This is a genomic window from Sphingopyxis witflariensis (assembly GCF_002205635.1).
Lineage (GTDB): Bacteria > Pseudomonadota > Alphaproteobacteria > Sphingomonadales > Sphingomonadaceae > Sphingopyxis > Sphingopyxis witflariensis.
This window is the reverse complement of record NZ_NISJ01000004.1, coordinates 168,973-224,569: the sequence shown is the minus strand read 5'-3', so window position 1 is coordinate 224,569 and position 55,597 is coordinate 168,973. Positions and strand designations below refer to the sequence as shown.

General features: G+C 64.6%; 55 protein-coding genes (2 of these 55 running past the window's edge). 34 read left to right on the top strand and 21 right to left on the bottom strand.

Annotated features, from left to right (window positions below; genetic code table 11):
* Positions 1-660 carry the 5' portion of a UTP--glucose-1-phosphate uridylyltransferase GalU gene (galU, locus tag CDQ91_RS09800; RefSeq protein ID WP_088472526.1) on the bottom strand. 204 nt of this gene lie to the left of the window's left edge, so the window shows 660 of its 864 coding nt (coding positions 1-660); it begins with the start codon at positions 658-660; its stop codon lies off the left edge, out of view.
* Between the two features lie 232 nt (positions 661-892).
* Between galU and CDQ91_RS09795 the strand changes: the two genes are divergently transcribed.
* Positions 893-1,564, top strand: a complete 672-nt coding sequence (locus CDQ91_RS09795; RefSeq protein WP_144036737.1) for a DUF2059 domain-containing protein — start codon at positions 893-895, stop codon at positions 1,562-1,564.
* Between the two features lie 16 nt (positions 1,565-1,580).
* Here the strand turns inward: CDQ91_RS09795 and yfiB are convergent, their stop codons facing one another.
* From yfiB to CDQ91_RS09770, 5 genes are all read right to left on the bottom strand, one after another.
* Positions 1,581-2,093, bottom strand: coding sequence for an outer membrane lipoprotein YfiB (yfiB, locus tag CDQ91_RS09790; RefSeq protein WP_088472524.1), 513 nt, complete (start codon positions 2,091-2,093; stop codon positions 1,581-1,583).
* 26 nt (positions 2,094-2,119) lie between these two features.
* Positions 2,120-3,358, bottom strand: coding sequence for a diguanylate cyclase DgcN/YfiN (gene dgcN / locus CDQ91_RS09785; protein WP_237245915.1), 1,239 nt, complete (start codon positions 3,356-3,358; stop codon positions 2,120-2,122).
* The gene (gene yfiR, locus CDQ91_RS09780) at positions 3,355-3,831 is read right to left on the bottom strand and encodes a regulatory sequestration protein YfiR (RefSeq protein ID WP_237245914.1); all 477 of its coding nucleotides are present in this window, start codon (positions 3,829-3,831) and stop codon (positions 3,355-3,357) included. The genes dgcN and yfiR overlap by 4 nt, the downstream gene beginning before the upstream one ends.
* Before the next feature lie 187 nt (positions 3,832-4,018).
* On the bottom strand, positions 4,019-4,555 hold the full coding sequence (gene msrA / locus CDQ91_RS09775) for a peptide-methionine (S)-S-oxide reductase MsrA (RefSeq protein ID WP_088472522.1): 537 nt from the start codon (positions 4,553-4,555) through the stop codon (positions 4,019-4,021).
* A gap of 58 nt (positions 4,556-4,613) precedes the next feature.
* Positions 4,614-5,606: a M48 family metallopeptidase gene (locus tag CDQ91_RS09770; RefSeq protein ID WP_088472521.1), complete on the bottom strand. Its 993-nt coding sequence runs from the start codon at positions 5,604-5,606 to the stop codon at positions 4,614-4,616.
* 103 nt (positions 5,607-5,709) lie between these two features.
* Here CDQ91_RS09770 and CDQ91_RS09765 point away from each other — a divergent pair, with 103 nt between their 5' ends.
* The 4 genes from CDQ91_RS09765 (at position 5,710) to rpsI (ending at position 8,694) form a co-directional block, all read left to right on the top strand.
* Entirely contained in the window at positions 5,710-6,753 is a 1,044-nt protein-coding gene (locus CDQ91_RS09765; RefSeq protein ID WP_088472520.1) for a COX15/CtaA family protein, read from the top strand.
* A 125-nt stretch (positions 6,754-6,878) separates the two neighbouring features.
* Positions 6,879-7,541, top strand: a complete 663-nt coding sequence (locus CDQ91_RS09760; RefSeq protein WP_088472519.1) for a hypothetical protein — start codon at positions 6,879-6,881, stop codon at positions 7,539-7,541.
* A gap of 176 nt (positions 7,542-7,717) precedes the next feature.
* Positions 7,718-8,197, top strand: a complete 480-nt coding sequence (rplM, locus tag CDQ91_RS09755) for a 50S ribosomal protein L13 (protein WP_088472673.1) — start codon at positions 7,718-7,720, stop codon at positions 8,195-8,197.
* Positions 8,197-8,694, top strand: coding sequence for a 30S ribosomal protein S9 (gene rpsI, locus CDQ91_RS09750; protein ID WP_088472518.1), 498 nt, complete (start codon positions 8,197-8,199; stop codon positions 8,692-8,694). Before rplM ends, rpsI begins: the two co-directional genes overlap by 1 nt.
* Before the next feature lie 423 nt (positions 8,695-9,117).
* Here the strand turns inward: rpsI and CDQ91_RS09740 are convergent, their stop codons facing one another.
* From CDQ91_RS09740 to CDQ91_RS09725, 4 genes are read right to left on the bottom strand one after another with little or no spacing between them, the layout of a single operon-like run.
* Complete coding sequence (locus CDQ91_RS09740; protein WP_088472516.1) at positions 9,118-10,161, bottom strand: phosphotransferase; 1,044 nt, start codon at positions 10,159-10,161, stop codon at positions 9,118-9,120.
* Complete coding sequence (locus CDQ91_RS09735) at positions 10,158-11,249, bottom strand: Rv3169 family protein (protein WP_088472515.1); 1,092 nt, start codon at positions 11,247-11,249, stop codon at positions 10,158-10,160. The genes CDQ91_RS09740 and CDQ91_RS09735 overlap by 4 nt, the downstream gene beginning before the upstream one ends.
* Before the next feature lie 49 nt (positions 11,250-11,298).
* Positions 11,299-12,147 (bottom strand): metallophosphoesterase family protein, encoded by an 849-nt coding sequence (locus tag CDQ91_RS09730; RefSeq protein WP_088472514.1) that lies wholly within the window; start codon positions 12,145-12,147, stop codon positions 11,299-11,301.
* Positions 12,144-12,974, bottom strand: coding sequence for a diacylglycerol/lipid kinase family protein (locus CDQ91_RS09725; protein WP_088472513.1), 831 nt, complete (start codon positions 12,972-12,974; stop codon positions 12,144-12,146). The genes CDQ91_RS09730 and CDQ91_RS09725 overlap by 4 nt, the downstream gene beginning before the upstream one ends.
* A gap of 412 nt (positions 12,975-13,386) precedes the next feature.
* On the opposite strand from CDQ91_RS09725, the gene CDQ91_RS09720 reads away from it, so the two are divergent.
* Both CDQ91_RS09720 and CDQ91_RS09715 read left to right on the top strand, forming a co-directional pair.
* Entirely contained in the window at positions 13,387-14,316 is a 930-nt protein-coding gene (locus CDQ91_RS09720; protein WP_088472512.1) for an alpha/beta hydrolase, read from the top strand.
* Positions 14,313-15,092 carry a nucleotidyltransferase family protein gene (locus CDQ91_RS09715; protein ID WP_088472511.1) on the top strand — a complete coding sequence of 260 codons (780 nt, stop codon included), beginning with the start codon at positions 14,313-14,315 and terminating at the stop codon, positions 15,090-15,092. Before CDQ91_RS09720 ends, CDQ91_RS09715 begins: the two co-directional genes overlap by 4 nt.
* Here the strand turns inward: CDQ91_RS09715 and CDQ91_RS09710 are convergent.
* A complete protein-coding gene (locus tag CDQ91_RS09710) occupies positions 15,085-16,617 on the bottom strand; it encodes a lipopolysaccharide biosynthesis protein (RefSeq protein WP_088472510.1) in 1,533 nt (510 codons plus the stop codon). The two genes, CDQ91_RS09715 and CDQ91_RS09710, sit on opposite strands and share 8 nt — an antisense overlap.
* A gap of 128 nt (positions 16,618-16,745) precedes the next feature.
* On the opposite strand from CDQ91_RS09710, the gene CDQ91_RS09705 reads away from it, so the two are divergent.
* The 3 genes from CDQ91_RS09705 to zapE are packed head-to-tail and all read left to right on the top strand — an operon-like array spanning position 16,746 to position 19,149.
* Positions 16,746-17,528, top strand: a complete 783-nt coding sequence (locus tag CDQ91_RS09705; protein ID WP_088472509.1) for a succinate dehydrogenase iron-sulfur subunit — start codon at positions 16,746-16,748, stop codon at positions 17,526-17,528.
* Positions 17,525-18,022 (top strand): PaaI family thioesterase, encoded by a 498-nt coding sequence (locus CDQ91_RS09700; protein ID WP_164499245.1) that lies wholly within the window; start codon positions 17,525-17,527, stop codon positions 18,020-18,022. The genes CDQ91_RS09705 and CDQ91_RS09700 overlap by 4 nt, the downstream gene beginning before the upstream one ends.
* Positions 18,022-19,149: a cell division protein ZapE gene (gene zapE / locus CDQ91_RS09695; RefSeq protein ID WP_419722556.1), complete on the top strand. Its 1,128-nt coding sequence runs from the start codon at positions 18,022-18,024 to the stop codon at positions 19,147-19,149. Before CDQ91_RS09700 ends, zapE begins: the two co-directional genes overlap by 1 nt.
* Here the strand turns inward: zapE and CDQ91_RS09690 are convergent.
* Positions 19,146-20,189 (bottom strand): polysaccharide deacetylase family protein, encoded by a 1,044-nt coding sequence (locus CDQ91_RS09690; RefSeq protein ID WP_088472508.1) that lies wholly within the window; start codon positions 20,187-20,189, stop codon positions 19,146-19,148. The two genes, zapE and CDQ91_RS09690, sit on opposite strands and share 4 nt — an antisense overlap.
* Before the next feature lie 300 nt (positions 20,190-20,489).
* On the opposite strand from CDQ91_RS09690, the gene mdh reads away from it, so the two are divergent.
* The 8 genes from mdh (at position 20,490) to CDQ91_RS09650 (ending at position 31,088) form a co-directional block, all read left to right on the top strand.
* Positions 20,490-21,452, top strand: coding sequence for a malate dehydrogenase (mdh, locus tag CDQ91_RS09685; protein ID WP_088472507.1), 963 nt, complete (start codon positions 20,490-20,492; stop codon positions 21,450-21,452).
* 104 nt (positions 21,453-21,556) lie between these two features.
* Positions 21,557-22,447 (top strand): succinate--CoA ligase subunit alpha, encoded by an 891-nt coding sequence (sucD, locus tag CDQ91_RS09680; RefSeq protein WP_088472506.1) that lies wholly within the window; start codon positions 21,557-21,559, stop codon positions 22,445-22,447.
* A gap of 94 nt (positions 22,448-22,541) precedes the next feature.
* Positions 22,542-25,361, top strand: a complete 2,820-nt coding sequence (locus tag CDQ91_RS09675) for a 2-oxoglutarate dehydrogenase E1 component (RefSeq protein ID WP_088472670.1) — start codon at positions 22,542-22,544, stop codon at positions 25,359-25,361.
* 101 nt (positions 25,362-25,462) lie between these two features.
* Positions 25,463-26,677: a 2-oxoglutarate dehydrogenase complex dihydrolipoyllysine-residue succinyltransferase gene (odhB, locus tag CDQ91_RS09670; RefSeq protein WP_088472505.1), complete on the top strand. Its 1,215-nt coding sequence runs from the start codon at positions 25,463-25,465 to the stop codon at positions 26,675-26,677.
* A gap of 40 nt (positions 26,678-26,717) precedes the next feature.
* A complete protein-coding gene (gene lpdA, locus CDQ91_RS09665) occupies positions 26,718-28,115 on the top strand; it encodes a dihydrolipoyl dehydrogenase (RefSeq protein ID WP_088472504.1) in 1,398 nt (465 codons plus the stop codon).
* A gap of 22 nt (positions 28,116-28,137) precedes the next feature.
* Entirely contained in the window at positions 28,138-29,478 is a 1,341-nt protein-coding gene (locus CDQ91_RS09660) for an amidohydrolase (RefSeq protein ID WP_088472503.1), read from the top strand.
* A 9-nt stretch (positions 29,479-29,487) separates the two neighbouring features.
* The gene (locus CDQ91_RS09655; protein WP_088472502.1) at positions 29,488-30,117 is read left to right on the top strand and encodes a trimeric intracellular cation channel family protein; all 630 of its coding nucleotides are present in this window, start codon (positions 29,488-29,490) and stop codon (positions 30,115-30,117) included.
* Positions 30,118-30,185: 68 nt separating this feature from the next.
* The gene (locus tag CDQ91_RS09650) at positions 30,186-31,088 is read left to right on the top strand and encodes an alpha/beta fold hydrolase (RefSeq protein ID WP_088472501.1); all 903 of its coding nucleotides are present in this window, start codon (positions 30,186-30,188) and stop codon (positions 31,086-31,088) included.
* A gap of 105 nt (positions 31,089-31,193) precedes the next feature.
* On the opposite strand, the gene sppA is transcribed toward CDQ91_RS09650, so the two are convergent.
* From sppA to proB, 3 genes are all read right to left on the bottom strand, one after another.
* Positions 31,194-33,176 carry a signal peptide peptidase SppA gene (gene sppA / locus CDQ91_RS09645; protein WP_088472500.1) on the bottom strand — a complete coding sequence of 661 codons (1,983 nt, stop codon included), beginning with the start codon at positions 33,174-33,176 and terminating at the stop codon, positions 31,194-31,196.
* Between the two features lie 78 nt (positions 33,177-33,254).
* Complete coding sequence (locus CDQ91_RS09640) at positions 33,255-34,151, bottom strand: NAD-dependent epimerase/dehydratase family protein (RefSeq protein WP_088472499.1); 897 nt, start codon at positions 34,149-34,151, stop codon at positions 33,255-33,257.
* Positions 34,152-34,168: 17 nt separating this feature from the next.
* The gene (gene proB / locus CDQ91_RS09635; protein ID WP_088472669.1) at positions 34,169-35,275 is read right to left on the bottom strand and encodes a glutamate 5-kinase; all 1,107 of its coding nucleotides are present in this window, start codon (positions 35,273-35,275) and stop codon (positions 34,169-34,171) included.
* Between the two features lie 147 nt (positions 35,276-35,422).
* Between proB and CDQ91_RS09630 the strand changes: the two genes are divergently transcribed.
* On the top strand, positions 35,423-36,487 hold the full coding sequence (locus CDQ91_RS09630) for a class I SAM-dependent methyltransferase (protein WP_237245913.1): 1,065 nt from the start codon (positions 35,423-35,425) through the stop codon (positions 36,485-36,487).
* Positions 36,488-36,494: 7 nt separating this feature from the next.
* Here the strand turns inward: CDQ91_RS09630 and obgE are convergent, their stop codons facing one another.
* Complete coding sequence (gene obgE / locus CDQ91_RS09625) at positions 36,495-37,544, bottom strand: GTPase ObgE (protein WP_088472497.1); 1,050 nt, start codon at positions 37,542-37,544, stop codon at positions 36,495-36,497.
* A 174-nt stretch (positions 37,545-37,718) separates the two neighbouring features.
* The gene (locus tag CDQ91_RS09620) at positions 37,719-38,327 is read right to left on the bottom strand and encodes a TetR/AcrR family transcriptional regulator (protein ID WP_088472668.1); all 609 of its coding nucleotides are present in this window, start codon (positions 38,325-38,327) and stop codon (positions 37,719-37,721) included.
* A 73-nt stretch (positions 38,328-38,400) separates the two neighbouring features.
* Here CDQ91_RS09620 and CDQ91_RS09615 point away from each other — a divergent pair, with 73 nt between their 5' ends.
* Both CDQ91_RS09615 and CDQ91_RS09610 read left to right on the top strand, forming a co-directional pair.
* A complete protein-coding gene (locus CDQ91_RS09615; RefSeq protein ID WP_088472496.1) occupies positions 38,401-39,297 on the top strand; it encodes a metal-dependent hydrolase in 897 nt (298 codons plus the stop codon).
* Between the two features lie 90 nt (positions 39,298-39,387).
* Positions 39,388-39,954, top strand: a complete 567-nt coding sequence (locus tag CDQ91_RS09610) for a GNAT family N-acetyltransferase (protein WP_237245912.1) — start codon at positions 39,388-39,390, stop codon at positions 39,952-39,954.
* A 178-nt stretch (positions 39,955-40,132) separates the two neighbouring features.
* Here CDQ91_RS09610 and CDQ91_RS09605 read toward each other — a convergent pair whose 3' ends face one another.
* Together CDQ91_RS09605 and CDQ91_RS09600 are read right to left on the bottom strand one after the other, a co-directional pair.
* Complete coding sequence (locus tag CDQ91_RS09605) at positions 40,133-40,579, bottom strand: NfeD family protein (RefSeq protein ID WP_088472495.1); 447 nt, start codon at positions 40,577-40,579, stop codon at positions 40,133-40,135.
* 1 nt (position 40,580) lies between these two features.
* The gene (locus tag CDQ91_RS09600; RefSeq protein WP_088472494.1) at positions 40,581-41,492 is read right to left on the bottom strand and encodes an SPFH domain-containing protein; all 912 of its coding nucleotides are present in this window, start codon (positions 41,490-41,492) and stop codon (positions 40,581-40,583) included.
* Positions 41,493-41,575: 83 nt separating this feature from the next.
* On the opposite strand from CDQ91_RS09600, the gene CDQ91_RS09595 reads away from it, so the two are divergent.
* Together CDQ91_RS09595 and CDQ91_RS09590 are read left to right on the top strand one after the other, a co-directional pair.
* Positions 41,576-42,379 (top strand): HpcH/HpaI aldolase/citrate lyase family protein, encoded by an 804-nt coding sequence (locus CDQ91_RS09595; protein WP_088472493.1) that lies wholly within the window; start codon positions 41,576-41,578, stop codon positions 42,377-42,379.
* A 62-nt stretch (positions 42,380-42,441) separates the two neighbouring features.
* On the top strand, positions 42,442-43,974 hold the full coding sequence (locus CDQ91_RS09590) for a M28 family peptidase (RefSeq protein ID WP_237245911.1): 1,533 nt from the start codon (positions 42,442-42,444) through the stop codon (positions 43,972-43,974).
* Positions 43,975-44,068: 94 nt separating this feature from the next.
* On the opposite strand, the gene CDQ91_RS09585 is transcribed toward CDQ91_RS09590, so the two are convergent.
* On the bottom strand, positions 44,069-45,442 hold the full coding sequence (locus tag CDQ91_RS09585) for a class II 3-deoxy-7-phosphoheptulonate synthase (RefSeq protein ID WP_088472665.1): 1,374 nt from the start codon (positions 45,440-45,442) through the stop codon (positions 44,069-44,071).
* A gap of 274 nt (positions 45,443-45,716) precedes the next feature.
* Between CDQ91_RS09585 and CDQ91_RS09580 the strand changes: the two genes are divergently transcribed.
* The 10 genes from CDQ91_RS09580 (at position 45,717) to CDQ91_RS09535 (ending at position 54,081) form a co-directional block, all read left to right on the top strand.
* Complete coding sequence (locus tag CDQ91_RS09580) at positions 45,717-46,394, top strand: Crp/Fnr family transcriptional regulator (RefSeq protein ID WP_088472492.1); 678 nt, start codon at positions 45,717-45,719, stop codon at positions 46,392-46,394.
* A gap of 4 nt (positions 46,395-46,398) precedes the next feature.
* Positions 46,399-46,749, top strand: coding sequence for an ArsC family reductase (locus CDQ91_RS09575; protein WP_088472491.1), 351 nt, complete (start codon positions 46,399-46,401; stop codon positions 46,747-46,749).
* On the top strand, positions 46,746-47,825 hold the full coding sequence (locus CDQ91_RS09570) for a glycerophosphodiester phosphodiesterase (RefSeq protein ID WP_088472490.1): 1,080 nt from the start codon (positions 46,746-46,748) through the stop codon (positions 47,823-47,825). The genes CDQ91_RS09575 and CDQ91_RS09570 overlap by 4 nt, the downstream gene beginning before the upstream one ends.
* The gene (locus CDQ91_RS09565) at positions 47,822-48,751 is read left to right on the top strand and encodes an aldo/keto reductase (RefSeq protein WP_088472489.1); all 930 of its coding nucleotides are present in this window, start codon (positions 47,822-47,824) and stop codon (positions 48,749-48,751) included. The genes CDQ91_RS09570 and CDQ91_RS09565 overlap by 4 nt, the downstream gene beginning before the upstream one ends.
* A 75-nt stretch (positions 48,752-48,826) precedes the next feature.
* Positions 48,827-49,690, top strand: coding sequence for a 3-methyl-2-oxobutanoate hydroxymethyltransferase (panB, locus tag CDQ91_RS09560; protein ID WP_088472488.1), 864 nt, complete (start codon positions 48,827-48,829; stop codon positions 49,688-49,690).
* Positions 49,691-49,802: 112 nt separating this feature from the next.
* The gene (locus CDQ91_RS09555) at positions 49,803-50,576 is read left to right on the top strand and encodes a tetratricopeptide repeat protein (RefSeq protein WP_088472487.1); all 774 of its coding nucleotides are present in this window, start codon (positions 49,803-49,805) and stop codon (positions 50,574-50,576) included.
* A 1-nt stretch (position 50,577) separates the two neighbouring features.
* Entirely contained in the window at positions 50,578-51,912 is a 1,335-nt protein-coding gene (locus tag CDQ91_RS09550) for an outer membrane protein assembly factor BamB family protein (RefSeq protein ID WP_088472486.1), read from the top strand.
* 45 nt (positions 51,913-51,957) lie between these two features.
* Positions 51,958-53,331, top strand: a complete 1,374-nt coding sequence (der, locus tag CDQ91_RS09545; RefSeq protein WP_088472485.1) for a ribosome biogenesis GTPase Der — start codon at positions 51,958-51,960, stop codon at positions 53,329-53,331.
* The gene (locus CDQ91_RS09540; RefSeq protein WP_088472484.1) at positions 53,328-53,561 is read left to right on the top strand and encodes a sulfurtransferase TusA family protein; all 234 of its coding nucleotides are present in this window, start codon (positions 53,328-53,330) and stop codon (positions 53,559-53,561) included. Before der ends, CDQ91_RS09540 begins: the two co-directional genes overlap by 4 nt.
* 115 nt (positions 53,562-53,676) lie before the next feature.
* On the top strand, positions 53,677-54,081 hold the full coding sequence (locus CDQ91_RS09535) for an Hpt domain-containing protein (protein ID WP_174688494.1): 405 nt from the start codon (positions 53,677-53,679) through the stop codon (positions 54,079-54,081).
* Here CDQ91_RS09535 and CDQ91_RS09530 read toward each other — a convergent pair.
* Complete coding sequence (locus CDQ91_RS09530) at positions 54,078-55,328, bottom strand: DUF418 domain-containing protein (protein WP_088472483.1); 1,251 nt, start codon at positions 55,326-55,328, stop codon at positions 54,078-54,080. The genes CDQ91_RS09535 and CDQ91_RS09530 overlap by 4 nt on opposite strands.
* Before the next feature lie 129 nt (positions 55,329-55,457).
* On the opposite strand from CDQ91_RS09530, the gene CDQ91_RS09525 reads away from it, so the two are divergent.
* Positions 55,458-55,597, top strand: partial view of a Coq4 family protein gene (locus CDQ91_RS09525; RefSeq protein ID WP_088472482.1) — the beginning only. It continues 640 nt past the right edge of the window; the window shows 140 of its 780 coding nt (coding positions 1-140); the start codon lies at positions 55,458-55,460; the stop codon falls past the right edge of the window.

Here is a 55,597-nt window from a genome sequence, read left to right as displayed (position 1 = left end):
TTCCTGTTTTTCGAGGACACGCATTACCTCGGGCTGGAGGATATAGCGGCCCGAAATGATCAGGTTTGACGGGGCGTCGGCGACGGCGGGCTTTTCGACGAGGCCTGTAACCTCGGTCAGCACGCCATCGGTTTTGCCCGGCGCAATCACGCCATAGCTTGAGACCTGCGCGTGCGGGACTTCCAGCACTGAGATGAGGTTGCCGCCGACCCGATGATAGGCGTCGACCATCTGCTTCATGCAGCCGGGTGAGCCGTGCATGAATTCGTCGGGCAGGAAGATGGCGAAGGGTTCGTCGCCAACGATATCGCGCGCGCACCAGATCGCGTGGCCTAGCCCCATCGGTTCCTGCTGGCGAACATAGGCGCAATTGCCGGGACCAAGGCGCGTCGCTTCGAGAACCGAAATATCCCGGCCGCGTTCCGACATCGTCTTTTCAAGCTCGAACGCGATGTCGAAATGATCCTCGATCGCCCCCTTGCCGCGTCCGGTAACGAAGATCATCTGCTCGATCCCGGCCTCGCGCGCTTCGTCGACCGCATATTGGATCAGCGGCCGATCGACGATCGGCAGCATCTCCTTGGGGATCGCCTTGGTCGCCGGGAGAAAGCGGGTGCCAAGGCCGGCGACGGGAAAGACGGCTTTGCGGATCGGTTTCATGGGAACGGGCCTTAGCGGCGTTTCGGGGACAAGGAAAGAATTCGGAAAAGGTCGTTGCGTCGCACCGCCTTATGGGCAAGTCAGAGCGCGGGGGCCTCGTCGGCGATAGGCGGGACGTTTTTTGGGGGATGGGATGCGCGCGTTGGTTTCGGCCGGATTGTCGGTCATTTTGATGGCATTGCCGATGTCGACGCCCGCGCAGGCGAAGGCGCAGACGGCGACCGAATCCCATATGCCCGCGGCGCGCGAACTGGCTGAACTCGTCAATACGGCGACCACGCTGGAAATGCAGGTCAACAAGATGCTGGCGGGCATGGCGGGGCATGCCTTTACCGCCGACCCTTCCATGGCGGCGCTCGGCGAGGAATATCCCGGGGTCGACAAGGTTTTCGTCGAAACGCTGCGGCCGCTCATCATGGATGAGCTGACGCGCATCATGCCCGAATATATCGAGACGACAGCCGCGTTTTTTGCGCGGCACTATACGCCATCGGAAGTCGGTGAGCTTCTAAGCTTCTGGCGCTCGCCGACCGGCCGGGCCCTGCTGCAATCGGTTTCCGGGAATCTCGATTATGCGTCCATTTCGAAGGAGGCTGTCGATCAGCTGCAGGAGTCGGACACCGTCGACGTCAGCGGCGAGGCGATGGCCAAGGATCGAAGGCGGGCGGCGGTTGCCGGGCTTCGTGAACTGACGCCGGAGCAACGAAAGGCCGTCATGCGTTTTGGGATGACGCCGATCGGACGCAAGATGGCGCGGCTGGCCCCGGAAAAGAACGAACTCGAACGGCAGTGGGCGAACCGCGAGCCATCAGCCGAACTGATGGCTCGCATCGAGGAGGATGTTTCCCAAGCCGTTATCGCCTTCATCGAGGCGGAAGATCGCAAGCGCGCCGCCGCGCAATAGGTTCGGCGTCCTCTGGCTATTGCGGCGCGACGATCACGACGACACGGCGATTGTCCTGCCGACCTTCGGGCGTGTCGTTGCTCGACAGCGGCAGCGTCTCGCCGCGTCCTACAATCTGATCGGGGGTGAAGCGCATGCCGCCGGCCGTCATCGGCGCCGCCACCGCCTGCGCGCGGGCTTGTGACAGCGCGAGATTATAGGCGGCCGCTCCCGTCGAATCACTATGTCCCTCGACGCGCGCGGTGACGATGTCGACCGACAGAAGATTCCGCGCGAGCGCCATGATGCGCCCGTCCTGGCCCGGCTGCAGCGCGCTTTCGTTGGACGGAAAGAGCAGGCGTTCGTTCAGCGTCAGCTGCCAGCTGTCGTCAGCTTCATTGGCGGTTTCGAGAAATCCTTCGGCCTTCAACACCACGATCTGCGCTGCGGTGAAGCCACGCGGCGCCGGTGCGCTCTGGCATGCGGCGAGCAATGCGGCGAACGCTGCGACGAACAGGACACGGAACGGGGGGGGGAGGGCATAGGTCATAGGGTTACTCCGCTGGGGGTGGCAGATCAGGAACGGTTGGCCAATTTGTTGGCGTACATGGCGGCGTCGGCGGCGGTCAGCAGTGCGGTCGCGTCGGCGCCATCGTCGGGATAAACGGCGACGCCGACGCTGATCGATACCGAATAGCTGTCGCCTCCGGGCAGGGCGATCGGCAGCGCGACGCCGGTGCGAACCCGGTTCGCAAGGCTGTCGGTGCCGGCGTCTTCGCCCAATGGATCGATGATGACGACAAATTCGTCACCGCCGATGCGCGCCGCGAAATCGCCCTTGCGCAACGTCTCCTTGATGCGCTCCGACAGGGCGACCAGCACCGAATCGCCCGCAGCGTGACCGAAATTGTCGTTCGCCGCCTTGAAATTGTCGGCATCGATGAAAAGCAAGGCGAAGCGTTCGTTCCGGCTTTGCGCCGACTGGATGCGCAGCGCCAATTGTTCGTCAAAGGCGGCGCGGTTCGGCATCGCGGTCAGCGTGTCGTGCGACGCGCGGTGGGCGAGAATCGCATTCTCGCTTTCCATCGTGCCCTGCCAACCCTGCAACTCGTCAAGAAGCGCATTGATATCGCCGCCCAGCCGGTCGAGCTCGGCGATGCCCAAGGGGGTCACGCGCTTGTCGAAGCGGCGGTGCAGGCGCACGTCATGCGCCACGGTTGCAATTTCGTTGAGTGGCTTGACCAGTTCATATTCGAACCGTCGTGCCAGAAAAATAGTGCCGAGCGCCGTGATCAGCAGGCAGACGAGCCCGGCCAGCAACCCGATCCGGACATAATCGGTCAGCGTCGATGAATCGCCCCACACTTCGATCGTGCCGATGACCGAGCCATTGCGCCGGACGGGAACCGACGCGGGTTTGGGAAAGAAGATACCCGTCAGCAGCGGTATGGGATCCTTGGTGGGCGACGCCCATTCGGTCAGTGGCTTGCCCCGGTCGTCGAGCACGCGCAGCCGCGCGATGCCCGGAATACGGGTCAGCGGCGCGATCCCCTCGCGTGCTGCATGGGGGTCATTGAACACCAGCGCCGGTTCGGCGCCATAGGCACCAAGCTGCGCCGCCAGTTCCAGATTGCGGTCGGCCGAGCCGAGCAAGGCGGTGACCCCGGCGAGCAGGATAGTGAGCCCTGACAGGGCGACTGCGAACAGGGTGATGCCGAAATGGAAACGCGACAGCAGCTTTTGCAGCGTCGTGCGTGCGCCCATTCTTTCGGGCATTCTTTCGGGCGCCGGGGGTTCGACGGGACGTTCGGTCATTCGCCGCCGCCGATCTTCAGCACGCGCGGGTCGATGCGCAGCGGCCCGCGCCCGATCGAGTCGAGGTTGACCGAGAAGCTGAGGCTGGTGCGCCTGCCGTCGAGGCAGAACATCGCGCCATGGGTGCAGGCTGCGTCGTCGTCGGTGACGGTCAGCACCGGGCGGCTGCGGACCCAGCCGATCAGGCGCTGGCGGTCGGCGATGGGCATTCGGCCCAGAAAGATGATGTCGCAGCCACCATCATCGGTGACGCCCAACGCGGTCATGCGGTGCACCGTTACAATGGGTCCGGCAGGGGCAATGCGATTGGTCATCTGCGGCGTGCCGACGACGCACATCGTCCGCGCCGTGTTCTTCCGTTCGCCGGGCCAGCGGGCATAGCTGATGATACCGCCGAGCATGCGATTGAACGCGCGAGCGCGGCCGTCGGCGCTGTCTTCGACGGTCGCCTGGCTGGCTGCCTGGACCGACATCTGTGGCGCCGTGAACAACGCGCCGATCAGAAATAGTGATGCCAGCACTTTTCGCGGTCCCCAACTGCGCCCTGAACTCACCCTGCCCCGGCGCGCGGGGGTCCGCTAGCCAAAACTAGCCGGAAGTCAACGAAAAGCGACGTCATGCGGCCATAGTGCAACAGGTTTTGCGGTCGTGCCCCGGTCTTTAGTCCTTGCGCAGCCGATCACCGAACCCCTTGCGCAGCTTGGCGATCTTGGGCGGGATCACGGCCATGCAATAGGGGTTGCGCTGGCCTTCGCCGTCCCAATAGGCCTGATGATAATCCTCGGCCGGATACCAGTCGGACAGGGCCTCGACCGTCGTGACGATCGGCGCCGGCCAGTCGGGCTGCGCGCGCGCTATGCCGCCGCGTACCGCGGTTTCCTGCGCGGCATCGAGCGGAAAGATCGCGCTGCGATATTGGGTGCCGATGTCATTGCCCTGGCGGTTGAGCTGGGTCGGGTCATGCGTCGCGAAATGGACGTCGAGCAGATCGTCATAGCTGATTTCGGCGGGATCATAGGTGATGCGGATTGCCTCGGCATGGCCCGTATTGCCGCTGCAAACCTCTTTGTAGGTGGGGTTCGGCACTGCGCCGCCGATATAGCCGCTTTCGACCGCTTCGACGCCGTTCAGCGACTGGAACACGGCTTCGGTGCACCAGAAGCAGCCTCCGGCAAAAATGGCGGTCTCTCGGGTCATGGCGGCGGTCCTTGATCGGGAAGGGGAGGGATGATGTCCAAATAGGATGAGCGCGCGGCTATTCCAAGGGCGGCGGCGCGTTGATCAGGGGCGGCGCGAGTGGCGCGCCCGCTGCCTCGGCGCTGCGGATCGCAGCGATTTCGGCTTCGACCGATTCGACGCGGGCCTGCCAGCGTGGGTGGGTTCCGGCCTGAAACAGCACCGGCCCGCCCTGCTTGCCATAAGCGCGCCAGAAACGTGGCGCCGCGCCCATGTCATAGCCCGCGCCGTGCATCAACCACACCGACAGCCGGTCAGCCTCGACCTCGGTCTGGCGAAAGAGCCTTGCGCTGCGCCCGAATTGCTTGCCGAGTCCGCGATCAACCCCCGCTGCATCGAGCCGCGCGCGGTGGCGCAGGATATTATGGGCAAGCTCGTGCGCGACCGCGGCGGCGAGTTCATTGTCGTCGGCTGCGAAGCTCGCGAGCCCGGCGTTGATCAGCACCAGCCGTCCATCGGCAACCCCCGCCACCTGCTTGCGGTCCTCGACGCGAAAGTCGCTGGCGCATCCCGCGATGGGGGTGACGCTGACGGTCCGGTCATTGCTTGTCGCAATGTCGATCGCTGCATCGGGAGGCAGGGTGCCGAGCCGGGTTTCCAGCGCAGTGATGCGTGCGAACGGGTCGCCATCGGGCTGTGCCGACAGGGGAATGCCATTGATTGCAAGGATCGCGGCACCGACCGTCAATCCTGCGGCGGCCGCGGGTGATCCCGGTGCGATCGCCGCGATGAAGGGCGCATCGGCATCGCTGGCCTGATAGGTGGCGCGGGCGCCGGCGCGGTCGGGCGCGCCGTAGAGGCGCAGGTCGCCCCACAGCCAGCCGAGCTGCGGCTGAACCGACGGGCACCAGGCGGCATTGGCGGTCGTGAGGCGAAATCCGATCGCCGCGACGCGTGCCTCGAGCGCCGCGAGCGTCGCGTAAGGCGCAGGCTCGGTCGGCGTGGCGGCGAGCGCGGGCGTCGCGGTCAGGATCGACAGGGCGGCAAACAGGGATCGGACGGAACGCGACATGGGCGCGGCTTATCAAGTGCGGGCTGTCGCGGCCATGAATATTCCCAAAAGGCCCGGCTTTCGGCCTCTTGCCTATCGCCGGGCAAGGGGCGATAGGGCGGCGATGACGAAATTCTCGACAAATGCCCGTCCTTCGAACCCACGCCCCGCTGCTCTGGCGCGCTGGCTGTGGGCGGTCGCCCTGCTGGTGATATGGGTGATCGCCGTCGGCGGGATCACCCGCCTGACCGAATCGGGGCTGTCGATCACCGAATGGCGTCCGGTTTCGGGGGTCTTGCCGCCGCTCAATGAAGCCGACTGGGTCGCCGAATTCGAAAAATATAAGCAGATCCCGGAATATAGGGAGATCAACCTCGGCATGTCGCTCGCCGGGTTCAAGGCGATCTTCTTCTGGGAATGGCTGCACCGGATTTTGGGGCGGCTCGTCGGTATGGCTTTGGTCGTTCCGCTCGTCTGGTACGCTTGGCGCCGGGCGATCCCGGCGGGCTATGGCCCACGCTTGCTGGCGCTTGCGGCGCTGGTCGGGATGCAGGGCGCGATCGGATGGTGGATGGTCGCATCGGGGCTCGAATATCGTACCGACGTCAGCCATTTTCGCCTCGCCGCGCATTTGCTGACCGCGCTGTTCCTGCTTGCCGGGCTGGTGTGGACGGCGCGTGATTTGCGGGTGCTGGCGCAGGATAGCCGTGCGCAGCCGGCCCGGCTGACGGGCTTTGGTATCGGTGTGATCGCGGTACTGTTCGTTCAACTGCTGCTCGGCGCCTGGGTTGCCGGGCTCAATGCGGGCTATGTCGCGAGCACATGGCCGTCGATGAACGACCATTTCGTCCCCGAAGGCATCGACTGGTCGGGCGGCGTGTGGATGGCATTGACCAATGATCCCTTTCTGATTCACTTCCTGCATCGCTGGTGGTCGTGGGTTGCCGCGCTCCTGTTGCTGCTGTTGGCGCGAGCATTGTCGCGGCGCGGCGCCTCGACGGAGGCGCGGTTGCTGATCCTCGTCGTTGCTGTCCAGATGGCGCTGGGCATTTTGACCGTCGTGACCGGTGTTTCGATGTGGATCGCGGTGTCGCATCAGGTGGTCGGTGGGTTGCTGGTCGCCATTACGGCGGCGGCGCTCCACCGGCTGGGGCGACGCCCTGCATGATCATGGCCGGGGCCTTGGGCGGTGCGTTGCTGCTGCTTGCGGCACCGGCGTCCGGGTCTTTGCCACCAGAGCCGCCACCGAGCGCCGCCACGCAAATTGATTTCGCACCACCCGTCGGCCGGGAAATGACCTATCATGTCACGACGCGCCGTCTCGGCCGCGACGGCGCGCTGATCAGTTTCTCGCTCGTCTATGCGCTGCAATGGCAGCGCGCCGGGCGCGGTTATCAACTGGCAGCGACCTTGCAGCGGATCGAGTCCGACGCGCCGCCGGAGGTCCTTCGCTTGCTGAGTTCCGCGCTTCAGCCGCTGGTCGGCGAAACCCTGACCTATCTCGTCGCGCCCGACGGCCGTCATGTCGACATGATCGATTCGGACGGTCTGTGGGAACGGGTCGCCGAGCGTACGCAGGCGCTTGCGGCCGGGGCGGACCAGCCGGAGGCGCGAAAGCTTGGGGCCATGTTGGCGGCGCTTCCCGCCGAGGAACGCCGGCGACAGGCAAGCGCCGAGATTCGTGCGCTCGTCGCCCTGGCCAACCCCGATATTCCGGTTGCGGGCGGGGTAAGGCAGGATGGTGCCGTGCGGACGATCGTCACGGCGGAGCGGGAAATTCTCCCGATTGGTGAGGGCGCCCGGCCGTTGGAGGTCGACAATCGCTGGACTATCGATACCACGACCGGACTGGTGCTGAGCGAACAGCGGCAGAGCTGGATCGTCGAGCCCGGGAGCAAGTCGCGGACGCTGGTCGAGGAGCGGATGCGGGTGCTCCATCCTGGTACGAACGAATGATGGTATCATAATACCCGTCAGCAAAGCCGCGCTATGCTTGACTTTCCACTCATCTGGCTCCATTGGCCCGCTCCGAAGCGCCGCTGTGTCCTTGCTGGACGGGCGGCGCGGTTTGTTTCGGGCTGCCGGCATCGTGCCGATTGCCCCAGTCCATATCTGTCAAGGAGCGTGCCATGATGAAGGCGCTGACCAAGACGACCGTATCGGCCAATGCCGCAACGGTCGAAAAGAAATGGGTGCTGATTGACGCCGAGGGTCTCGTTGTGGGCCGCGTTGCATCGATCATCGCCAGCATCCTGCGCGGCAAGCATAAGCCGAGCTTTACCCCGCACGTCGATTGCGGTGACAATGTCATCGTCATCAACGCCGAAAAGGTGGCGTTCACGGGCAAGAAGCTTCAGGACAAGCGTTACTATAAGCACACCGGCTATGCCGGCGGCATCAAGGAAACCAGCCCGGCCAAGATCCTGGAAGGTCGTTTCCCGGAGCGCGTGCTTGAAAAGGCCATCGAACGCATGATTCCGCGTGGCCCGCTCGGTCGCCAGCAGATGCGCAACCTGCGCGTTTTCGCCGGCGCTGCACATCCGCACGAAGGGCAGAGCCCCGAAGTGATCGACGTCGCGTCGATGAACCGCAAGAATAAGGTGGGTGCATAATGGCTGACGAACAGACCATGACCGATCTCAAGGATCTCGCCGGCGCCGTCGAAGGCACCGTCGCTCCCCAGATCTCGACCGCACCGCTGCGCGAGAAGATCGTCGACAAGCAGGGTCGCTCCTATGCGACCGGCCGTCGTAAGGACGCCGTTGCCCGCGTGTGGGTCAAGCCCGGCACGGGCAAGATCACCATCAACGGCCGCGACCAGGAAGTCTATTTCGCACGTCCGACGCTGCGTCTCGTCATCAACCAGCCCTTCGGTCTGACCGATCGCGTTGGTGCCTATGACGTGATCGCAACCGTCAAGGGCGGCGGCCTGTCGGGCCAGGCGGGTGCCGTTCTTCACGGTATCGCGCAGGCACTGACCCGTTACGAACCCACGTTGCGCGGCGTCGTCAAGACCGCCGGCTTCCTGACCCGCGATAGCCGCGCCGTCGAGCGTAAGAAATACGGCAAGGCGAAAGCCCGTCGTAGCTTCCAGTTCTCGAAGCGCTAAACAGCTTTTCCATCGACGGATGGAGAAGGGGAAGGGCGGTCCGGCAACGGGCCGCCCTTTTTCTATGGGCGAGAGTGGAGGCCGCGAGTTTCCGTTTTGGGGTGCAAAGTCGCCACAGCTTCTTAACCCTCGTCACCCCGGACTTGATCCGGGGTCCAGAAGGCGAGGGCGGCCATGGATCCCGGATCAAGTCCGGGATGACGAAGGGGGAATGTCTGAATTGGGGTGGTTAGCTGACATGAAGATCCTCCCTGTCGCGCAGCGATGGGGAGGGGGACCGCCGCCGCAGGCGGTGGTGGAGGGGCCGCGACGGTGCGCCATGGCCCCTCCGTCAGCCCTTCGGGCTGCCACCTCCCCATGCCTGCGGCACAGGGAGGATCGAAAGGCCGGCAATCGGTCGTTCGCTGCCATTCCCATATGCAACTAGAGCAAGTCCAGACTCCCCAACGCCAGCGCTTGCCGCGCCGGGCGTTCGGCCATCACCGCGAACATTTCGTCGCCGCGCGCGGTGCGTTCGACATTCATCGACGCGAACACCGCCATGAAATAGCCGGTCAGCGCGCCGACGCGATAATCGTCCCACAGCGCGTCGGTGTCGGTCGCGATCCCCGCCGTCCGTAGCCTTGCGATCCACTGGTCGAAGGCGGGGCGGTCGGCGGCGGCGCGCTCGGCGGGGTCGGCGATGCTGGTGCCGACCAGATAGGCGAGGTCGGCGGCACCGCTGCCGCGCCCCAGCGTCTGCCAGTCGACGAGCCAGATTTGGTCGCCCTTGGGCGCGAACAGGATATTGTCGATGCGCAAGTCGCCATGGACGATCGTCCGCGCGGCGGGCTCGCGGCCCATGAAGGCGTCGAGCCGCTCGACCAGCCCCGCGCCGACATTGAGCAGTTCGGGAGCCAAGCGGTCGGCATAGCGTTCGCGAAAGCCCAGATAGAGTTGCGGGAAGAGCGCGCGGACCAGCGCGCTATTGTCGCGCGACAGCCAGGGCAATTCGGCAAGCCGCGGGTCGTCCCACAACAGTGCATGCAGCCGCGCCGCGGCGTCGATGCACGGGCGCAATCCCGCAAGGCCCAGCCCGGCGAGTTGATCGCCCGCCCGGGCAGGCGCGAGGTCGGACAGGATCAGGATGAAATCGACGTCATCCGCCGCGATATCGGCGAAATGGCAATGCGGACCGGGGACGCCGCTGTCGGCCGCCAGTTCGCGATACCAGCTCACCTCCTTGACATAAGTGCCGGTGAGCTTGGCGATGTTGCGGCTTGCCTCGTCGTGGCTCGGGCATTTGGCGATGACGCTGGCGGGTGCGTCGACTCCGCCTGCCCAGTCGAGCGTCAGACGAAAGCTGTCACACATCTGCCCCGTGCCGACCTTGGCGACGGTGAAGCCGCGCAGCGCGTCTGCTTGCTGTCCCAGCGCCTCCGCGAGCCACGCCGGGGTCATCGCGTCGGGCGAGATCGGAAAGCTCATGCCGCGGGGTCCATCAGGCCCGTGAGCCCGCTCGGCAGATGCGGCCCGACGAACAATTGTTCGAGCATGCCGACGCCGCGATGCACCGTCGCGCCATCGGTGAGTTCAGCGGTGGTGAAGGACTGGATATGCATGGCAAGCGGATTGCCCCAGCCGCGTTCGGCCTCGGTCAGGCTGTCGTGCGCGACCGCGACCTCCGCCCCATGGTCGCGTCCGTGCGACCATGTCGGATGGGTATAGCCAAGCCCGCTCATCGCAAACACCGGGCCAGATGGCGCGAGTGCCAGCGACCGGCCCGCGCCCATGTCGGTACGCATTTTCGCGATCCGCCGTGTCCCCGCCTGCCAGTCGATTGCGAAGCGCGCGGCGTCGAAATGCTGTTCGGCGCCGTGATCGGTGATGATCACCGCGCGGCGATTCCATGGCGCGCCGACGCCATCGTCATTGCTGTGGAAGAAGAGCGAGCGATCGCCGAAATTGCAGGGGGTCCACAGCCAGAAGAACTGGTTGAAATTGCCCTCGGGTGGCGGCTGCGGCTCGCTGGCGCCGACGGGGCGCACGCCCCAACTGCGGTCGCGGGTTCCGGCCCAGTCGCTGCCGACATCGACGCGTTGGCCGTTCACCGACAGCCAGCCCGACCAGCGGCCGTTCTGCGTCATCCGCGTATAGTCCATGAACAGGCGCGTGCCGGTGCGGCGGATGAAGCGCGGCTCCTCGATCGGGAAATGGCGGCCGGTGAAGGTCAGCTCGCCCGCGAGCAATCCGTCGTTCGCGGCGATGCGCAGCGTCACCACCTCTAGCGGAATATCGATCGCGAACGATATCGGCCCGACGCTGAGGTCGAGCCGCTCGCCGCCCGAGCGGCGGCTGGCGCGGAGGTTATATTGCACCCCGTCGAGGACGACGCAGAAGCTGGCATCGACGATCCCGAGTTGCGGGTAAAAGCCCATCGCCGCGGCGAAAAACACCGAGCCGTCGGGAGCATAGCCGTTGAAGAAATAGCGGTCATAGAAATTGCGGTCGGTGCCCGCGAAGGCAATCGGCTCGCTCGTCTGGTGCAGTGGAAAATCGTCGCCCTTGGTCAGCATCGTCTCTCATCCCGTTTTTCTTTGCAACCTAAGGCGATGAGGCCTGCTGTCAATGCACCGGCGGATCGACCGGCGGCACGGCGTCGATCGGCGCGACGGGCTCGCCCGGCTGGCGCGGGGGCAGTGCGTCGGGCGGGATATCGCCGATCTGCATATCTGGGGTCGGCACCGCCTCGACATTGCGGACCCTGACGGTCAGCGCGCCATCGGCGAATCGCAGTTCGTTGAAGCCCGGCGGGGTCGACCGGATGCGCTGCGACAGCGTACCGGCGCCGATCATGCGAATGGGCCCGGCATCGGTATCCGCGACAAGATCGAAGGCGTCATGGACATGGCCGGTGAGCACCGCTGCGACCCCGCGCGCCGCGAGTTCGCGGAGCGCGCGCGACCCGCCGCGGGTCAGTGCGCGGCCACGCGTTCCGGCTTCGACCAGCGGATGATGCGCGGTGACGAGCGCTTTGGTGCCGGGCGGCAGCGCGTCGATTGCGGTGAGGGTCTTCGCCAGCGCTTTCGGCGTCACCCAGCCCTTCGACCAATCGAACCGCCACTGCGCGCGCGCGGTCGTTTTCAGCGGGACGATGGCAAGGCCGGGCAGGTCGATCTCGCGCTCGATCAGCGCCTTGATCCCGCGGATACGCCGATAGGGATAGAGGAAGCGCGCGACGGGGTTGAAATAGGGCAGGTCATGATTGCCGACCTCGACCGTGACCGGCACGTCCAGCGCGCCGATCCAGTCGCACGCGGCGGCGAATTCGCGCGACCGCGCGCGCATCGTCAGGTCGCCGGTGATCAACACCGCATCGGGTGGCTCGCGGCGCACGATATCGGCGAACCAGGCGAGGGCGGCACGGTCCTCAAGCCCGAAATGCAGGTCGCTGATATGGTAGAGCCGCGTCATGCCGTGGAGACGAAGTCCACCGCGCTGGTCCCGATGGCAAAGCGCGCGGGCGATGGCATTTCGCCCAGCTCGCCGTCATGTTCGAGGCTGATCGCCGCATCGCTTTCGAGGATGATCGTCTCGCCGGTGGCGATCGCTTCACTCGGCCCGTCACGAAAATCACCGCCGAGCCAGGCGAGGCCGTGGCGCAGCACATCGCCCGTGCCTTCGGTCAATATCCCGTCGGCGCGCAGGCCTTCGGGGGTCGGGGTCAGGATGACCGCGGGATAAGCCTGTGTCTGACCCGCGACCCGGACGCCCGGAGCATTGAGCATCGTGTCGAGCGCCTCGGGAGCGGCGCGGCTCGCTTCGATCAGACCGTCCTGCCGCATCGTCTCGCGCACCTCGGCCCAGCGCGTTGCGGGGCCGGCGATGATGGTAATGAAGGCGTCGCCGGCATCGCTGCGAATGATCGGGATCGGGCGGCGGCGTCCTTTGCCCGCCAAGGCGTCGGCCAGAATGTCTGGTGCTGGCCGGTCGCCGTGGAGCGCCTTCGACAGCAGGTTGAGCGTTCCGCCGGGGAGAGGCAGGATTGCGCCGTCCCATCCCTCGGCGCGCGTCGCGGCGGCGTTGATCGTCCCGTCGCCGGTCCACACGAGCAGCAGGTCGATGTCCTGCACGCGCAGCGCGGCGGCGTCGGGAATGTCGCCGTCGGGCAATGCAAAGGTCGCGATGAGCGGGGTGCCGTGGGCGGCGCAGGTTTCGGCGATATGGTCGAGGATGGTTTCGTCATGGCTGCCGCTCTGGCTGTTGCAGACGAGGGCGGGGCGGCTGAATTTGGCTGTCATGCGCTTTCCTACGCATGAGCGTGGAAAAGGTGACGGGCAGGGATTGCGACAACGATCCTCCCTGTGCCGTAGGCATGGGGAGGTGGCAGCCCGCAGAGCTGGCGGAGGGGCAATAAGGGCCGCGCTGCGCCGCCGCCCCTCCACCACCGCTTCGCGGCGGCCCCCCTCCCCATCGCTTCGCGACAGGCAGGATATGGTGGTGACTTCACAATCCAATACGCCCCTCTTCTGTCGTCATCCCGGACTTGATCCGGGATCCAGAAGGCGAGGGCTGCTATGGACCCCGGATCAGGTCCGGGGTGACGAAAAATGGAGACAGGGCCTTCTCCCTCTCCCTCCCCGCTTGTTCACCGCCGCGTCGCCCTGTAGGACGCGCGCTTCACGGCGGGGCCGCAATCCATAGGGGCGACGGTTGATCAAATTCATCATCGTGGTGGCGCTGCTCATCCTGCTGTTCGGCGGCGGGGCGAAGCTGGTCGTCGCGAGCGGCGCGAAGTCGCTCAACATGGCCGACCGGCTGCTCGGGCAGGGCGATGGTGCGCGACTGCTGCTGGGCGGCCAGCTTTACGGACGCGGGCCGCGCCAACTGCTCGACATCTGGGTTCCCGAAGGCGTGCAAGACGGCGACCGTTTGCCGGTTGTCGTTTTCTTCTATGGTGGCGGCTGGGATAGCGGCGATCGCGAAAGCTATGGTTTTGTCGGTCGCGCGCTGGCGAGCCAGGGCTTTGTCGTTGTCATCCCCGACTATCGGCTGGTGCCCAAGGCGCATTGGCCCGATTTCCTGCAGGATAGCGCGACGGCGGTCGCTTGGGTGCACGAATATATCGGCACCTTGGGCGGGGATCCGGACCGGATCGCGCTGATGGGCCATTCGGCGGGGGCCTATAATGCGGCGATGCTGGCACTCGACCCGCAATGGTTGCGCGGCGCGGGCAGCGACCCGGCGGTGATCCGCGGCGTTGCGGGCATGGCTGGTCCCTATGATTTTCTGCCGCTCGAAAAGGGCGGCCGCGCCGAGAAGGCGATGGGCAAGGTGCGCCCCATCGAAAAGACCCAGCCGATCGCCTTCGCGCGCGGCGATGCGCCGCCGATGTGGCTCGCGCACGGCGACGAGGATGATGTGGTGCGGCCGCGCAACAGCCAGAATCTCGCCGCCGCGATCGAAAAGGCGGGCGGGTCGGCGATGCTGCGCATCTATCCCGGCATGGGGCATACCGGTATTGTGATGGCGCTGGCGCAGCCGTTTCGCGGCAAGGGGCCGGTGCTCGACGAGGCGAGCGATTTCCTGCGCGGCGTAACCGGGCGGCGTATCGCGCCTGCGAGTGAGATCACCGCGAAATGAGCGCTCCCATCCCCGCCCTTGTGCTGGCCGGCAGCCGCCCCGGCCCCGATCCGCTGCTCGACGGTAGCGGCGTTTCGACCAAGGCGCTGCTCCCCATCGCGGGCGACGCGATGCTCGTTCATGTCGTGGGCGCGCTCGCTGCCTCGCCGCTGGTCGGGACGATCACCATCCTCGCGCAGAATAGCGCCCGGTTGGCCGCCGAACCCGCGCTCGCGAATCTTCCCGGCGACATCATATTTCAGGATTCGGGGCAGGGGATCAGTAGTTCGCTCGCCGCTGCGCTGCCGCCGGGCGACGACCCGGTGCTGGTGACGACCGCCGATCATGTGCTGCTGACGCCCTCGATGATCGCCGAATTTCTGACCGGCGCCGCGGACAGCGACGTCGCGGTCGCGATGGTCGAGCGCGAGGTCCTGCTCGCGCGCTATCCGCAGTCGCAGCGGACATGGCTGAAATTTCGTGGCGGCTGGTGGTCGGGGGCGAATATGTTCCGCCTCAATGGGCGCCGGGCGCTGCCGCTGCTCGATTTCTGGGGGCGGATCGAACGCGACCGCAAAAAGGGGCTGAAGATCATAGCGGCTTTCGGCCCGTGGCTGCTGCTCGGCGCGTTGTTGCGTCTCTTCACCATCCAGCAGGGCATTGCGCGGGCCGGGCTGCGTTTCGGACTGAAGGCGAAGGTCGTGCCGATGTCCGAAGGCGAGGCGTGCATCGATGCCGACAAGCCCGTCGATATCATCTTGATCGAGCAGATTTTCGCGGCGCGTCGCGCTAGCTAAGCCGCAGCGTCCGCCCGGTCTTGCCGAGCGAGGCGCGGTCGGCGAGCGGCAGCGCAAAGCGCATCGATGCCCATATCCCGGCTGCGGCGATCAACGCGATCAGCGGCAATGCGATCGCATCGGGCAGGCGCCCGGCGAGCAGTGCCGCAATCCCTGCGATCAAGGTGATCCCGATCCCGCGCAGCGCGACGCGCGGGAACTGGTGGTCGAACGGATGGAGCTTCTCGTTGATCGCAAGCTGCAGCATCGGGATGCCCGCCATCACGACGAGTCCGATCGACATGGCGAGCGTGACCCCGGTCAGCGCGCCCATATGGTCGACGATCAGCCAGCCGGTGGCGATCGCGGCGATCACCCCGACGATGCTCGCGGTCAACTGGTCGCGGAAGGCGGCGACGACCTGCAGCACCGGCAGCGAGATGCCGAACACCGCCTCGACCGCGCGGGCGAAGAGCAGGATGACGAGCGCGGCCTGCGCGACATGCGCCTGATGCCCGAACAGGCTGAGCAGCGACGAACTGCCCGCCGCAAGCACGGCGGCGAGCGGCAGGGCGATCGCGAGGATCAGCCGCGTCGCATAGGCGTAAATATCGGCGACCTGCGCGCGGTCGGACCGCTCGGCGCTGGCGGCGAGCGGCGCCATCACATAGACGAAAGCGATGCGAACGAGCTGGACGACGCTCGACAGTTTGCGCGCGATCGTGAACAGGCCCGCCGCCGCCGCGCCCGCCGCGCCGGGGAGCAGCAGGTTGAGGATCAGCGCGGGGGCATCGCCGAACAGGCGTCCGATGATGTTCGACGGCAGCATCGACAGCCCGGCCCAGAAGGTGCTGCGCGCGGTCACGGTCATCCAGGGTCCGCGCCACAGGTCGGCAAAGCTGTAATAGCGCGCAAGCAGGCGGAGGCTGAGGATTGCGGTGACGCCCAGTGAGCAGATATGCGCGATGAACAGGCCCTTGAGCCCCCAGCCGCCGGCGAAGAACAGTCCCGCAAAGACCAGGCGCAAAATCTGTTCCCAGACGATACGCAGGCGAATTTCGGCGCCGAACACCATCCGCGCGCGCATCGCCGAGGTCGCGATTTCGACAAAGGCCCAGAGCGGAAGCGCCCAGACGAACAGCCGGATCGCGGGCGCGACTAGGGGCACATCCTTGTCCGCGACGTTGAACAGCGGCGCGAGGTCGGCGGCGAAGAAAGCGATCAAGGCCGCGACGATGATGCACGGGCCGACTCCAAAGATCATCGCGGTGCGCAGCGCCGCCGCCGCTTCGGCATCGCTCGCCGATTGCGGCACGGTGCGCTGCATCGCGCTGGTCATTCCGGTGTCGAAGATATTTTCGAGCAGGTTGATCGTCGACCAGAGCACCGCATAAAGGCCGTAGCCCGCGAGTCCGAACATCAACACATAAAGCGGCTGCGCGACAATCTCGACCACCGCGCCCAGTCGGGCGAGCACGGTGGTGCCCAGCCCGCGTGCGACGCTGCGGCTCGTTACGGCGGGTTGGGCGGCGGCGTCTTCGCTCATTCTCTGCGCACCTAGCGGCTTGCCTGCGGCCCCGCCAGCGGCTTTCGCGCTTTTGCGTCCTTCACCCCCTTGTCGTTGCGGTTAATCGGGTCTAGTCCGACCCGCAATTGCATCAGGGAGCCCTTCATATGGCCGAATTTCGCCTGCCCAAGAACAGCCGTCCGCAAAAGAGCGGCAACGTCCACAAGGCCGAGGGCGCGGCTGCGGTCAAGAAATTCAAAGTCTATCGCTACGATCCCGACAGCGGCCAGAACCCCCGCTTCGACACGTTCGAGATCGACACCGAAAAATGCGGCCCGATGGTGCTCGACGCGCTGATCAAGATGAAGAGCGAGCAGGATAGCTCGCTGACCTTCCGCCGTTCGTGCCGTGAGGGCATTTGCGGCAGCTGTTCGATGAACATGAACGGCAAGAACGGCCTCGCCTGCACCACCGCGATCGAGGATCTGAAGGGCGACATCACGATCACCCCGCTGCCCGCGATGGACGTGATCAAGGATCTGGTCCCCGATTTCACCCATTTCTATGCGCAGTACAGCTCGATCGAGCCCTGGCTGAAGACCAAGACGACGACGCCGAGCGGCAAGGAGCGGCTGCAGTCGCCCGCCGAACGCGAAAAGCTCGACGGGCTGTACGAGTGCATCCTGTGCGCCTGCTGCTCGACCAGCTGCCCCAGTTACTGGTGGAATAGCGACAAGTTCCTCGGCCCCGCGATCCTGCTTCAGGCCTATCGCTGGCTCGCCGACAGCCGCGACGAAATGACCGGGGAGCGGCTCGACGAGCTGGAAGATCCCTTCCGCCTTTATCGCTGCCACACGATCATGAACTGCGCGAATGCGTGCCCCAAGGGCCTCAATCCCGCGCGGGCGATTGCCGAAGTCAAGAAACTGGTGGCCGAGCGGCAGGTGTGAACGACGGGATCGAGGAACCGAAGCGCCGCGACCATTTCAGCGCCGAGGCGCTTGAGGATGGCTGGCTCAGCTGGAACCTCAGGGATCCGAGCCGCTTCAACAGCTTCATCGAACCGCTGTCGGTGCGCGCCGAGCCGCCGACGTCCGACGGTCGGCCTTGCGCGCGGGTGCGGATGCTTCCGACGCGCAAACACAGCAATTTGGGCGACAATGTCCATGGTGCGGTGACGCTTGCGCTCGTCGACATTGCGTTGTTCGCGGCGTCGCATCAGTTCGGCTCGCTCAACGCTGGCCATTCGGTGACGCTCGATCTCTCGACGCAATTTGTCGGCGCTGGCCGACTCGACGAGCCGCTCGACGCGGTGGTCGAGCTGGTCCGCGAAACCGGGCGGCTGATTTTCCTGCGCGGTCTTGTCGTCCAGGGCGAAGGCGACGAGCATATCGTCCTCAGCTTCGCCGGCACGATTCGCAAGGCGAGCAAGGACCGCGGCTGATGTCGGTGCTTTCGGCTTATGATGCACTGGTTGCGGGCGGCGAGTTGCGCCCCGACCCTGAGCAGCGCGCCGCCGCCGAGCGACTGAACCGCCTGCAAACGGAGCTGGAAGCGGCGCCGCCGCGTGGTAGTTTGTTGTGGCGGATTACCGGCCGCAAACCCGAAGCACCGCGCGGCGTTTACCTGTGGGGCGCAGTCGGGCGCGGCAAGTCGATGCTGATGGACCTGTTTTACGACGCACTGCACATTCAGCGCAAACGGCGCGTCCATTTCCATGCCTTCATGCTCGAAGTTCATGCGCGGATGCGCGAGGTGCGCAAGAGCGAGAGCGGCGATCCGATCCCGCTGGTTGCCGACGCGCTCGTCGCCGATGTCCGCTGCCTCGCCTTTGACGAGATGGTGGTGAACAACAGCGCCGACGCGATGATTCTCTCGCGCCTGTTCACCGCACTGATCGAGCGCGGGGTGACGGTGATTGCGACCTCGAACCGGCCGCCCGGGGATCTCTATAAGGACGGGCTCAACCGCGAACATTTCCTACCCTTCATCGCGCTCGTTGAACAAAAGCTCGACGTGATGGGGCTCAATGGTCCGACCGATTATCGCCGCGACCGACTCGGCGACGGCGCGCGCTGGTTCGTGCCCGCCGACGATGCCGCGAGTGCGGCGCTGTCGGCCGCCTTCTTTCGCCTGACTGACTATCCACCCGAAGATCGCGCGCATGTCCCTTCGCTGGACCTTGACGTCGGCGGCGGGCGTATGTTGCATGTTCCCAAGGCGCTGAAGGGCGTCGCGGTGTTTTCATTCAAGCGGCTGTGTGCCGAGGCGCGCGGCGCGTCCGATTATCTGGCGATCGCGCGCCAATTCCACGCCGTCATCATCGTCGGCATCCCGAAAATGGGCCCCGACAATCGCAATGAGGCAGCGCGTTTCGTCACGCTGATCGACGCGCTGTACGAATATCGGGTCAAGCTGCTCGCGAGCGCGGCGGCGATGCCCGATGCGCTTTACGTGGCGGGCGACGGTGCCTTTGAGTTCGAACGAACGGCGAGCCGGCTTTCCGAAATGCAGTCCGACGATTATCTGGCGCTGGGCCACGGCCCGGCTGACGGGATGCCTGCGACCTAGGCGATTGCCAGCAGGACGCCGCTGGCAATCTTGCCCCATCGCGATGAATGGACCGTCACGGCGATGAGGTTGCGGACGTAACGCACCTCATGCGCCAGATGGCCCACCCCCTGTTCGATTGTCCGCCGCACCGTGCGGAGCGGCCGCGGCGCCGCAACCGCGATTCGGATCGGGTGCGCGGGCGGCGCGGGCAGGGTGGCAAAGCCGCCACTATCGATACGCGCGTCGTCAGCGACGGTGCGGCACAGTGCCTCCATCCGCGCGATGGCGAGGTGGTTCGGCACTTCGCGGTCACGGCTGAGCAGCTCGAAGCTATGGCTGAAGGCCGAAAACTGGATTGCGCCGCTCGCTGCACTATGGTCGAGCGCGTCGCGCATCTCTTCCTCCGACATCGCGCAAAGCTGTGCCGGGCGGAAGCGGTCGGCGCGGTCCATCACGCCCCCGACCGGCACTTCGCACACGCCCAGATGGTGGCGCATGCCGACATCGCCGGGGTCGAGCGAGATAGTGCAGCCGTGGCTGCGATAGGCGCCGTTGAAGCTGCTGTCGAAGCGAAAGCCGAGCGCAGCGAGCGCGCGCAGCGTGTCGTCGTTGGCGCCGAAATTGCCCGCGCGAAATGCTGTCGGCGCTGGCGCTCCGGCGCCGACCAGAATGTCGCGGGCGAGCGCGATCAGTTTCTTCTGTTTGGGCAGCGGAAAGTCGCCGATATTGCGCCCTGTCAGGCGGCCGGCCGGATTGAAGCGTGCGAAGGCGAGCCATTCGGTGTGGATATGCAGCTGCACTTCGTGTCCGCGCGCGACGATCGGCTGAACGATCATGTCGACGACAGCAGGCCCATAAACCAGCGCAGGCATCGGATCGACAAAGAACACGCCGGTCAGGTCGAAGCGTTCGAGCATGTCCATCTGGAAGTGGATGCCATAGTCGCCGTCACGGCAGCGGCCAAGGATCGAGCTTTCGAAATTGGCGCGTGCGTCGGCACCTCGTTGGTAGAGGCCTGCCGACAATTCGGTGTCAAAGCTGATGATTGCGCGCGTCATCCGCGCCAGCCTAGTCGGAATTGAGATAAGGACGGGTTAACCCCTGCGCGCGCCGATTGTCGCTCCTCGCTCTTGCCGAAGATGATATTAACGCCCATCTTCCGGTTTCTCTGCCGCGCCTTATAGTTATTGCGAACTATTAGCAAAAAAAGGGGGTTTTTCGACCTTTTCGCTGTTGTTTCCTTAAGGGAATCGGCGTAGGGGCGACCCCATCAGTGGGATCGACAAGGGGTTTAAGCCCGTGCCCCCGTCGATCTGTGAAACATTGCCGGGCTTGCCAGGAAGGGAGTGCCGCGCGCTATGGGACGCAAGAAAATCGCTTTGATCGGAGCCGGGAACATCGGCGGGACGCTGGCGCTCCTTGCCGCGCAGAAGGAACTCGGCGACGTCGTTCTGTTCGACGTGGTCGAAGGCGTGCCGCAGGGCAAGGCGCTCGATCTGTCGCAGGTTGCTCCGGTCCAGGGTTTTGACGCCAAGATCACCGGCACGAACGATTATGCCGACATCGCCGGCGCCGACGTCATCATCGTCACCGCCGGTGTCGCCCGCAAGCCGGGCATGAGCCGCGACGATCTGCTCGGCATCAACCTGAAGGTCATGAAGGCCGTCGGCGAAGGCATCAAGGCCAACGCTCCCGACGCATTCGTCATCTGCATCACCAACCCGCTCGACGCGATGGTCTGGGCACTGCGCGAATTCTCAGGGCTCCCGCACAATAAGGTTGTCGGCATGGCCGGCGTCCTCGATTCGGCGCGCTTCAGCCACTTCATCGCCGACGAGTTCGACGTGTCGGTCAAGGATGTGAACACCTTCGTCCTCGGCGGCCATGGCGACACGATGGTGCCCGTGACGCGTTACTCGACGGTCAACGGCATCCCCGTTCCCGATCTTGTCAAAATGGGCCTCTCGAGCCAGGAAAAGATCGACGCGATCGTCAAGCGCACCCGCGGCGGCGGCGGCGAAATCGTCGCGCTGCTCGGTACCGGTTCGGCTTTCTATGCCCCCGCAGCTTCGGGCATTGCGATGGCCGAAGCCTATCTCGGCGACCAGAAGCGCATCCTGCCCTGCGCCGCCTATGTTGACGGCCAGTACGGCCTCGACGGCCTCTATGTCGGCGTGCCCGTCCTGATCGGCGCCGGCGGCGTCGAGAAGATCGTCGAGATCGCACTGGACGACGAAGACAAGGCCGGCCTGCAAGTCTCGGTCGACGCGGTCAAGGAACTGCTCGACGCGTGCAAGGCGCTGGACCCCAGCCTCGCTTAATGACACCGACCCGTCCGGCGCCATGCCGGACGGGTTGCAATCCCATATTAGCGTGTCAGGTTCGAGCCAAAGAGCATCCTGACCCTCCCCTAGGAGATTTGAATATGTCCATCCTGATCGACAAGAATACCAAGGTCATCACCCAGGGGATGACGGGTGCAACTGGCACCTTCCACACCGAGCAGGCGTTGGCCTATGGCACCAAGATGGTCGGCGGCGTGACCCCGGGCAAGGGCGGCACGACGCATATCGGCCTGCCGAACTTCAACACGGTCGAGGAAGCCAAGGCCGTGACCGGCGCGACCGCGAGCTGCATCTATGTTCCGCCGCCGTTCGCCGCCGATTCGATCCTCGAGGCGATCGACGCCGAGATGGAACTGATCGTCTGCATCACCGAAGGCATTCCGGTGCTCGACATGGTCAAGGTGAAGCGCGCGCTTTCGGGTTCGAAGTCGCGCCTCATTGGCCCAAATTGCCCCGGCGTTCTGACCCCGGAAGAGTGCAAGATCGGCATCATGCCCGGCAGCATCTTCAAAAAGGGCAGCGTCGGCGTTGTCTCGCGCTCGGGCACGCTCACCTATGAAGCGGTGTTCCAGACCTCGAATGTCGGCCTGGGTCAGACGACCGCGGTCGGCATCGGCGGTGATCCGGTCAACGGCACCAACTTCATCGACATGCTCGAACTCTTCCTCGCCGATGACGCGACCAAGTCGATCATCATGATCGGCGAAATCGGCGGCGACGCCGAAGAGCAGGCGGCACAGTTCCTGATCGACGAAGCCAAGCGCGGCCGCAAAAAGCCGATGGTCGGCTTCATCGCCGGCCTGACCGCTCCTCCGGGACGCCGCATGGGCCACGCCGGCGCGATCGTGTCGGGCGGCAAGGGCGACGCCGGAAGCAAGATTGCGGCGATGGAAGCCGCGGGCATCACCGTGTCGGCGAGCCCGTCTGAACTCGGCACCACGCTTGCCGAAGTGTTGAAGGAACGCGTCTGAGGGACTGCCCGCCGGCAACGCATTTTGCCGGCGGGCGTTCCTTCCCCAATCATCCTCCCCGGAAGCCATTTCTCTTGAGAGAATGGAAGAGATTATGAACCTCGAACGACAGAGCTTTGACATCGACGAACCGCAGGCCGGACCCAGCTGGGCGCCGAAAAACTGGCCGCAGATCGACAGCGACGACCTGACCGCAGCGCTCGACCCGCAGCAGATGCAGGTTGCGGTGAAGGCCGCCGCTGCAAAGGCTGGTGCGCCGCTGTCGAATGCCGAAGTCGAACGCGCCGCCGATGATTCGATCCGCGCGATGATGCTGATCCGTACCTATCGCGTGCGCGGGCATCTTGCCGCCAATCTCGATCCGCTCGGCCTCAGTACGCGCGAGCTGCCTGCCGACCTGACGCCTGAATTCCACGGCTTTGTCGGCGCGGATCAGGACCGTCCGGTGTTCATCGGGGGCACACTGGGGCTGGAAAAGGCGACTATTCGCGAAATCGTCGCGATCCTGCGCGCCAATTATTGCGGCAATGTCGGCCTCGAATATATGCACATCGCCGATATCGAAGAGCGTCAGTTCCTGCAGGAACGGATGGAAGGCGCCGACAAGATCATCGAATTTTCGGTCGAGGGCAAACGCGCCATCCTGAGCAAGGTGATCCAGGCCGAGGAGTGGGAAAAATTCCTCGCGCGCAAATATGTCGGTACCAAGCGTTTCGGCCTCGACGGCGGCGAAAGCATGATCCCCGCGATGGAAGCCATCATCAAATATGGCGCCCAATACGGCGTGCGCGAGATCGTCTATGGCATGGCGCATCGCGGACGGCTCAATATGCTCGCGAACGTCATGGCGAAGCCGTATCAGGTGATCTTCCACGAATTTGCCGGCGGATCGGCGAACCCCGATGACATCGGCGGATCGGGTGACGTCAAATATCACCTCGGCACCTCGACCGACCGCGAATTCGGCGGTGCGTCGGTGCATATGTCGCTCGTCCCCAATCCGTCGCACCTTGAAGCAGCCGACCCGGTCGTGCTCGGCAAGGTGCGCGCGCAGCAGGTGGTGCGCGACGATCTGGCCAAGCATGAGCAGGTGCTGCCCGTGCTGATCCACGGCGACGCGGCGTTCGCGGGGCAGGGGATCGTCTGGGAATGTCTCGGCTTCTCGGGCATCCGCGGTTACAACACCGGCGGCTGCCTCCACTTCATCGTCAACAACCAGATCGGTTTCACGACCAGCCCGCAATATGCGCGCTCGTCGCCCTATCCGTCGGACGTCGCAAAGGGCGTGATGGCGCCGATCCTCCACGTCAACGGCGACGATCCCGAAGCGGTGACCTTCGCTTGCAAGCTCGCGATCGATTTCCGTCAGCAGTTCAAGCGCGACGTCGTCATCGACATGTGGTGCTATCGCCGCTTCGGCCACAATGAAGGCGACGAGCCTTCGTTCACCCAGCCTTTGATGTACGGCATCATCCGCCAGCATCCGCCGGTGTCGCAGCTGTGCGCGGCCAAGCTTGAGGGCGAAGGCGTGATCGACGCGAGCTGGGCCGATGCCCGCCGTGCCGAATTCGTCGCCCAGCTCGAAGGCGATTTCGAGGCCGCGAAAAGCTATAAGCCGAACAAGGCCGACTGGTTCGCCGGGCGCTGGTCGGGGCTCCACGCTCCTGCCGACCCCGAAAATGCGCGCCGCAATATCTCGACGGGCGTTTCGGACAAATTGTTCGATTCGATCGGTCGCACGATGACGACGATCCCGGGCGATCTGGAGGTGCACAAGACGCTGCGCCGCGTGATCGATGCGCGCGGCGCGATGTTTGCGAACAAAAGCGACGGCGAAGTCTTCGACTGGGCGACCGCCGAAAGCCTCGCCTTCGGCACCTTGCTCAGCGAAGGCTATCAGGTCCGCCTGTCGGGCCAGGATTCAGGGCGCGGCACCTTCAGCCAGCGTCATGCCGTCTGGGTCGACCAGAAGGATGAGCGCAAATATGTGCCGCTGACCACCGTGCCGCACGGCCGGTTCGAAGTGCTCGACAGCCCGCTGTCCGAATATGGCGTGCTCGGTTTCGAATATGGCTATGCCATGGCCGATCCGAAGAGCCTCGTGCTCTGGGAAGCGCAATTCGGCGATTTCGCCAATGGCGCGCAGATCATGATCGACCAGTTCATCGCGTCGGGCGAAGCCAAGTGGCTGCGCGCCAATGGCCTCGTGATGCTGTTGCCGCACGGTTATGAAGGTCAGGGCCCCGAGCATAGCTCGGCACGCCTCGAACGCTTCCTGCAACTGTGCGCGGGCGACAATATCCAGGTGTGCAATATTTCGACCCCCTCGAACTATTTCCACGTCCTGCGCCGCCAGATGCTGCGCTCGTTCCGCAAGCCGCTGATCATCATGACGCCCAAGTCGCTGCTCCGCCACAAACTGGCGGTGTCGCAGCGCTCGGACTTCATCGGCGATGCGCATTTCCGCCGCATCATGTCCGATCGCACGCCGCCGGCCGACGCCGATATCAAGCGCGTCGTCCTCTGTTCGGGCAAGGTCGGTTATGACCTGATGGAAGCGCGCGACGCGGCCGAACTGACCGACACGACGGTGATCCGCATCGAACAGCTTTATCCCTTCCCGGGGGAACCGCTCGCCGTGCGTCTCAAACGCATGCCGAAGCTGGAAGACGTGGTGTGGGCGCAGGAAGAACCGCGCAACAATGGTAGCTGGTTCTTCGTCAACGAGCTGATCGAGGACGCGCTGACCGAAGCGGGCAAGAAGGGCATGCGGCCGCGTTATGCGGGCCGTGCCGCCGCGGCATCGCCCGCGACGGGCCTGATGAGCCGGCACCAGACCGAACAGTCGGCGCTGGTCGCCGACGCGCTTGGTCTGAACGTCCGCGCCGAAATCCGCCGGGCCAAGAGCAAGTAGGTTTATTTACACCGATGGCCCTCCGCGCAGGCGGGGGTCCATTACCCAGAGTCAGATGATGGACCCCCGCCTTCGCGGGGGAACAACGAAGAGAAGAAACGATGAGCACCGAAGTCAAAGTCCCTACGCTGGGCGAAAGCGTGACCGAAGCGACGATCGGCGAATGGCTGAAGCAGCCGGGCGATGCGGTTGCCGTCGATGAACCGATTGCAAGCCTCGAGACCGACAAGGTCGCGGTTGAAGTTCCTTCACCTGTTGCGGGTGTGATGGGCCAGCAGGTCGCGGCTGTCGGCGACACGGTCAATGTCGGTGCGGTGATCGCGGTGATCGAGGCTGGGGCCGGCAAGGCTGCCGCGCCCGCCGCGAAGGCCGAAGCCGCTGCGCCTGCTCCTGCGGCCACGGCCGAAGAACATGGCGACGGCGTCACGACGCTGTCGCCTGCGGTGCGCCGCCTGGTACTCGAGCACGGTGTGGACCCGACCAAGATCAAGGGCAGCGGCAAGGACGGCCGACTGACCAAGGAAGATGTGCTCGCCGCTGCGAGCGCTGCGCCCGACGCGGTTGCACCCGCTCCGGCTCCCGCCGCCGCTGCTCCGGTTGCGGCCGGTACGCCGGGCCGCCGCGAAGAGCGCGTCAAGATGACGCGCATGCGTCAGACGATCGCCAAGCGGTTGAAGTCGGCGCAGGATACTGCGGCGATGCTCACGACCTTCAATGACGTCGACATGTCGGCGGTGATGGCGACGCGCGAAAAATATCGCGACAGCTTTGAAAAGAAGCATGGCGTGCGTCTCGGCTTCATGAGCTTCTTCACCAAGGCGGTTGCGCTTGCGGCGCATGATATTCCGGCGGTCAATGCGCGCATCGATGGCGACGAGATCGTCTATCATGACTATCTGGACGTGTCGGTCGCGGTCAGCGCGCCGAACGGCCTGGTCGTTCCGATCGTCCGCAACGCCGATGCCATGAGCTTTGCCGAAATCGAAAAGGCCATCGCCGACCTGGGCAAGCGCGCCAAGGAAGGCACGCTGACGATGGACGACATGACCGGCGGCACCTTCACCATTTCGAACGGTGGTGTCTTCGGCGGCCTGATGTCGACTCCGATCATCAACCCGCCGCAGTCGGCGGTGCTCGGCCTCCATCGCATCGAGGATCGTCCCGTCGTCCGCAATGGCGAGATCGTCGCGCGCCCGATGATGTACATCGCGCTCAGCTATGACCATCGCCTGATCGACGGCCGCGAGGCGGTGACCTTCCTCAAGACGATCAAGGAAGCGATCGAGGATCCGACGCGCCTCCTCATCGACCTCTAAGAATTTCTCCCCAGTCCCCCGTGGGGTAAAGGAACGAAAAATGGCTGATTACGACTACGACGTTCTTGTCATCGGTGCCGGCCCCGGCGGTTATGTCGCTGCGATCCGCGCAGCGCAGCTGGGCCTCAAGACCGCCTGCGCCGAAGGGCGCGAGACGCTGGGCGGCACCTGCCTCAACGTCGGCTGTATCCCGTCGAAGGCGATGCTCCACGCGTCAGAATATTATGAAGCGGCAGCCGGCGGCGCGATGGCGGCGATGGGCATCAAGGTGAAGCCCGAGCTTGACCTGCCCACCATGCAGGGCCAGCGCAAGGATGCGGTCAAGGGCCTGACCGGCGGGATCGAATTTCTGTTCAAGAAGAACAAGATCGACTGGCTGAAGGGCTATGCGCAGTTCACCTCCGCCGACACGGTCGAGGTTGCTGGCAAGGCCGTGCGTGCGAAGAATATCATCATCGCAACCGGCTCGTCGGTGACCCCGCTTCCCGGCGTCGAGGTCGACAATGACAAGCAGATCATCGTCGATTCGACCGGCGCGCTCGAACTGGCCAAGGTTCCCGAGCATATGGTCGTCATCGGCGGCGGCGTGATTGGCCTCGAACTCGGCAGCGTGTGGCGCCGTCTGGGCGCCAAGGTCACCTGCGTCGAATTCCTCGACCAGATCCTGCCCGGCATGGACGGCGACGTTCGCAAGGAAGCGAACAAGATCTTCAAGAAGCAGGGCGTCGAATTCAAGCTGAAGACCAAGGTCACCAAGGCCGAGGTCAAGGGCAAGAAAGCCGTTCTCACGCTGGAACCCGCAGCCGGCGGTGACGCCGAAACGCTCGAGGCCGATGTCGTGCTGGTGTCGATCGGGCGTCGTCCCAACACCGACGGCCTCGCGCTCGACAAGGCGGGTCTCACGGTCAACGCGCGCGGCCAGATCGAAACCGATCATGATTTCCGCACCACGGTTCCCGGCATCTGGGCGATCGGCGACGTCGTTCCCGGTCCGATGCTCGCGCACAAGGCCGAAGATGAAGGCATCGCCTGCGCCGAGAATATCGCGGGCCAGACCGGTATCGTGAATCACGACGTCATCCCGTCGGTCGTCTACACGATGCCCGAAATCGCCGGTGTTGGCCTGACCGAAGAGCAGGCGAAAGAACGCGGCGAGGTCAAGGTCGGAAAATTCCCGATGATGGCGAACAGCCGCGCCAAGACCAATCACGAGCCCGACGGTTTCGTGAAGGTCATCGCCGATGCCAAGACCGACCGCGTGCTCGGCGTCTGGGTCATCGCCAGCGTTGCGGGCACGATGATCGCGCAGGCCGCACAGGCGATGGAATTTGGCGCGACGTCGGAAGACATCGCCTACACTTGCCACGCGCATCCGACGCACAGCGAAGCGATCAAGGAAGCGGCGATGGCGGTCACGGGCAAGCCGATCCACATCTGACGGGTTTACGGGGGAAAAGAATATGGCGACGAAGCACTGGCTCTTGGCGGCGGCTTCGTTCGCCACCCTTTTCTCGGGCGGGGCGGCGCAGGCCGCCCCCGACCTGTCGGCCGCGAGCGCACGGCTGACCGCGCTGCTCGACAAAAATTATCCGGCGCTTGAGGCGCTTTACAAGGACCTGCACCTGCATCCCGAACTCGGGATGCAGGAGGTTCGCACCGCGGGCATATTGGCGCAGCATCTGCGCAAGGCGGGCTTTGCCGTGACCGAAAAGGTCGGCGGGACCGGTGTCGTCGGCGTGCTGAAAAATGGCGAGGGGCCGACGATCCTCGTGCGTGCCGACATGGACGCGCTGCCGATGGAGGAAAAGACGGGGCTTCCCTGGGCCAGCAAGGCGCGTGCGACCTATGAGGGCAAGGATGTGCCCGCGATGCACGCCTGCGGCCACGACACCCATGTCGCCTATCTGGTCGGCGTCGCGCAGGCGCTGTCGGCGATGCGCGACAGCTGGTCGGGGACGATCGTGCTGATCGGTCAGCCCGCCGAAGAGACGTTGCAGGGCGCGCGCGCGATGTTGGCCGATGGCTTGCTGACGCGCTTTCCGCGCCCCGATTTCGGTTTTGCCGCGCATGTGTCCAACCTGCCGTCAGGCCAGGTGGCGATCAAGGCGGGGCCGTCGTCGGCGGCATCGGACAGCTATTCGATTATCTTCCACGGCCGCGGCGGTCATGGCTCGATGCCCTCGGCGACGATCGATCCGATCCCGATTGCGGCGCGTTTCGTGACGGATGTTCAGACGGTGATCAGCCGCGAAAAGGAAGCCGGTACCTTTGGCGTGCTGACGATCGGTGCGATCCATGCCGGCAGCGCGCCGAACATCATCCCCGACAGCGCCGAGGTGAAGGTCAATCTGCGCTCGCATGCCCCCGAGGTGCGCGAGCTGCTCAAGGCCGGCACCGCGCGTTCGGCCAAGGCGGCGGCGCTAATGGGCAATGCGCCCGAACCGACGATTACCTATCTGACCGGAACCGGCGCGCTGTTCAACGATGAGTCGATGGCCGCCGCCGGCGCCGCTGCATTGAAGCCGGTCTTTGGCGATAATCTGGTCTTCACTCCCGCGAGCGTGGCGCCCATGTCGGGCAGCGAGGATTTTTCGGAGTTTGTCGAAGCGGGTGTCCCGTCGATCTTCTTTGGGATCGGCGGCTATGATCCGGGGCTGCTCGCCGAACTGAAGGCGAAGGGGCAGCCAGCGCCGACCAATCACTCGCCCTTTTTCGCGCCGCAGGCCGAACCGGCGATCCGCAATGCGGTGACGGCAATCACCCTGTCGATCATCGGCGGCGTGCGTCCCGCCGCGAAATAGCTGCGGACGATGCCCGATATCGACAATGCGCTGCTGATCCGCCTGCTCGATCTGGCGGGGATCAGCGTGTTCGCCTTGTCGGGCGCGTTGATGGCGGTGCGGCTTCGGCAGACGTTGGTCACCGCCGCCTTCTTCGCGTTGGTCACCGGGGTCGGCGGCGGCAGCGTGCGCGATCTGTTGATCGGCGCCCCGGTATTCTGGGTGCAGGATGGCGCGATCGCGGCGGCATGCCTTGCCATTGCGCTGATCGTCTGGGTGACGCCCGAACGCTGGTGGCAAGGGCAATTGCTCGAATGGGCCGATGCGGCGGGGCTCGCGGCTTACGCTGTTTTCGGCACCGCCAAGGCTTTGGCATGGGGGGTGCCGCCCGCGCCCGCGCTGTTGATGGGGGTGATCACCGGCTGCGTCGGCGGCACGATCCGCGATATCCTTGCAGGGGTTCCCTCGATCATCGTGCGCCCCGAAATCTATGTCACCGCTGCGGCGCTCGCGTCGGCGCTGTTCCTGTTGCTGCTCTGGCTCGGCGCGGGGACGGCGGTCGCGGCGGTCGTTGGGGCGACCGCGGGCTTCCTCCTGCGCGGCGCGGCGATCCGCTGGTCGCTGGCACTGCCATCCTATCGCGACGGCAAAGGTGGATAGGCTTGCCTGCTTGACGTTGGCGTCAGCTGCGGCATGGTGGTGGTACTCCGGAAAAGGATTGCCGCGACATGACAACCGAGCAAGCGACCGCCAACGGCATCACAATCACCTATGAAGACAAGGGGCCGCGCGATGCGCCCGTCATCCTGCTCGTCATGGGACTGGGCGGGCAGTTGACCCTGTGGCCCGACGAGTTTGTCGATGCGCTGAACGAACGCGGCTTTCGTAGCATTCGCTATGACAATCGCGATGTCGGCCTGTCGACGCGCTTCGATGCGGCGGGGGTGCCGAACATCAAATGGATGGTGGTGAAGTCGGTCCTCGGCCTGCCTGTGCGTTCGGCCTATACGCTCGCCGATATGGCTGCCGACGGGATTGCGCTCCTCGATCATCTGGAGGTGCAAAGCGCGCATATCGTCGGCGTGTCGATGGGCGGGATGATCTCACAGCATATTGCGGCCCGCTACCCCGAACGGGTGCTGTCGCTGACATCGGTGATGTCGACGACGGGCAACCGCCGCCTGCCGCGCTCCGACAAGGAGGCCATGCGGGTGCTGACGAGCCGCCCGATGAGCGGCGATCCCGAGGACATGATCGCCTTTTCGGTTCGCGCCGCGCGCGTGATCGGCAGCCCCGGCTATCCCGCCGACGAGGACCGGCTGCAGCGCCGCGTGCGTTCGGATTTCGAACGTGGCTGGTATCCGCAGGGGGTGGCGCGGCAGATGGCCGCGATCGTCGCCGATGGCGACCGGCGTGCGATGCTGAAGAATATCAAGGCGCCGACGCTGGTGATCCACGGCGAGGATGACCCGCTGGTGCCGCTTGCGGGCGGCCGCGATACCGCGGACAATATCGCCGGTGCGCGGCTGATGACGATCCCTGGCATGGGGCACGACCTTCCGCTGGGGCTGGTCGACACGATGGCCGGCGCGATTGCGGGGCATGCGAAGGAAATTGCCGTCGCAGCCTGACTTCTCCCCTCCCATTTATGGGAAAGGTCGGGGGAGGGCATGTCGCAACAAGGGGCGGCCGGAACAGACCCTCCCCCTAACCTCTCCCGCAAGCGGGAGGGGGACCTAGCGTAGCAGCAGCGCCAGTGTCGCGAGGAAGCCCTTCGCATCGGCCGTTCCCGGCCGCGGCACGGAGGGCAGATAGGCGCGGCAGTCGAGGCACGCCGCCTGCACCGAGCCTGCCTGCGTCAGCAGCATCAGGTCTTGCGCAAGCCGCCGCTCGGCAAGCTGACGGTTCATGGCAGCGATACCGAACCAGCCGCGCGGTGCCACGGCAGTTTCTTGCTCGGCGCCCGTCAGCGTGGCGAGCATTTTGGAAAACTCGCTCGGCTCATCCTCGAAATATTTGGCGTGGAAGTCACCCTTGATTCCGGCGCGCTTGGCGGCGTCGGCCATTGCCTCGGGCAGGCCGCCGAACTGGTCGATGAGGCCGATCTGGCGCGCGGTCCCGCCCGCCCAGACGCGCCCTTCGGCGATTTCCTGGATTTTCGCCAGCGGCTGCTTACGGCTCTTGGCGACGAGGTTGGTGAAGCGGCCGTAAACATCTTCGACGCTCGCTTGCGCCAGCGCGTTGAACTCGTCATTCACCCCGCCCAAAATGTCGGGCTGGCCAGACAGCGGAGTGGTGCTGATCCCGTCGGACGTCACGCCGACCTTGGCGAGCGCCTGGTCGAAGCTCGGCAGGATACCGAATACGCCGATCGAGCCGGTGATCGTCTCGGGCTCCGCGAAGATTCGGTCGGCGGGTGTCGATACCCAATATCCGCCCGACGCTGCAACATTCGCCATCGACACGACGATAGGCAGCTTCTTTGCCTTGGCGGCGAGCAGGGCCTGGCGGATTTGTTCGGATGCGAGCACCGATCCGCCCGGCGAATCGACGCGCAGCACGATCGCCTTAACGCTGCTGTCGGATGCGGCGTCGAGGATATGTTGCGCGATGCTTTCACCGCCCGCGATTCCGGTCGGCGCTTCGCCATCGACGATTTCACCCACAACCGGAACGACAGCGATCCTGCTGCCATTTTCATGCGGGGGGTTGGCGGCAACCCAGTTTTCGAGCGGGATCGCGTTGAAGTTCCATGGCTGGCTGTCGTCATAAGCGCCGCTGATCTCCGACACGCGGCTGTTGAACGCCATGCGACTGCCCAGCTTGTCGACCAGCCCGGCATCGAGCGACGCTTTCGACAGATCATTGCCCGCTGCGCGCACTGCGCTTGCCGTGTCGGCGATGTAGGCGTCGATCCTGGCCTGCGGACGGGCCGTTTTGACGTCGGTCAGCCAGTTGTCCCACAATACGCCAGCATAGGCGAGATTGGCTTCCTTCGCCTCGGGGGACTGGTCGCTGCGCAGGAAGGGTTCGACCGCGCTTTTGAAAGTGCCGACACGATAGATGTTCGCTGTGACCCCCAGCCGGTCGATTAATCCCTTGTAATAGAGCCGCGATCCGCCGGGGCCGGCGATGGCGACGCCACCGATGCTGTCGGCCCAGACTTCGCTGGCATGCGCCGCAATCTGATAGCTGTCGGTTGTATAGGCGGTGGCAAAGGCGAGTACCGGCTTCTTTTTGGCGCGCACTTTGTCCATCGCCTGACCGATTTCGGCGAGCGACACCTGTCCGCCCCCGAGGAAGCGGTCGAGATCGACGACGACCGAGGTCACCCGGTCATCCTCCGCCGCAGTTTCGAGCGCGTGAATGACATCGCGCACGCGAATTTCCTTGAGCTGCTTGCTGCCCGACAGCGCCGAAACCGTATCAATCTCGGCCGGCTGTTCGGTAACGGTGCCCTCAAGGTCGATCAGCAGGGCGCCCTGGGCGACTGGAAGCCCTGCATTGGGGCGTCCGGTGAGCAGGGCGAACAGCGCGACGAAGAACAGCAGCAGAAAGATCAGAGCCAACCCGTCCTTGATCGCGACGAGCAGGTTCCACACCTTGCGCGGAAAGCTGGTGCCCCTTTTGGGCTTTTCGTCGCCGGGCAGCGCGCGGCGTACGGGAATCGCCCAAGGGCCGGCGGGATCGTTCGGGTTGTTGGCGGTGGTTTCGGTCATGGCCGTAAACCTAGGGACGCGCCCCGCTGTTGGCAATGCAGGCTTCGACCGGCGCGCGACGCTATTCTATCGGCAACGTCAGAGCCAGTTCTCGCGGCGATACCAGCGGACGGTCTCTGCGAGCGCCTCGGCCGTGTCGGTTTGGGGGCGCCAGAGGTCAGGGGGCGGGCAGGCGCCTTTGGTGGCGACCCAGTCGGGATGCGCGATATAGCGCGCGCGGTCGGGGGTCAGCTTGGCGCGGCTGCGGCGCACCAGCTTGTCGAGCTGTCCGGTGGCCTTGAGCAAGGATGCCGGAACGCCCAGTGCCGAGACACGGTTGCGCCCGACCGCGCGGCCGACCGCGCGGGCGAAACTGCGATGCGACCAGCCGGTCTCGCGGCCATCGTCGGGTTCGTAGATCGCGCCGATGCTCGCTTCGCGATCGGCGGCGAGAGCAACGAGCAGGCGCGCGAGTTCATCAACATAGATGGCCGACATGCGGCCACTCGGCACCAGCGCTATGCCGCGCTGCGCCATGCGGAACAGGTCGAGCATCTCGGTATCGCCGGGTCCGAATACCGCGGGCGGGCGCACGATCGTCCAGTCGAGTCCACTTTCCTGGACGATGGTTTCGGCACGCGCTTTCGACCAGCCATAGTTTGAAACCTGGGGCTCGCGCGCGGTGAGCGACGAGACATGGACGAAACGCCTCACGCCTGCGTCGCGCGCGGCGTCGATGACATGGCCGGTCGCGGTGGCATTGCCTGCTTCGAATGCGGCGCGGGTGGGGACGTTGACGACGCCTGCGATATGCATGACGACATCGCTGCCCTCCGCCATTTCGGCGAGGCTGTCAGGCTTGTCGAGCGCGCCCGCAATCCAGGTGACACCCTCGCGTTCGGGTTGCGGGCGGCGGGTGAGGGCGCGGACGTGCCAGCCGGCGGCGACTGCATCGCGCATCGTCGCGCCGCCGACGAAGCCGGTCGCGCCGGTCATCGCGAGTATGGGCGTCGTTATAGCAGCACCATATGGTCGCGGTGGACCATTGCGGTGCGTGGCGCGTAGCCGAGCGTGGCTTCTTGAGCATCGCGGCCGAGGCCAAGGATCGCATTGGCGTCTGCCACGGGATATTCGGCGAGCCCGCGCGCGATGACGCGCGCGTCGGGGCCGGCGATGTCGAGGATGTCGCCGCGCGCGAAATCGCCGGTCGCGGCGGTGACGCCGGCGGCGAGCAAGCTCGCGCCGCCCTGCAATGCCTTCGCCGCGCCCGCGTCGATGATGAGGCGCCCCTTGGCGGTCAGCCCGCCCGCGAGCCAGGCTTTGCGCGCGCTCGCGCCCTTTTCGGCGACGAAAAGCGTGTGCCGCGCCGCAGTCGACAGCGGGTGCGCGATATGGCCCGAAGCGATGGCGAGATGCGCGCCCGCGGCGTTGGCGATCCGCGCCGCCGCGATCTTTGAGACCATGCCGCCTGATCCCATGCCCGACGCCGATCCGGTGTCGGCCATTGCCTCGATCGCTGCGTCGATGCGCTCGACCCGCGCGATATGCACCGCTCCCGGTTGCGCGGGGTTGCGGTCGTACAGGCCGTCGATATCGCTGAGCAAAATGACCCCGCCCGCGCCCGCCGCCTGCGCGACCCGCGCGGCGAGCCGGTCGTTGTCGCCAAAGCGGATTTCCTCGGTCGCGACGCTGTCATTCTCGTTGATCACCGGTACGACGCTCAGCGATAACAGCCGGTCGAGCGTCGCCGCGGCGTTGAGGTAGCGGCGACGGTGTTCGAGATCGTCCAATGTGACGAGCATCTGCGCCGCAGTCAGCCCTTCGGCGCCCAACACCTCGGCCCAGACCTGGCTCAGCGCGATTTGCCCGGTCGCGGCGGCGGCCTGCGCATCCTCAAGGCTTCCGCGCCCGCCTTTGGCGAGTCCTAGCCGCCGCGCGCCGAGCGCGATCGCTCCTGACGAGACGACCGCAACCTGCTGGCCCGCCCGCGTGCGCGCCGCAATATCGGCGGCGATGCCGGTGAGCCAGTCGCGCCGCACCGCGCCGTCGGGGTCGACGAGCAGCGCCGATCCGATCTTGACGATCAGGCGCGAGCAGGTGGAGGGCGCGAACAATGTCATGGCGTTGCCGATAGCGCGTGCGGGCAGGGGTGCCAATCCGAATGTCGCGCCTACGGTTCGTGCGGATGGGCGCCGAATATGCTAAGATTGCGCCACATCGAGCCTTCTGGAGAGTCGCGACCACATCACCTTGATCCAAGGAGAAAAATGATGGCGTCCGTAGTCGATGAAACAAAGCTGCATGCGTTCGTAGGCAAGATGCTGGGCGATCTGGGCGGCGCGATGAGCGTGCCGACCGTGCGTCTGGGGTTCCGGCTGGGCCTGTTCGACGCCTTGGCCGAGGCGTCCGCTAGCGCGTCCGAGCTCGCCGCGAAGGCGGGCAATTTGCACGAACGCTATGTCCGCGAATGGGCGCTGGCCCAGACCGCTGGCGGCTATGTCGACTATGATCCGGCCACCGACCGGTTCAGCCTGTCGCCCGAACAGGCGATGGTCTTTGTGAACCGTGACAGCCCGGTCTATCTTGCCGGGGCGTTCGAGCTGGTCGCCGCGATGATCGAGGCCGAGGCCAAGGTCGAGGAATGTTTCCGCCGCGGCACCGGGGTGCGCTGGGGCGATCATGCCGGCTGCCTGTTCTGCGCGACGGGGGCCTTTTTCCGCCCCGGCTATGTCAATAATATCGTGCAGGCCTGGGTACCGGCGCTCGACGGAATGGAGGACAGGTTGCGCAGCGGGGCGAAGGTCGCCGACGTCGGCTGCGGGGTCGGTTTCTCGACCTTGCTGATGGCCGACGCCTATCCCGAAAGCCGGTTTGTGGGCTTTGATTTTCACGCGCCGTCGATCGAGGAGGCGCGGCGGCATGCGGCGGATCATGGCTATGGCGACCGCGTTCGCTTCGAAGTCGCGACGGCGAAGGACATTGGCGAAGATGAATTCGACCTCATCACCATGTATGATTGCCTGCACGACATGGGCGACCCGCGCGGTTGCGCGGCGCATATGCGGCGGATATTGGCGCTGGACGGCACCTGGATGATCGTCGAGCCGATCGCGGGCGATGCCCCCGCCGACAATATGAACCCGGTCGGGCGGCTCTATTATAACGCCTCGACGATGATCTGCGTGCCGACCTCGCTCGATCAGGAGGTCGGCGAAGCTTTGGGCGCGCAGGCGGGCGAGAACCGGCTGGCGCGCATCGTTCGCGAGGGCGGCTTCGAGACCGTGCGGCGCGCGGCCGAAGGGCCGTTCAACATGGTGCTCGAAGCGCGCTGATAGTCGATCAGATCGGTGACCAGTCGCTCGACGCTTCGTCGCTGTCATCCGCATCGGCGCCCGGTTCTGGCATGCCGATGGCTTCGAGCAATTTGTCGAGCACGGCTTCGACCCCGGCGCCGCTCGCGCCGGACAGCGCCATCACCGGATGGCCGCTTTCTTCGGCGAGTTCGGCCGACAGCGCGGCGATCAGCTCGTCATCGAGCGTATCGACCTTGTTCAGCGCGACGATCACCTGCTTGTCGACGAGCTCGGCACCATAGGCCTCCAGCTCGTCGCGGACGATGCGATAGCTGGTGGCGACATCATCGTCATTCGCGTCGACGAGGTGGAGCAGCACGCGGCAGCGTTCGATATGGCCGAGGAAACGGTCGCCGACGCCGGCGCCGTCCGCGGCGCCCTCGATCAGGCCCGGAATATCAGCGACGACAAATTCATTGCCCTTGTGGCTGACGACGCCGAGCTGCGGACGCAGCGTGGTGAAGGCATAGGCGCCGACCTTGGCCTGCGCATTGCTCACCGCGTTGATGAAGGTCGATTTGCCCGCATTGGGCAGGCCGACGAGACCGGCGTCGGCGAGCAGTTTCAGCCGCAGCCACACCCACATTTCCTCGCCCGGCCAACCCGGACCATGCTGGCGCGGTGCGCGATTGGTGCTGGTCTTGTAGCTGGCATTGCCGCGGCCACCATCGCCGCCGCGCAGGAAGACGAAGCTCTCGCCTTCCTTGGTGAGGTCGGCGAGCAGGCTGCGGTCTTCGTCATCGGCGAGGACCTGGGTGCCGATCGGCACCTGAATGACCAGATCGGGGCCGCCCGCGCCGGTGCGGTCGCGGCCCGCGCCGGGGGTGCCGCGCTTGGCCTTGAAATGCTGGGTGTAGCGAAAGTCGATCAGCGTGTTCAGGCCCGCGACCGCTTTGAAGATGATGTCGCCGCCCTTGCCGCCATTGCCGCCGTCGGGGCCGCCATATTCGACATATTTCTCGCGCCGGAAGCTGACGGCACCGGGGCCGCCGTCGCCGGACTTGATGAAAACCTTGGCTTGATCGAGAAAATGCATGGTGGGGCCTTTGAGGCGAAAGCGGGAAACTACACATCAAACTCCGCCCGTGTCGAGCGAAGTCGAGATGCCCGGCAGTCGTGCGTGACCGAGGGGCATCTCGACTTCGCTCGATGCGAACGGAATGGAGGGATTGGCGCGCTCCTAGCCTGTGCCGGGCGAAATTGCCAGCCCTTACGCTTGCGGCTTCTCGCCCTGCTCGGCCCAGAAGTTGGCGATCCGCCCTGTGATCAGTTCGGTCGCCAGCACCCGCGACGTGTCGCGCGGCAGGTCGAGCGCTTCGGCCATCGGTCCGCCAAGCTGCGCATCGCCGAGTGCCATCAGAACCAGTGCCAGCGTGTCTTCGTGCATCAGGCGCTTTTCCTGCGCGTCGGGCGTCATGCCGTCGATCAGGCGATGGATCGCATCGACGATCGGGTCGAGCGCGTCGTCATTGCCCGTTGCCGCCATCCACGTCGCAAGCGCTCCGGCGCCGCCGCTGTTGAAAGCGTCGAAGGTCAGGTCGACGATTTCGCGCACGTTGCGCTCGCCCGGCGGCGATTCGGTCATTTTTTTGCCGATCGTCGCGCACACCGTTTCGGCGAGATACGCCGCGAGCGCCTTTTGCAGCCCGGCGGCGCTACCGAAATGGTGCAGCAGATTGGCATGGGTGCGGTCGACCCGCCCGGCCACCGCCTTCAATGTCACCGCTTGCGGTCCCGCCTCGATCAGGATCAGGCGCGCGGCCTCGAGTGCGACGGCACGGCTCTCCTCCGGGCTCAGGCGCTTCTTTGCAATTGACACCACTGTAAGTAACCTTTAAATCTTGCCCCACGGCGCCCCCGCGCCAACCCCGCTTTCCGACGGTGAGAAACATATGTCCAGCCTTTCCCGCTCCCCGACCCCCAAGGATCTGTCGATCAGCCCGCGCGATCGGCGTTTCGGCCGCGACGAGAAGCAGGGGCGCTGGTGGCTGAACGGCGATCCGATCGCCTCGGTCTTTCATACCGCGCTGTCGGTCACCTTCCCGAAAGGCGAGGCCATGTTCATCGAGGCAGTGAAGGCGCACCGCGATGGCGTCGACGAAAAACTTGCCCGCGAAATCCGTGCCTTCACCCAGCAGGAAGTGATCCACAGCCGCGAACATGTCGTCTTCAACAAAAAGGCGATGGAGGCGGGATATGACCTGTCGGAGTTGGAGGGCGACATTGATGAGGTGATGGAAATCATCAAGTCGCGCCCGCCGATCGTCAACCTGATGGCGACGATCGCGCTCGAACATTATACCGCGATGATGGCGTCGGTGATGCTGCGCGACGAGCGGATGTACGAAGGCGGCGAGTCCGAATGGGCGGCGCTGTGGAAATGGCACGCGATCGAGGAAATCGAGCATAAGGGCGTCGCCTATGACACCTGGCTGCACGCGACGAAGGACTGGAGTCGCTGGAAACGCTGGTGGACAAAGTCGGCGATGATGATGCTCGTCACGATGCGCTTCTGGCCGCGGCGTGTGAAGGGCATGAAGGCGCTGCTGCGGCAGGACGGCCTGACCGGCTGGCGCGTCACCGCGCGCATCTGGTGGTATCTGATCGGCAATCCGGGCGTGCTGCGCAAAAGCTTCCTGCCCTGGCTCAGCTATTTCATGCCGGGTTTCCATCCGTGGAACCATGATGACCGCGCGCTGATAAAGAAATTTGAAAGCGATTATGCCGACGCGATCATGCCGGCCTATGCATCGGCGGCGCCCACAGAACTGGCGGCTGCGGCTGCCTGACCCCTTGTTCCCGTGAAGGCGGGGCGCGGAGCGGCTCTCTCCCTCTCTCCGTTTCCCGGTCCCGCCTTCGCGGGGGCATATGATCGCCAATTGACGTCGCTGCCCGGCCTGCGGCATGTCAGCGCGATGTTTACGACACCCCCGACGCTCGAAACCGAACGGCTCCGCCTGCGGCCGCACCGCCTGTCGGACAAGGACGTCCATATTGCGATGTGGGCCGACACGCGCGTGACGCGCTTTATCGGTGGCGAACCGCGTGCGCCCGATGTCAGCTGGGGCAAGTTTCTGAGCTCGGCCGGGCTATGGCCGGTGATGGGCTTTGGCTATTGGGTGTTCGCCGACAAGGCGAGTGACAAGCTGATCGGGCAGGGCGGCCTGTCCTATTTCTGCCGCGGGATTCCCGAACTCGAAGATGTGCCCGAGGCGGGCTGGGCGTTCGATGCCGACCATTGGGGATCGGGCCTCGCGACCGAGGCGATGGGCGCGGCGCTCGGCTGGGCTGACGAATGTCTCGATGCGCTGGAGGTGCGCTGCATTATCGATCCGGGCCATGTCGCGTCGGAGAAGGTGGCGGCGAAGCTGGGCTTTCGGCGCATCGGCGAGAGTGATGCGCTGGGGAATGTCGTTACGATCTATTCGCGGCCCAAGGGGGGCTAGCGGCCCGTGCGCCAAATCCGCTCCATCCCCAACCTCCGTTCGTGCTGAGTTCGGCGAAGCACCGTCGCTTTATTCCGCGAGGTTCAAAGAAAGAACTGCCCTTCGACAAGCTCAGGGCGAACGGCTCATATTGAACCCATGTTGCTCTGGCCCCACGCGCAATGGCGATGAGCAGGGCTTACGCCCGCTCAACCACCAGCATACCGCCCTCCGCGCTGACGACGCGGACCTTCGCGCCCTCGGCCACGTCGGGTCCGCGTACTGGCCATTCGCCGTCACCGACCTTGGCGCGACCCCGGCCGTCCTCGATCGCCTGCGTCACCGTCAGCACCTCGCCGACCAGCCGGCCCGCGCGCTGGTTGAGATGCGGGTCGGTGGTGGTGATCGGATTGGCTTTCAGCCAGCGGCGCGCGCCGTAAAGCGCGACGAACGACAGGACGGCAAAGATGCCGAGCTGCGCCGGGACGGCGAGCGGGACGATCCAGGCGATGACCCCGGTGACGATCGCGGCGGTGCCAAGCCAGATGAGGAAAAAGCCCGGCATGACGATTTCGGCGGCCGCGAGCAGCACGCCGAGCGACAGCCACGCCCAATGCGGTTCCATATGGGTCAGCCAGTCGGGCATGTCAGCTTCCCTTGCGTTCGATCGCGTCGCGCGCGAGTTCGCCGATCCCGCCCAAAGTCCCGATCAGCTGGGTCGCCTCGACCGGGAAAAGGATGGTCTTGGCATTCGGGCTGGTCGCAAACTGGCTGATCGCCTCGACATATTTTTGCGCGATGAAATAGTTGATGGCCTGTGCATTGCCACCAGCAATCGCGTCGGACACCATTTGCGTCGCCTTGGCTTCGGCCTCGGCTTCGCGTTCGCGGGCCTCGGCGTCGCGGAACGCAGCCTCGCGGCGGCCCTCGGCTTGCAGGATCTGGCCCTGTTTCTCACCCTCGGCGCGCAGGATTTCCGATGCGCGCATGCCTTCGGCTTCGAGGATGTTGGCGCGCTTTTCGCGTTCGGCCTTCATCTGCCGCGCCATCGCGTTCGAAATATCGGCCGGCGGGCGAATATCCTTAATCTCGACGCGCGTGATCTTGACCCCCCAGGGCGAGGTTGCCTCGTCGACGACGACGAGCAGGCGTGCGTTAATATGGTCGCGCTTCGACAGCGTTTCGTCGAGGTCCATCGACCCCATCACGGTGCGCAGGTTCGTCGTCGTCAGGTTCATGATTGCGAGATAAAGATCGCTGACCTCATACGCCGCGCGCGCGGCGTCCAGCACCTGGAAGAAGACGACGCCATCGACGGCGACCATCGCATTGTCCTTGGTGATGATTTCCTGGCCTGGAATGTCGAGCACCTGTTCCATCATGTTGACCTTGCGGCCGACGCGATCGACGATTGGCATGATGAAGTTCAGCCCCGGCTGCGCGGTGTGGGTGTAGCGGCCGAAGCGTTCGATCGTATAGGCATAGCCCTGCCGCACGGGCGTCAGCGCCCAGACGAGAAACACCAGCGCCAAAACCACCAGTGCGAGTGCGAATTCCATCGATCATCCCCTTGCGCAAAATTCAGGTCGCGAGCCCGTCTTCCTTATTGCGGCAATGGTTTGGCTGCGCCACAGAAAAGCGCATGACTATATTTGCTCCCCGCTCGCTGCTTTATGTTCCCGGTTCCAACGCCCGTGCGCTCGAAAAGGCGCAGGGGCTGGCGGCTGACATGCTGATCATCGATCTGGAGGATGCGGTTCCCGCCGACCGCAAGGATGACGCGCGGGCGGCAATGCGCGCGGCGGTGAGCGCGGGCTTCCCTGGCAAGCGGGTCGCGGTGCGGATCAACGGCACGGGCAGCGCCGAGCAGGCGGCGGATATTGCGGCGCTGTCGGGGCTGGCACTCGATGCCATCGTGCTGCCCAAGGTCGATGCGCCGACGGACCTCGGGCCCGCGCGCGGCCTTGGCGCCCCGCTGTTCGCGATGATCGAGACCCCGGTGGCGATCTATGCCGCGCGCGACATTGCCGCTGACCCCGCGGTTGCGGGCCTCATCGCGGGACTCAACGATCTGGCGCATGAGCTGAAACTGCCTGACGGGATGGATCGCGGCGCGATGAGCCATGCGATCCAGGCGATCGTCCTCGCCGCGCGCGCGGGCAGTATCTGGTGCTTCGACGGGGTTTATAATGCGATCGACGATGCCACCGGCTTTGCCGCCGAGGCGGGCGAGGGGCGTCGGCTGGGTTTCGACGGCAAGACGTTGATCCATCCGTCGCAGGTCGATCCGTGCAATCGCGCCTTTGCGCCGTCTGCGCGCGAGATTTCCGCCGCCGAAGCGCTGGTTGCCGCCGCCATCGGCGGGGCGCAGCGGCATGAAGGGCGGATGATCGAGGATATGCATGTGGCGGCAGCGCGCACGTTGCTGGAGCGTGCCGGGCGCTGATAAAACTCCCCTCCCGTCTACGGGAGGGGCCATTCGTCGCTCTTTGCGAAGGTGTCTTGCCTGTGTGCAACGGCCATGGCATCGGCACGCTTATGCAGACGATCAAGTTTCACGCCGCGATCGCGGCCGTCGCCCTGGCCTTCGCCGCCCCCGCCACCTTTGCCATGGCCGACGACGCGCCGGTCACCGAGGCGCAGCTGGCCGATCATATCAAGATATTGGCTGGCGACGCTTTTGAAGGGCGCGCGCCGGGAACTGACGGCGAAGATCGCACGATCGCCTATGTCGTCGGCGAATGGGCGCGAGCGGGGCTGGAACCGGCGTCGGGTAGCGCGACGCCCTGGCTGCAACCGGTACCGTTCGTCGAGACGCAGGCGCTGACCGGAACCGCGAAGTTGAAGGTCAATGGCCGCGATTTCGCGCTGGGGGATGACGGCCTCATCCTGACCGGCCGCGATGCGTCGGTGGCGCTCGCAAACGTCCCGGCGATCTTCGTTGGCTATGGCATTGACGGCACGGGCAAGGTCAACGCCGACGTCAAGGGCAAGCTCGCCATCATGCTGTTCGACAATGCCCCTTTTGGCGAGAAATTGCCGCGCTATCGCGAGCGGCGGCAGATGCTGGCCGATGCCGGGGCGGCGGGCGTGCTGGTGATCGCTACCGATGCGGTGCCTTGGGCGCAGCTGCGCGAATCGCTGGGCAGCAAGACTGTGCGGCTGGCGAGTGCCTCGGCTGGCGCGCCGGTCAGCGGCTTTCTGTCGATCGAGGCCGCCGATGCGTTGCTGACGAAGGCTGGGCAGAATAGCGGCGCGCTACGCGCGGCGGCAAAGTCGCGCAATTATCGCGGCATCGCACTTCCGGTCTCGGCCGATCTGTCAACGACATCGAGCATTCGCGCGTTCACCAGCAACAATATTCTAGCCAAGCTGCCGGGCGCGAAGCCTGACGGCAAGGCGGTGCTGTTCCTTGGCCATTGGGACCATCTGGGCATTTGTGCGCCCGACAGCGCCGAGGATCGCATCTGCAACGGAGCGGTCGACAATGCGAGCGGTATTGCGGTGCTGATCGAGGTCGCGAAGCGGCTGGGCGGCGGCGTGCGGCCCGACCGCGACATTTATTTCCTCGCGACGACGGCGGAGGAAAAGGGCTTGCTCGGCGCGCATTATTTTGCCGATCATCCGGTGGTGCCGCTCAGCGATATCACCGTTGCGCTCAATATCGACACGATCACGATTTCGCCGCGCGGAACCCCGGTCGCGACGATCGGGCACGGCAAGCCCGCCTATGATGCGGTGGTCCGCAGCGTCGCGACAAAGTTCGGCCGCAAACTCGACGAGGATGGCGAGGCCGATGCCTTTGTTCAGCGGCAGGACGGCTGGGCGCTGGGCGCCAAGGGTGTGACCTCGCTGATGGTCGGCGGCAGTTTTTCGGACATGCCGCTGCTCGAGAAGTTCCTCGAGGGGGATTATCACGGGCCGGGCGACAATTTCTCCGACAGGATTCCGCTCGGCGGCGCGGCCGAAGATGCGGATTTGCACGTCGCGCTGGGCCGGGCGTTCGCCGATACCAAGGCGTGGTCGGGGACCGGCAAGTAAATTTCATTCGTCATTGCGAGCGTAGCGAAGCAATCCAGAGCGGTTCATGCTGCACTGGATTGCTTCGCTGCGCTCGCAATGACGAGGCTTTGAATTATGCCGCCTGCTTCGCCCGCTCGGTCATTTCCTGATTGAGCATTTCGGCCAGCAGGAAGGCGAGCTCAAGGCTCTGACCCGCGTTCAAACGCGGGTCGCAATGGGTGTGGTAACGGTCGGCGAGGTCCATCTGGGTCACGTCCATCGCGCCGCCGGTGCATTCGGTGACATTCTGGCCGGTCATCTCGATATGGATGCCGCCGCCATGCGTACCCTCGGCGCGGTGGACGGCGAAGAAGCCGCGCACTTCGGCGAGGATACGCTCGAACGGGCGGGTCTTGTAGCCGTTGCCGGTCTTGATGACATTGCCGTGCATCGGGTCGCACGACCAGACGACGGGGTGGCCCGATTCCTTTACCGCGCGCACGAGCTTGGGCAGATGCGCCTCGATCTTGTCATGGCCGTAACGGGTGATCAGCGTCATCCGCCCCGCGACATGATTGGGGTTCAGCGTGTCGAGCAGTCGCAGCAGCACGTCGGGCTCGAGGCTCGGACCGCACTTCATGCCGACCGGATTGCCGATACCGCGCAGATATTCGATATGCGCCGAGCCCTCGAAACGGGTGCGATCGCCGACCCACAGCATGTGGCCCGACGTGTCGTACCAGCCGCCGGTCAGGCTGTCCTGACGCGTCAGCGCCTGCTCATAGGGGAGCAGCAGCGCTTCGTGGCTGGTGTAGAAGCTCGTGCCCTTGATTTGCGGCACGGTTTCGGGGGTGACGCCGCATGCTTCCATGAAGGCGAGCGCTTCGGAAATCCGCTCGGCGGTTTCCTGATATTTCTTTGCCCACGGGCTGCGATCCATGAAGTCATGCGTCCAGGCATTAACCTGGTGCAGGTTCGCATAGCCGCCATTCGCGAAGGCGCGCAGCAGGTTCAGCGTCGCCGCCGACTGGTTGTATGCCTTGACCATGCGCTGCGGATCGGGCTCGCGGCCCACGGCTTCGAAACCGATGTCGTTGATGATGTCGCCGCGATAGCTGGGCAGCGACACGCCATCGATATCTTCCATGTCGGCTGAGCGCGGCTTGGCGAACTGGCCCGCCATGCGGCCGAGTTTCACCACCGGCATTTTCGACGCAAAGGTCAGCACCACCGCCATCTGGAGCAGCACGCGGAAGGTGTCGCGGATATTGTTCGGATGGAATTCGGCAAAGCTTTCGGCGCAGTCGCCGCCCTGGAGCAGGAATGCCTTGCCCTCGGCGACGCGGCCGAGTTCGGCGGTCAGGTCGCGCGCTTCGCCCGCGAACACCAGCGGCGGATAGTTGCTGAGCTCGCGTTCGGCGGCCGCCAGAGCGACTTCGTCGGCGTAGGTGGGAAGCTGGCGAGCCTCGTGCGAGCGCCAGCTATGCGGTTGCCATGGTTGCGTCATCTGTCCGTCTTCTATGTTTTCCGTGCGAATCGAGCGCTGCCATGGCGCGAATGCGCCCGGGAAGCAATGTGCGCAGGGTTCGAAGGCGCGAAAATTAGCATTTTCGCCGGTTTCGCGCACCTATGCTTTTCTTGATGGCCGAAAACTGTTAGTTTCTTACGGTTTTCGGAATGTCCCCTTGATTGTGCGTCCAAGGCGTTCGGCAATCGGTAACGTTATCCGCCTAGATACACATAGTGATCTAAGGGGTCACGCGACGCGGAACGATCTGGTTATGGCGAATTTCGATCCTTTCTGGTTCGGATATGGGGCGCTGCTGCTACTGCTTGCGGCTAGCTTTGCCGCGCGTCTCGACCATGTTCGACTGGCCTTGGCGGCCGCTGCGCTGCTGGCGTTGCCGGTCGCAATCTTCCACTGGAATAGCATCGGACTGGCCATCGTGCTGGTGGCGATATTGCTGGCCAATGCCGCGCTGTCGGCGCGGCTGTGGCTGCGCGATACAAAGATCGCCTTCTCGGCCGAGGAACAGGAATTGCGCCGTCAGCACTTCGACGGTCTGAGCGCCGTTGCCGTGCGACAGCTGATGGATCAGGGGAACTGGATTTCGGCGCGGCGCGGCGATGTGTTGATCCGCGAGAATCAGGCGGCGCCCAGCCTTTTCTATCTGGCGGAGGGGGAGGCGGTGATTTTGCGCGACGGAGCCGAGGTCGGAATGGTCACCGGCGGAGCGCTGATCGGCGAAGCGACGGTGCTCGACGGTGCTCACGCCACTGGCACCGTGACGCTCGCCGGCCATGCGCGGCTGTGGTTCGTACCCGCGGCGGCGCTGCGCGCCTATCTGGCGGCGAACCCCGAAATCGCCGGGGCGCTGCACGAAGGCTTTGCACGGGCGCTCCGCGGAAAATTGGCGAATGCAAACGCTCGCATTGCCGATCGCTCGCCGCTATTGTGACCGCATGGCACTGACACTCTATGGAATTTCGAACTGCGATACGGTGAAGAAAGCGCGCGTCTGGCTTGGTGAGCAGGGCGTTGCCTATCATTTTCACGATGTGCGCAAGGATGGGCTCGACCCGGACCGACTCAAGGGTTGGGTCGAGGCGCTGGGCTGGGAAAAATTGCTCAACAAGAGCGGGACAACCTTTCGCAAACTGCCTGACGCCCAGAAACAGGGGCTCGACGCCGCATCGGCCATCGCATTGATGCTCGATCAACCCGCGATGATCCGGCGCCCCGTCGTCGAATCGGCGGACGGGATCAGTGTCGGTTTCTCTGCCGCCGACTGGCAGGCGCGTTTTGCAGCATGACCCGCTGGCTGGCGGCCCCGCTTGCGGTGCTGCTGCTTGCCGGCTGCGCGGTTAAAGAGGTGACGGCGCAACCGACCCTTGGCGGCCAGCTACCGATCGTCATTGCGCACCGCGGCGCGTCGGGCGAACGGCCTGAACATACGCTGGCAAGCTATGAGTTGGCGATCGAACAGGGCGCCGATTTCATCGAACCCGACCTGGTGCTGACCAGGGATGGTGTGCTGGTGGCGCGGCACGAGAATGAGATTTCGGGCACGACCGACGTTGCCGATCGCGCCGAATATGCGGCGCGAAAAGCGACCAAGACGATCGACGGAGTGAAGGTAACCGGCTGGTTCACTGAAGATTTTACGCTGGCTGAGTTGAAGGCGCTGCGCGCGCGCGAGCGGCTGCCGAAATTGCGCGGCACCGTTTATGATGGGCGGTTCGAGATTCCGACCTTCGAGGAAATATTGACGCTGCTGGCTCGCGCCAACAAGGGCCGCGACAAACCCGTCGGCGTCTATCCTGAAACCAAGCATCCCGGTTATTTCATATCGATCGGCCTGCCGCATGAGGCGCCGCTGCTGACGATCCTCGACCGCTTCGGCTATCGCGGCCGCACGGCGCCGGTCTTCATCCAGAGCTTCGAGGTTGCAAACCTCAAGGCGCTGCGGCTGAAGAGCGATCTGCCGCTGATCCAGTTGATGGAAGGCGCGGGCGGCCCCGCCGATATGCCTGGCACCAGCTATGCCGCCATGGCGTCACCTGCGGGGCTCAAGGCCATTGCGGCCTATGCCGACGGCATCGGTCCCGACAAGGCAATGGTGATTCCGCGCGGCGCGCTTGGCGCATTGGGCGATCCGACAAGCCTGGTGCGCGATGCCCATGCCGTGGGATTAAGGGTCCATCCGTGGACCTTTCGCCGCGAAAATTATTTCCTGCCGCTCGGCGACAAGGGCGGGGTCAATCCTGCCGAGCATGGCGATCTTGGTTCCGAAATTTCTATCTATCTGAAAACCGGGATCGACGGGCTGTTCAGCGACAATGTGCGCGAAGCGGTTCCAGCGGTCAGAAAAGGAAACGCCAAGCCATGACCGACAAAGCCCTGGGCCAGAGCGGCCTTGCGATCCCGCCGCTGGTACTCGGCGGCAATGTCTTTGGCTGGACCGCCGACCGCGCGGCAAGCTTCGCCGTCCTCGACCGTTTCGTCGAAGGCGGCGGGACGATGATCGACACCGCCGATGTCTATTCGGCGTGGGTCGATGGCCATAAGGGCGGCGAATCCGAAAGCATGATCGGCGAGTGGTTAAGGGCCAGCGGCGCGCGCGGCCGCGTGCTGATCGCGACCAAGGTCGGGATGATGTCGGGCGGGCTCCGGCCCGACGGGGTTCGCGCCGCCGCCGCGGCGTCGCTCGACCGACTGGGCGTCGACACGATCGACCTGTATTTTGCGCATAAGGATGATCCCGATGTGCCGCTTGATGAAATGCTGGGCGCGTTTGCCGAACTGATCGACGCGGGGCAGGTTCGCGCGATTGGTGCGTCCAATTATACTGCCGAACGGCTGGCCGGTGCGCTGCGCGTCGCCGATGCAAAGGGACTGCCGCGCTTCACCGCGATGCAGCCCGAGCTCAACCTGCTCGACCGCGATCAATATGAAGGCGCGCTGCAGCAGCTGTGCGTCGCCGAGAATATCGGGGTCGTGCCTTATTACAGCCTCGCCTCGGGCTATTTGTCGGGCAAATATCGCAGCACTGACGACCTCAGTAAAAGTCCGCGCGGCTATAAGGCCAAATCCTATATGGAGGGGCGCGGCCCCGCAGTCCTTGCGGTGCTGGACGGGATCGCGGCCGAAACCGGCGCCACCCTGTCGCAAATCGCGCTTGCGTGGGTTGCACAGCAACCGGGCGTGACCGCGCCGATCGCGAGTGCAACGACGGTGACCCAGCTCGAAGAATTGCTCGGCAGCATGAAACTGGAATTGCGCGCCGATCAACTCGCGGCTTTGAGCGCAGCCTAGTCTGTCAAAACCGTTATCGCTGCGCTGCAACAATAGCGGTTTCGTCCGGCCAGTTTAGCGGCTAAACCCCGCCGCATGTCTACGCTCCCCAAAACGCTCACCTTCGATACGTCGACGAGCCGAGCCAACCCGACCCCGCAGCCGATGAAGCGGCTGACGGTGCCACGTATCCGCCAGAGCAAGGGCGGCGAACCGCTGGTGATGCTGACGGCCTATACCGTTCGTATGGCGCAGCTGCTCGACCCGCATTGTGACATGCTGCTGGTTGGCGATTCGCTGGCGCAGGTGATCTATGGTCTGCCGCACACGGTCGGCGTGACGATGGAGATGATGGCGCTGCACGGCGCGGCGGTGGTGCGCGGCAGCTATCACGCCGCAGTCATCGTCGACATGCCGTTCGGCAGCTATGAAATGAGCCCCGAACAGGCGTTTAACAATGCAGCGCGTTTGCTCAAGGAAACCGGCGCCGCAGCGGTGAAGGTCGAGGGCGGCAAGGTGCTGGCCCCGACGATCGAATTTCTGACCCAGCGCGGTATTCCGGTCATGGGTCATGTCGGGTTGACGCCGCAGGCGGTCAATATTTTGGGCGGCTATGGCGTGCGCGGCAAAAGCGATGCCGAAGCCCGTTCGATCGTCGAAGATGCGGTCGCGGTCGCGCAGGCGGGCGCCTTTTCGATCGTGATCGAAGGCGTACTCGAATCGATTGCGATCGAGATTACGAACAAGGTCGAATGTCCGACGATCGGGATCGGGGCATCGGTGCAATGCGACGGCCAGGTGCTGGTGACCGACGACATGCTGGGCATGTTCGAACGCGTCCCCAAGTTCGTCAAACGCTATCAGGATATGGCGGGTGTCGTCGACGGTGCGGTCAAGGACTATGCCGACGAAGTCAGGTCCCGTTCATTCCCGACCGCCGATCAAATCTACGCTGGCTGACGGTCGCCCGCGATGTCGGCGCCGGGGGCCGAGTGAATCACTTGGCCTTTTTCGGCGCTGTCGCTAAGGAAGCGGCCGGCCCCGGAGCCACGAACGAGTTATGGAGGTTTGATTGGCCCTGAGCCCGACCAACGATGCAGCGCTGTTGCAGGAAGTCGACGAGGCGGTTCGCAAGGATCGGCTTGAGACGATCATGCAGCGCTATGGGCGCTGGATCATCGGCGGCGCCATCGCGGCGTTGCTGGCGTTCGGCGGCTATCTCTATTGGAGCCATCATCAGGAGAGCCTGCGGGGCGAAAAGGCCGAGGAATTGCTGGCAGCGTTTGAAAAGGCCGCCACGAGCCAGCCGACCGCCGCGACGAGCGAACTCAAAAAGCTGGAAGCGGGCGATGACGCGACCTATCGCGCCGCCGCGCTGATCCAGCAGGGAAATATGAAGGCCGCCGCAGGCGACCTGAAGGGCGCCGCCGCAATCATGGCCAGGGTTGCCGCCGACACCAAACTTGACCCGGCGCTGCGCGACCTCGGGCTGATCCGCCAGACCGCGCTGGAGTTCGATACGCTGAAGCCCGAAGTGGTTATCGCGCGCATGAAGCCGATGGTCGATGCCAAGGATCCGGCGTCGAGCCTGTTCCCCAGCGCCGCCGAGTTGACGGCGATCGCACATTATCAGCTCGGCCAGTTCGACAAGGCCGGGGCGCTTTACGGCCGTATCGCCAAATTGCCCAAGGCACCGAAATCGCTGCAATCGCGCGCGGTGCAGATGGCAGGAATGCTGGGCGTCGATGCCGTTGCCGACCGCGCGGCGGAAAGCGTCGCGAACGACCAAAAAGGCAATGCTGCGCCGAAGGTAGCGGCAGCCGGAAAAGCTGAGGAAGCCAATTAATATGCGGAAGACGCGTTACGGACTTTATGCGGCGCTGCTGGCGCTGCCCCTCGCCGGTTGCGGTGTGATCAAGGGCGATGGCGGACCGAAGACCCCGACGGTGGGTGAACGCGTATCGATCCTGTCCAATGACAATAGCATCAAGGTCGACCCGGCAACCGAGTCGATCGCTGTCGTGCTGCCCGAACCGGTGGTCAACGCCGGTTGGACGCAGTCGGGCGGCAATGCGTCGAAATCGATGGGCCATCTGGCGCTCGGCGCGACCCGCAGCCAGATTTGGCAGGCGGATATCGCTGGCGGAACGAACAAGCAGCGGCTTGCCGCATCGCCGGTGATCGCTGACAACCGTCTGTTCGTCGTCGGCACCGACGGGGCCGTGACCGCCCTTGCCGCCGATACTGGTGCGCCGCTTTGGCGGACGCCGATCGGCAGCACCGGCAAGGATTATAAGGATTCGCTGTTCGGTGGCGGCGCCGGGGTCGATGGCTCGGTCGTTTATGCGACGAGTGGCGCGGGCGATGTTGCGGCGCTGAACGTCGCCGACGGGTCGGTGATCTGGAAGGTGAAGCCCGCGGGTCCGCTGCGCGGTGCGCCGACGATCGCTTTCGGCGGCGTCTATGTTATCAGTCAGGATAATCAGATCATTGCGCTCAACAGCGCGAATGGTGCGGTGCTGTGGCAGGCAACGGCTTCGCTCGAAGCCGGGAGTATTTTCGGCGCCGGGTCGCCCGCTGCCGGGCAGGGAACGATCGTCGCCGGCTTCTCGTCGGGCGAGGTTCAGGCCTATCGTTACGAAAACGGCCGCGACCTGTGGGAAGACGCGCTGGCACGCACGTCGATGGCGCTGTCGGTTTCGACGCTCACCGATGTCGATGCCGATCCGGTCATCGATCGCGGCCATGTCTTCGCGCTTGGTCAGGGCGGCCGTATGGCGAGCTATGAGCTCGTTACCGGCCAGCGCAGCTGGGAAATTTCGATCGCCGGCATTTCGACGCCCTATGTGGTCGGCGAATGGGTTTATGCGATGACCGACGACGGCAAGCTGCTGTGCGTCGCGCGCGGTTCCGGCAAGGTGCGCTGGTTGCAACAGCTCGCTCGCTTCCGTGTCGAGACCGAAAAGAAGAAGAAGGACCCGATCCGCTGGACCGGGCCGATTCTGGCGGGCGGGCGGTTGATCGCGGTCAACAGCGAAGGCACGTTGGCCGAATATTCGCCGACCGACGGTTCGCTGCTTGGTTCGACCGATTTCAAGACCCCGCTGTCGCAGGCACCGGTGGTCGCGAACAATATTTTGTATATTTTGGCAGACGACGGACGCATCACGGCCTGGCGCTAAGGCGCTCGGGCCGGGGCGGGCCCGGCGCAACACAGGGATAATATCATGTCGCGATCCACGACGATCGCCATTGTCGGTCGGCCGAATGTCGGCAAATCGACTTTGTTCAACCGGCTTGTCGGCAAGCGCCTTGCGCTGGTCGACGATCAGCCGGGGGTGACGCGCGACCGGCGCGAAGGCGATGGGCAGCTGCTCGGGCTGACTTTCGGCATTGTCGACACCGCAGGGTTCGAGGATCAGGATGCGGCAACGCTTCCCGGCCGGATGCGCGTGCAGACCGAAAAGGCGGTGCGCGAGGCCGATGCCGCGCTGTTCATGATCGATGGCCGGGCCGGCGTGACTCCGCTCGACGAGGAAATCGCGCGCTGGTTGCGCAGCGAGAACACGCCGATCATCCTTGTCGTCAACAAGGCCGAGGGCAAGCAGGGCGAAGAGGGGCTGATGGAGGCCTATTCGCTTGGCTTCGACAATCCCATTGCGCTCAGCGCCGAACATGGCGGCGGAATGGTCGAATTGTTCGATGCCCTGCGTCCGATCGTCGAGCCCGATGGTCAGGTCGAGGAAGAAGAAGTCGCAGGCGACGACGACGAGGAAAACCTCGGCCCGATGAAGCTTGCGATCGTCGGTCGTCCGAACGCTGGCAAGTCGACGCTGATCAACCGCATGATCGGCGAGGATCGGCTGATCACCGGACCCGAGGCGGGGATTACCCGTGATTCGATCCGCGTCGAATGGCAGTGGGAAAATGACGGCGAGGTCCACGAGATCCAGCTGTTCGACACCGCCGGGATGCGCAAGCGCGCCAAGGTGCAGGACAAGCTCGAGAAATTGTCGGTCGCCGACGCGCTCCATGCGGTCGATTTCGCCGAGGTTGTCGTGTTGCTGCTCGACGCCACCAAAGGCCTTGAGTCGCAGGATTTGCACATCGCCGACCGCGTGCTGCAGGAAGGCCGCGCGCTGATCGTCGCGCTCAACAAATGGGACGTTGCCGAGGATCCGTCGGCGCTGTTCAACGGCGTGCGCAGCGCGCTCGAAGACGGGCTCAGCCAGGTCAAAGGTGTCCCGGTGCTCAGTATTTCGGGGGCAACGGGCAAGGGGATCGATACGCTGGTCCGGGTGGCTTTCGAGCAGCGGGCGATCTGGAACAATCGCGTTTCAACCGCGAAGCTCAACCGCTGGTTCGAAAATGCGGTCGAAAATAATCCGCCGCCGGCTCCCGGCGGCAAGCGGATCAAGCTGCGCTATGTCACGCAGGCGCGCACGCGTCCGCCGACCTTCGTGGTGTTCGGGACCCGCACCGATGCGTTGCCCGGCAGCTATACGCGCTATCTGGTCAATGGCCTGCGCAAGGAAATGGGGTTCCAGGGTGTGCCGATCCGGATGAACTTCCGCAACTCGCGCAACCCCTATGACGAATGACGACGCCTGACGCCGAAGGCGCGCGGGTCGTCGACGCGCGCGGCATGCGTTGCCCGTGGCCGGCACTCCGATTGGCGCGCGCGATGCGCGATGCGCCGCACGTCCTGCTGATTGCCGATGACCCCCAGGCGGGACGCGAGGTTGCGGCGTTGGCAAGCGAGCATGGCTGGCAGGTGGAGGCCGAACCGGCCGCAGGCGGCGCGGAGCAGTGGCGGGTCCGCCGCGGCTGACCCGAAATGACGCATTTTTGTTGGTATAGCTGGGCGGCGTAACGTCTTTTTTACCGTCTTTGGGGCAGGGGTGGCTGGGGACCACTGACCAAATTGCACACCAAGGGACGGAACATTGGACGAAATCCTGGTCGATTGGGATGAATTTCGCGCGACGCGCACCCAATTGGGTGCCGCATTTGTGCGAATTCTGGGCTATTTTCGCGAAGACGGGACCAAGTCGGTCGCCGCCATCGAGGATGCCATGCGCGCGCGCGACGCGCGCGGACTCGTCATGCCGGCGCATACGCTGAAAAGCGAAGCGCGCCAATTTGGTGCCGAAAAATTGGGCGCGCTCGCCGAAGATATTGAGGTGTTCGCGCGCCATTGTATCGAAAGTCAGACCAGCCCCGAGGAATATCTGCCGCGTGTCGTGACACTGCGCCCGCTGTTCGAGGAAACGCTGGGCGCGCTCGAGCGCGAGGCCAATCCGCTGGTCCAGCGGCGTACCCCCGGTGTCGGTAGCGCCGTCGGCTTCTAGGCCGTGCGGCGCATCGGCTGGAGCGACCTTCTCGCAAGACTGCGCCATAGCCATTCGAGCGGTCCATAAAGGAAGCGGTCGAGCCAAGGTTTCGACCACAGCAGCATCGCCGCCGCGCCGCCGATAACGAACAGATAGAGCGTCATCCGGTCGACCGACCCGAACAGCCCCAGACCATAGCCGTAGAAGATGCTCGTCATCACGATGCTGGTGCCGATATAGTTGGAAAAGGCCATGCGGCCTGCCGCTGCGACGCGCGCCATGCCCGTGCCGCTGGCGTAGCGTTGGATCAGCAATACGAACAGCGCAGCATAGCCGATGGTCATCATCAGGCGCCCCGGCGCTGCCCAGGCGAGAAAGGCGTTGATCGCGACCAGATTGTCGAAGCCTGAACGCCACTGGACCCATGTCACCAGCAAGGTGAGCAGCAGTCCGGGCGGCAACCAGTGCCGCGCCACGCGCCGGTAATCGGCTCTGCTCCAGGCGCCAGTGAGGAAGCCATTTCGAAACAGGGCCATGCCGATCATCATCAAGGGCAGGGTTTCGAGGAAATTCATCACCAGCATGATGAGCGGACTGTCCGCCTTGTCGAGGCGCTCGGCCAGGATGGGGAGGTAGCCGCCACGATAGAGGGCGAGTTCCGTGGCGACGCCTTCGTTCATACTGGCATATTCGGCGCGGATCGCACGGCCCGCCTCGACCAGCTCGGTTGATGACGAAGCGGTGTCGGCGGCGCGCACAGCGGCGAGCTGCGCCCCGAAGGCCATCGTCATGATGGCGACGCCGAGAGTGAACAGGCCGATCGCCCATATGATCAGGCGGCGCGCCTCCCAGTCGCGAAAGCGGAAGGCGACACAGCCGACGGCGGCGTAGAGGAACAGGATGTCGCCCCACCAGATGAAGGCATAATGGCAGAAGCCGAAAACCGCGAGCCACGCCATGCGGCGATAGTGAACCGATGCCGGGTCCCGCCCCGACGCCTCGGCGCGGTCGATAATGAGCAGCATGCTCGCTCCGAACAGGATCGAGAAGAGTCCGCGCATCTTGCCGTCGAAGAGGATGAAGCCCAGCGCCCACGCCGCGAGGTCGGACGGTGTTTCGCCTGCATAGGCGCGAGGGGTGATATAGGCCATTTCGGGCATGGCGAACGCGACGATGTTCATCGCCAATATGCCCATCACGGCAAAGCCGCGCAGCGCATCGAGGGTAATGAGCCGGGGCGTCGCAACTTCTGTGTATTCGCCCATATCGTCCCTTGCTGTGTTGTGAAGATATAACAGTATGGCCTTGGCGCGGTCCAGCCCGTTAAAGCATTATTGACATTTGTGTCAGTAGTGCTAAATCAACGTCATCGCATGATTCGTCGGAGCCCCCCAATGACCCCCACCATCTTTTCGCATCCCGATCGCAAGCCCGCGAAATTTCGCCCGTTCAAAGCGCTCGCGCATTTTCGCAAGCTCATCAAGGATAAGGAAGATACCGAACAGGTCTTCCACATTTTTGAGAATCTGCCGCG

What these genes read in the sequence shown, in the direction of transcription:
- CDQ91_RS09795 (WP_144036737.1), top strand. Translation starts at nt 893, where the DNA reads ATGCCCGCGGCGCGCGAACTGGCTGAACTCGTCAATACGGCGACCACG.
- yfiB (WP_088472524.1), bottom strand. Translation starts at nt 2,093, where the DNA reads ATGACCTATGCCCTCCCCCCCCCGTTCCGTGTCCTGTTCGTCGCAGCG.
- dgcN (WP_237245915.1), bottom strand. Translation starts at nt 3,358, where the DNA reads ATGACCGAACGTCCCGTCGAACCCCCGGCGCCCGAAAGAATGCCCGAA.
- yfiR (WP_237245914.1), bottom strand. Translation starts at nt 3,831, where the DNA reads ATGTCGGTCCAGGCAGCCAGCCAGGCGACCGTCGAAGACAGCGCCGAC.
- msrA (WP_088472522.1), bottom strand. Translation starts at nt 4,555, where the DNA reads ATGACCCGAGAGACCGCCATTTTTGCCGGAGGCTGCTTCTGGTGCACC.
- CDQ91_RS09770 (WP_088472521.1), bottom strand. Translation starts at nt 5,606, where the DNA reads ATGTCGCGTTCCGTCCGATCCCTGTTTGCCGCCCTGTCGATCCTGACC.
- CDQ91_RS09765 (WP_088472520.1), top strand. Translation starts at nt 5,710, where the DNA reads ATGACGAAATTCTCGACAAATGCCCGTCCTTCGAACCCACGCCCCGCT.
- CDQ91_RS09760 (WP_088472519.1), top strand. Translation starts at nt 6,879, where the DNA reads ATGACCTATCATGTCACGACGCGCCGTCTCGGCCGCGACGGCGCGCTG.
- rplM (WP_088472673.1), top strand. Translation starts at nt 7,718, where the DNA reads ATGAAGGCGCTGACCAAGACGACCGTATCGGCCAATGCCGCAACGGTC.
- rpsI (WP_088472518.1), top strand. Translation starts at nt 8,197, where the DNA reads ATGGCTGACGAACAGACCATGACCGATCTCAAGGATCTCGCCGGCGCC.
- CDQ91_RS09740 (WP_088472516.1), bottom strand. Translation starts at nt 10,161, where the DNA reads ATGAGCTTTCCGATCTCGCCCGACGCGATGACCCCGGCGTGGCTCGCG.
- CDQ91_RS09735 (WP_088472515.1), bottom strand. Translation starts at nt 11,249, where the DNA reads ATGCTGACCAAGGGCGACGATTTTCCACTGCACCAGACGAGCGAGCCG.
- CDQ91_RS09730 (WP_088472514.1), bottom strand. Translation starts at nt 12,147, where the DNA reads ATGACGCGGCTCTACCATATCAGCGACCTGCATTTCGGGCTTGAGGAC.
- CDQ91_RS09725 (WP_088472513.1), bottom strand. Translation starts at nt 12,974, where the DNA reads ATGACAGCCAAATTCAGCCGCCCCGCCCTCGTCTGCAACAGCCAGAGC.
- CDQ91_RS09715 (WP_088472511.1), top strand. Translation starts at nt 14,313, where the DNA reads ATGAGCGCTCCCATCCCCGCCCTTGTGCTGGCCGGCAGCCGCCCCGGC.
- CDQ91_RS09710 (WP_088472510.1), bottom strand. Translation starts at nt 16,617, where the DNA reads ATGAGCGAAGACGCCGCCGCCCAACCCGCCGTAACGAGCCGCAGCGTC.
- CDQ91_RS09705 (WP_088472509.1), top strand. Translation starts at nt 16,746, where the DNA reads ATGGCCGAATTTCGCCTGCCCAAGAACAGCCGTCCGCAAAAGAGCGGC.
- zapE (WP_419722556.1), top strand. Translation starts at nt 18,022, where the DNA reads ATGTCGGTGCTTTCGGCTTATGATGCACTGGTTGCGGGCGGCGAGTTG.
- CDQ91_RS09690 (WP_088472508.1), bottom strand. Translation starts at nt 20,189, where the DNA reads ATGACGCGCGCAATCATCAGCTTTGACACCGAATTGTCGGCAGGCCTC.
- mdh (WP_088472507.1), top strand. Translation starts at nt 20,490, where the DNA reads ATGGGACGCAAGAAAATCGCTTTGATCGGAGCCGGGAACATCGGCGGG.
- sucD (WP_088472506.1), top strand. Translation starts at nt 21,557, where the DNA reads ATGTCCATCCTGATCGACAAGAATACCAAGGTCATCACCCAGGGGATG.
- CDQ91_RS09675 (WP_088472670.1), top strand. Translation starts at nt 22,542, where the DNA reads ATGAACCTCGAACGACAGAGCTTTGACATCGACGAACCGCAGGCCGGA.
- odhB (WP_088472505.1), top strand. Translation starts at nt 25,463, where the DNA reads ATGAGCACCGAAGTCAAAGTCCCTACGCTGGGCGAAAGCGTGACCGAA.
- lpdA (WP_088472504.1), top strand. Translation starts at nt 26,718, where the DNA reads ATGGCTGATTACGACTACGACGTTCTTGTCATCGGTGCCGGCCCCGGC.
- CDQ91_RS09660 (WP_088472503.1), top strand. Translation starts at nt 28,138, where the DNA reads ATGGCGACGAAGCACTGGCTCTTGGCGGCGGCTTCGTTCGCCACCCTT.
- CDQ91_RS09655 (WP_088472502.1), top strand. Translation starts at nt 29,488, where the DNA reads ATGCCCGATATCGACAATGCGCTGCTGATCCGCCTGCTCGATCTGGCG.
- CDQ91_RS09650 (WP_088472501.1), top strand. Translation starts at nt 30,186, where the DNA reads ATGACAACCGAGCAAGCGACCGCCAACGGCATCACAATCACCTATGAA.
- sppA (WP_088472500.1), bottom strand. Translation starts at nt 33,176, where the DNA reads ATGACCGAAACCACCGCCAACAACCCGAACGATCCCGCCGGCCCTTGG.
- CDQ91_RS09640 (WP_088472499.1), bottom strand. Translation starts at nt 34,151, where the DNA reads ATGACCGGCGCGACCGGCTTCGTCGGCGGCGCGACGATGCGCGATGCA.
- proB (WP_088472669.1), bottom strand. Translation starts at nt 35,275, where the DNA reads ATGACATTGTTCGCGCCCTCCACCTGCTCGCGCCTGATCGTCAAGATC.
- CDQ91_RS09630 (WP_237245913.1), top strand. Translation starts at nt 35,423, where the DNA reads ATGATGGCGTCCGTAGTCGATGAAACAAAGCTGCATGCGTTCGTAGGC.
- obgE (WP_088472497.1), bottom strand. Translation starts at nt 37,544, where the DNA reads ATGCATTTTCTCGATCAAGCCAAGGTTTTCATCAAGTCCGGCGACGGC.
- CDQ91_RS09615 (WP_088472496.1), top strand. Translation starts at nt 38,401, where the DNA reads ATGTCCAGCCTTTCCCGCTCCCCGACCCCCAAGGATCTGTCGATCAGC.
- CDQ91_RS09605 (WP_088472495.1), bottom strand. Translation starts at nt 40,579, where the DNA reads ATGCCCGACTGGCTGACCCATATGGAACCGCATTGGGCGTGGCTGTCG.
- CDQ91_RS09600 (WP_088472494.1), bottom strand. Translation starts at nt 41,492, where the DNA reads ATGGAATTCGCACTCGCACTGGTGGTTTTGGCGCTGGTGTTTCTCGTC.
- CDQ91_RS09595 (WP_088472493.1), top strand. Translation starts at nt 41,576, where the DNA reads ATGACTATATTTGCTCCCCGCTCGCTGCTTTATGTTCCCGGTTCCAAC.
- CDQ91_RS09585 (WP_088472665.1), bottom strand. Translation starts at nt 45,442, where the DNA reads ATGACGCAACCATGGCAACCGCATAGCTGGCGCTCGCACGAGGCTCGC.
- CDQ91_RS09580 (WP_088472492.1), top strand. Translation starts at nt 45,717, where the DNA reads ATGGCGAATTTCGATCCTTTCTGGTTCGGATATGGGGCGCTGCTGCTA.
- CDQ91_RS09575 (WP_088472491.1), top strand. Translation starts at nt 46,399, where the DNA reads ATGGCACTGACACTCTATGGAATTTCGAACTGCGATACGGTGAAGAAA.
- CDQ91_RS09570 (WP_088472490.1), top strand. Translation starts at nt 46,746, where the DNA reads ATGACCCGCTGGCTGGCGGCCCCGCTTGCGGTGCTGCTGCTTGCCGGC.
- CDQ91_RS09565 (WP_088472489.1), top strand. Translation starts at nt 47,822, where the DNA reads ATGACCGACAAAGCCCTGGGCCAGAGCGGCCTTGCGATCCCGCCGCTG.
- panB (WP_088472488.1), top strand. Translation starts at nt 48,827, where the DNA reads ATGTCTACGCTCCCCAAAACGCTCACCTTCGATACGTCGACGAGCCGA.
- CDQ91_RS09550 (WP_088472486.1), top strand. Translation starts at nt 50,578, where the DNA reads ATGCGGAAGACGCGTTACGGACTTTATGCGGCGCTGCTGGCGCTGCCC.
- der (WP_088472485.1), top strand. Translation starts at nt 51,958, where the DNA reads ATGTCGCGATCCACGACGATCGCCATTGTCGGTCGGCCGAATGTCGGC.
- CDQ91_RS09540 (WP_088472484.1), top strand. Translation starts at nt 53,328, where the DNA reads ATGACGACGCCTGACGCCGAAGGCGCGCGGGTCGTCGACGCGCGCGGC.
- CDQ91_RS09530 (WP_088472483.1), bottom strand. Translation starts at nt 55,328, where the DNA reads ATGGGCGAATACACAGAAGTTGCGACGCCCCGGCTCATTACCCTCGAT.